The 54901-nt window shown below is 72.7% G+C and carries 53 protein-coding genes (2 of these 53 only partly in view); 37 read left to right on the top strand and 16 right to left on the bottom strand.

Features of this window, described 5'->3' with window-relative positions; translation table 11 throughout:
* Positions 1 to 1062, bottom strand: partial view of an ammonium transporter gene (locus C7456_RS05215; protein WP_425454618.1) — the 5' portion only. 246 nt of this gene lie to the left of the window's left edge; the window shows 1062 of its 1308 coding nt (coding positions 1-1062); its start codon is at positions 1060 to 1062; the stop codon falls past the left edge of the window.
* A gap of 31 nt (positions 1063 to 1093) precedes the next feature.
* Complete coding sequence (locus C7456_RS05210; protein WP_109722700.1) at positions 1094 to 1432, bottom strand: P-II family nitrogen regulator; 339 nt, start codon at positions 1430 to 1432, stop codon at positions 1094 to 1096.
* 236 nt (positions 1433 to 1668) lie between these two features.
* On the opposite strand from C7456_RS05210, the gene C7456_RS05205 reads away from it, so the two are divergent.
* The 16 genes from C7456_RS05205 (at position 1669) to C7456_RS05135 (ending at position 17183) form a co-directional block, all read left to right on the top strand.
* Positions 1669 to 2124, top strand: a complete 456-nt coding sequence (locus C7456_RS05205; RefSeq protein WP_109722699.1) for an SUF system Fe-S cluster assembly regulator — start codon at positions 1669 to 1671, stop codon at positions 2122 to 2124.
* Positions 2121 to 3593 (top strand): Fe-S cluster assembly protein SufB, encoded by a 1473-nt coding sequence (sufB, locus tag C7456_RS05200; RefSeq protein WP_109722698.1) that lies wholly within the window; start codon positions 2121 to 2123, stop codon positions 3591 to 3593. The genes C7456_RS05205 and sufB overlap by 4 nt, the downstream gene beginning before the upstream one ends.
* Positions 3594 to 3730: 137 nt before the next feature.
* Positions 3731 to 4498, top strand: a complete 768-nt coding sequence (gene sufC, locus C7456_RS05195) for a Fe-S cluster assembly ATPase SufC (RefSeq protein ID WP_109722697.1) — start codon at positions 3731 to 3733, stop codon at positions 4496 to 4498.
* The gene (sufD, locus tag C7456_RS05190) at positions 4495 to 5802 is read left to right on the top strand and encodes a Fe-S cluster assembly protein SufD (protein WP_109722696.1); all 1308 of its coding nucleotides are present in this window, start codon (positions 4495 to 4497) and stop codon (positions 5800 to 5802) included. The genes sufC and sufD overlap by 4 nt, the downstream gene beginning before the upstream one ends.
* A 34-nt stretch (positions 5803 to 5836) precedes the next feature.
* A complete protein-coding gene (locus tag C7456_RS05185; RefSeq protein WP_109722695.1) occupies positions 5837 to 7081 on the top strand; it encodes a cysteine desulfurase in 1245 nt (414 codons plus the stop codon).
* Between the two features lie 49 nt (positions 7082 to 7130).
* Positions 7131 to 7676 carry a GNAT family N-acetyltransferase gene (locus C7456_RS05180; protein WP_109722694.1) on the top strand — a complete coding sequence of 182 codons (546 nt, stop codon included), beginning with the start codon at positions 7131 to 7133 and terminating at the stop codon, positions 7674 to 7676.
* A gap of 2 nt (positions 7677 to 7678) precedes the next feature.
* Positions 7679 to 7993 carry a non-heme iron oxygenase ferredoxin subunit gene (locus C7456_RS05175; RefSeq protein WP_109722795.1) on the top strand — a complete coding sequence of 105 codons (315 nt, stop codon included), beginning with the start codon at positions 7679 to 7681 and terminating at the stop codon, positions 7991 to 7993.
* A gap of 446 nt (positions 7994 to 8439) precedes the next feature.
* Positions 8440 to 9090, top strand: a complete 651-nt coding sequence (locus tag C7456_RS05170) for a PepSY-associated TM helix domain-containing protein (RefSeq protein ID WP_109722693.1) — start codon at positions 8440 to 8442, stop codon at positions 9088 to 9090.
* A 14-nt stretch (positions 9091 to 9104) separates the two neighbouring features.
* Positions 9105 to 9620, top strand: coding sequence for a DUF2271 domain-containing protein (locus tag C7456_RS05165; protein ID WP_109722692.1), 516 nt, complete (start codon positions 9105 to 9107; stop codon positions 9618 to 9620).
* A 68-nt stretch (positions 9621 to 9688) separates the two neighbouring features.
* Positions 9689 to 10501, top strand: a complete 813-nt coding sequence (locus tag C7456_RS05160) for a DUF4198 domain-containing protein (protein WP_109722691.1) — start codon at positions 9689 to 9691, stop codon at positions 10499 to 10501.
* 59 nt (positions 10502 to 10560) lie between these two features.
* Complete coding sequence (locus C7456_RS05155) at positions 10561 to 11487, top strand: FAD:protein FMN transferase (protein WP_109722794.1); 927 nt, start codon at positions 10561 to 10563, stop codon at positions 11485 to 11487.
* A complete protein-coding gene (locus C7456_RS05150; protein WP_245889775.1) occupies positions 11484 to 13127 on the top strand; it encodes a sulfite reductase subunit alpha in 1644 nt (547 codons plus the stop codon). Before C7456_RS05155 ends, C7456_RS05150 begins: the two co-directional genes overlap by 4 nt.
* A 200-nt stretch (positions 13128 to 13327) precedes the next feature.
* The gene (locus tag C7456_RS05145) at positions 13328 to 13669 is read left to right on the top strand and encodes a YciI family protein (protein ID WP_109722690.1); all 342 of its coding nucleotides are present in this window, start codon (positions 13328 to 13330) and stop codon (positions 13667 to 13669) included.
* On the top strand, positions 13594 to 13869 hold the full coding sequence (locus C7456_RS16800; RefSeq protein WP_139942803.1) for a hypothetical protein: 276 nt from the start codon (positions 13594 to 13596) through the stop codon (positions 13867 to 13869). Before C7456_RS05145 ends, C7456_RS16800 begins: the two co-directional genes overlap by 76 nt.
* 171 nt (positions 13870 to 14040) lie before the next feature.
* Positions 14041 to 16266 (top strand): M1 family metallopeptidase, encoded by a 2226-nt coding sequence (locus C7456_RS05140; RefSeq protein ID WP_245889774.1) that lies wholly within the window; start codon positions 14041 to 14043, stop codon positions 16264 to 16266.
* Positions 16266 to 17183, top strand: a complete 918-nt coding sequence (locus C7456_RS05135; protein ID WP_109722688.1) for a hypothetical protein — start codon at positions 16266 to 16268, stop codon at positions 17181 to 17183. The genes C7456_RS05140 and C7456_RS05135 overlap by 1 nt, the downstream gene beginning before the upstream one ends.
* Positions 17184 to 17629: 446 nt before the next feature.
* Here C7456_RS05135 and C7456_RS05130 read toward each other — a convergent pair whose 3' ends face one another.
* The 4 genes from C7456_RS05130 to C7456_RS05115 form a co-directional block, all read right to left on the bottom strand.
* Positions 17630 to 18196: a HutD/Ves family protein gene (locus C7456_RS05130; RefSeq protein ID WP_109722687.1), complete on the bottom strand. Its 567-nt coding sequence runs from the start codon at positions 18194 to 18196 to the stop codon at positions 17630 to 17632.
* A complete protein-coding gene (locus C7456_RS05125) occupies positions 18193 to 18732 on the bottom strand; it encodes a GNAT family N-acetyltransferase (RefSeq protein WP_109722686.1) in 540 nt (179 codons plus the stop codon). Before C7456_RS05125 ends, C7456_RS05130 begins: the two co-directional genes overlap by 4 nt.
* Before the next feature lie 6 nt (positions 18733 to 18738).
* Positions 18739 to 19209, bottom strand: a complete 471-nt coding sequence (locus C7456_RS05120; protein ID WP_109722685.1) for an SET domain-containing protein-lysine N-methyltransferase — start codon at positions 19207 to 19209, stop codon at positions 18739 to 18741.
* 113 nt (positions 19210 to 19322) lie between these two features.
* Entirely contained in the window at positions 19323 to 19679 is a 357-nt protein-coding gene (locus C7456_RS05115; protein ID WP_109722684.1) for a ComEA family DNA-binding protein, read from the bottom strand.
* A 216-nt stretch (positions 19680 to 19895) separates the two neighbouring features.
* On the opposite strand from C7456_RS05115, the gene C7456_RS05110 reads away from it, so the two are divergent.
* The 7 genes from C7456_RS05110 to C7456_RS05080 all read left to right on the top strand — a co-directional run bounded on the left by C7456_RS05110 (position 19896) and on the right by C7456_RS05080 (position 26340).
* Positions 19896 to 21320: a M20 family metallopeptidase gene (locus C7456_RS05110; RefSeq protein WP_109722683.1), complete on the top strand. Its 1425-nt coding sequence runs from the start codon at positions 19896 to 19898 to the stop codon at positions 21318 to 21320.
* A 181-nt stretch (positions 21321 to 21501) separates the two neighbouring features.
* A complete protein-coding gene (locus C7456_RS05105; RefSeq protein WP_109722792.1) occupies positions 21502 to 22188 on the top strand; it encodes a YggS family pyridoxal phosphate-dependent enzyme in 687 nt (228 codons plus the stop codon).
* A 284-nt stretch (positions 22189 to 22472) separates the two neighbouring features.
* The gene (locus C7456_RS05100; RefSeq protein WP_109722682.1) at positions 22473 to 23096 is read left to right on the top strand and encodes a C40 family peptidase; all 624 of its coding nucleotides are present in this window, start codon (positions 22473 to 22475) and stop codon (positions 23094 to 23096) included.
* A gap of 138 nt (positions 23097 to 23234) precedes the next feature.
* Positions 23235 to 23765 (top strand): lactoylglutathione lyase, encoded by a 531-nt coding sequence (gene gloA, locus C7456_RS05095; RefSeq protein ID WP_109722681.1) that lies wholly within the window; start codon positions 23235 to 23237, stop codon positions 23763 to 23765.
* A 238-nt stretch (positions 23766 to 24003) separates the two neighbouring features.
* Positions 24004 to 24618 carry a rhomboid family intramembrane serine protease gene (locus C7456_RS05090; RefSeq protein WP_109722680.1) on the top strand — a complete coding sequence of 205 codons (615 nt, stop codon included), beginning with the start codon at positions 24004 to 24006 and terminating at the stop codon, positions 24616 to 24618.
* 28 nt (positions 24619 to 24646) lie between these two features.
* Complete coding sequence (locus C7456_RS05085; protein ID WP_109722679.1) at positions 24647 to 26005, top strand: amino acid permease; 1359 nt, start codon at positions 24647 to 24649, stop codon at positions 26003 to 26005.
* An 80-nt stretch (positions 26006 to 26085) separates the two neighbouring features.
* A complete protein-coding gene (locus C7456_RS05080; RefSeq protein WP_109722678.1) occupies positions 26086 to 26340 on the top strand; it encodes a DUF2249 domain-containing protein in 255 nt (84 codons plus the stop codon).
* A gap of 332 nt (positions 26341 to 26672) precedes the next feature.
* Here C7456_RS05080 and C7456_RS17635 read toward each other — a convergent pair whose 3' ends face one another.
* Positions 26673 to 27119 carry a glycine zipper 2TM domain-containing protein gene (locus C7456_RS17635; protein ID WP_109722677.1) on the bottom strand — a complete coding sequence of 149 codons (447 nt, stop codon included), beginning with the start codon at positions 27117 to 27119 and terminating at the stop codon, positions 26673 to 26675.
* 210 nt (positions 27120 to 27329) lie between these two features.
* Between C7456_RS17635 and C7456_RS05070 the strand changes: the two genes are divergently transcribed.
* The 3 genes from C7456_RS05070 to fghA all read left to right on the top strand — a co-directional run bounded on the left by C7456_RS05070 (position 27330) and on the right by fghA (position 29670).
* Positions 27330 to 27605 carry a metal-sensing transcriptional repressor gene (locus C7456_RS05070; RefSeq protein ID WP_109722676.1) on the top strand — a complete coding sequence of 92 codons (276 nt, stop codon included), beginning with the start codon at positions 27330 to 27332 and terminating at the stop codon, positions 27603 to 27605.
* 44 nt (positions 27606 to 27649) lie between these two features.
* Positions 27650 to 28759, top strand: coding sequence for an S-(hydroxymethyl)glutathione dehydrogenase/class III alcohol dehydrogenase (locus C7456_RS05065; protein ID WP_109722675.1), 1110 nt, complete (start codon positions 27650 to 27652; stop codon positions 28757 to 28759).
* Positions 28760 to 28839: 80 nt separating this feature from the next.
* Positions 28840 to 29670 (top strand): S-formylglutathione hydrolase, encoded by an 831-nt coding sequence (gene fghA / locus C7456_RS05060; protein ID WP_109722674.1) that lies wholly within the window; start codon positions 28840 to 28842, stop codon positions 29668 to 29670.
* A 405-nt stretch (positions 29671 to 30075) separates the two neighbouring features.
* On the opposite strand, the gene rapA is transcribed toward fghA, so the two are convergent.
* Positions 30076 to 32913 (bottom strand): RNA polymerase-associated protein RapA, encoded by a 2838-nt coding sequence (rapA, locus tag C7456_RS05055; RefSeq protein WP_109722673.1) that lies wholly within the window; start codon positions 32911 to 32913, stop codon positions 30076 to 30078.
* A 463-nt stretch (positions 32914 to 33376) separates the two neighbouring features.
* On the opposite strand from rapA, the gene C7456_RS05050 reads away from it, so the two are divergent.
* The gene (locus C7456_RS05050; RefSeq protein ID WP_109722672.1) at positions 33377 to 34099 is read left to right on the top strand and encodes a pirin family protein; all 723 of its coding nucleotides are present in this window, start codon (positions 33377 to 33379) and stop codon (positions 34097 to 34099) included.
* Between the two features lie 88 nt (positions 34100 to 34187).
* On the opposite strand, the gene C7456_RS05045 is transcribed toward C7456_RS05050, so the two are convergent.
* The 3 genes from C7456_RS05045 to C7456_RS05035 form a co-directional block, all read right to left on the bottom strand.
* A complete protein-coding gene (locus C7456_RS05045) occupies positions 34188 to 34865 on the bottom strand; it encodes a Fe2+-dependent dioxygenase (RefSeq protein WP_109722671.1) in 678 nt (225 codons plus the stop codon).
* A 25-nt stretch (positions 34866 to 34890) separates the two neighbouring features.
* Positions 34891 to 37185 carry a catecholate siderophore receptor Fiu gene (locus C7456_RS05040; protein WP_109722670.1) on the bottom strand — a complete coding sequence of 765 codons (2295 nt, stop codon included), beginning with the start codon at positions 37183 to 37185 and terminating at the stop codon, positions 34891 to 34893.
* A gap of 254 nt (positions 37186 to 37439) precedes the next feature.
* The gene (locus C7456_RS05035) at positions 37440 to 39560 is read right to left on the bottom strand and encodes a M13 family metallopeptidase (protein WP_109722669.1); all 2121 of its coding nucleotides are present in this window, start codon (positions 39558 to 39560) and stop codon (positions 37440 to 37442) included.
* A gap of 454 nt (positions 39561 to 40014) precedes the next feature.
* On the opposite strand from C7456_RS05035, the gene C7456_RS05030 reads away from it, so the two are divergent.
* The gene (locus C7456_RS05030) at positions 40015 to 41586 is read left to right on the top strand and encodes a phospholipase C (protein WP_245889773.1); all 1572 of its coding nucleotides are present in this window, start codon (positions 40015 to 40017) and stop codon (positions 41584 to 41586) included.
* A 166-nt stretch (positions 41587 to 41752) separates the two neighbouring features.
* Complete coding sequence (locus C7456_RS05025; RefSeq protein WP_245889772.1) at positions 41753 to 43375, top strand: multicopper oxidase family protein; 1623 nt, start codon at positions 41753 to 41755, stop codon at positions 43373 to 43375.
* Between the two features lie 61 nt (positions 43376 to 43436).
* Here C7456_RS05025 and C7456_RS05020 read toward each other — a convergent pair whose 3' ends face one another.
* Positions 43437 to 44321, bottom strand: a complete 885-nt coding sequence (locus C7456_RS05020) for a LysR family transcriptional regulator (RefSeq protein WP_109722667.1) — start codon at positions 44319 to 44321, stop codon at positions 43437 to 43439.
* Positions 44322 to 44401: 80 nt separating this feature from the next.
* On the opposite strand from C7456_RS05020, the gene C7456_RS05015 reads away from it, so the two are divergent.
* Complete coding sequence (locus C7456_RS05015; protein ID WP_211306249.1) at positions 44402 to 44812, top strand: CidA/LrgA family protein; 411 nt, start codon at positions 44402 to 44404, stop codon at positions 44810 to 44812.
* Positions 44802 to 45491: an LrgB family protein gene (locus C7456_RS05010; RefSeq protein WP_109722665.1), complete on the top strand. Its 690-nt coding sequence runs from the start codon at positions 44802 to 44804 to the stop codon at positions 45489 to 45491. Before C7456_RS05015 ends, C7456_RS05010 begins: the two co-directional genes overlap by 11 nt.
* Before the next feature lie 323 nt (positions 45492 to 45814).
* Here the strand turns inward: C7456_RS05010 and C7456_RS05005 are convergent, their stop codons facing one another.
* Together C7456_RS05005 and C7456_RS05000 are read right to left on the bottom strand one after the other, a co-directional pair.
* The gene (locus tag C7456_RS05005) at positions 45815 to 47605 is read right to left on the bottom strand and encodes a M14 family metallopeptidase (protein WP_245889771.1); all 1791 of its coding nucleotides are present in this window, start codon (positions 47603 to 47605) and stop codon (positions 45815 to 45817) included.
* Between the two features lie 13 nt (positions 47606 to 47618).
* Positions 47619 to 48272, bottom strand: a complete 654-nt coding sequence (locus C7456_RS05000; protein WP_109722664.1) for a DUF502 domain-containing protein — start codon at positions 48270 to 48272, stop codon at positions 47619 to 47621.
* Between the two features lie 122 nt (positions 48273 to 48394).
* On the opposite strand from C7456_RS05000, the gene C7456_RS04995 reads away from it, so the two are divergent.
* Together C7456_RS04995 and C7456_RS04990 are read left to right on the top strand one after the other, a co-directional pair.
* Positions 48395 to 48919: an RNA polymerase sigma factor gene (locus tag C7456_RS04995; RefSeq protein WP_109722663.1), complete on the top strand. Its 525-nt coding sequence runs from the start codon at positions 48395 to 48397 to the stop codon at positions 48917 to 48919.
* A gap of 3 nt (positions 48920 to 48922) precedes the next feature.
* Complete coding sequence (locus tag C7456_RS04990) at positions 48923 to 49585, top strand: hypothetical protein (protein WP_109722662.1); 663 nt, start codon at positions 48923 to 48925, stop codon at positions 49583 to 49585.
* Positions 49586 to 49874: 289 nt separating this feature from the next.
* Here the strand turns inward: C7456_RS04990 and C7456_RS04985 are convergent, their stop codons facing one another.
* Entirely contained in the window at positions 49875 to 50327 is a 453-nt protein-coding gene (locus C7456_RS04985; protein ID WP_109722661.1) for a DUF4442 domain-containing protein, read from the bottom strand.
* A gap of 167 nt (positions 50328 to 50494) precedes the next feature.
* Positions 50495 to 51352 (bottom strand): thioredoxin, encoded by an 858-nt coding sequence (gene trxA / locus C7456_RS04980; RefSeq protein ID WP_109722660.1) that lies wholly within the window; start codon positions 51350 to 51352, stop codon positions 50495 to 50497.
* A 160-nt stretch (positions 51353 to 51512) separates the two neighbouring features.
* On the opposite strand from trxA, the gene C7456_RS04975 reads away from it, so the two are divergent.
* The 4 genes in view from C7456_RS04975 to C7456_RS04960 are tightly spaced (at most 9 nt apart) and all read left to right on the top strand, a layout consistent with a single transcriptional unit that may run on beyond the window.
* The gene (locus C7456_RS04975; RefSeq protein ID WP_109722659.1) at positions 51513 to 52127 is read left to right on the top strand and encodes a paraquat-inducible protein A; all 615 of its coding nucleotides are present in this window, start codon (positions 51513 to 51515) and stop codon (positions 52125 to 52127) included.
* Positions 52124 to 52741, top strand: a complete 618-nt coding sequence (locus C7456_RS04970; RefSeq protein ID WP_109722658.1) for a paraquat-inducible protein A — start codon at positions 52124 to 52126, stop codon at positions 52739 to 52741. The genes C7456_RS04975 and C7456_RS04970 overlap by 4 nt, the downstream gene beginning before the upstream one ends.
* Before the next feature lie 9 nt (positions 52742 to 52750).
* On the top strand, positions 52751 to 54430 hold the full coding sequence (locus C7456_RS04965) for a PqiB family protein (protein ID WP_109722657.1): 1680 nt from the start codon (positions 52751 to 52753) through the stop codon (positions 54428 to 54430).
* Positions 54427 to 54901, top strand: the 5' portion of a protein-coding gene (locus C7456_RS04960) for a PqiC family protein (protein WP_109722656.1). Its footprint extends 125 nt past the window's final position; 475 of the gene's 600 nt are visible here — the first part of the coding sequence; it begins with the start codon at positions 54427 to 54429; the stop codon falls past the right edge of the window. Before C7456_RS04965 ends, C7456_RS04960 begins: the two co-directional genes overlap by 4 nt.

The following is a 54901-nucleotide window of genomic DNA, read 5'->3' as shown; positions in this document are numbered from 1 at the left end:
GAGGATGCCGGCCACCGCGTGCACGCCGAACACGTCCAGCGAATCGTCGTAGCCCAGCCGGCGCTTGAGCCGGGTCGCGGTGAAGAAGCACGCCACGCCCGCGGCGATGCCCAGCAGCAGCGCGCCGCCGGGGCCGGCGGTGCCGGCGGCCGGGGTCACCGCGACCAGGCCCGCCACCGCGCCGGAGACGATGCCCAGCACGCTGGGCCGGCCGTGCAGCGCCCACTCGACCGCCATCCAGCCCAGCGCGGCGCCCGCGGTGGCGATCTGCGTGACCAGCATCGCCATGCCGGCGCTGCCGTTGGCGGCCACCGCCGAGCCGGCGTTGAAGCCGAACCAGCCCAGCCACAGCAGGCTGCCGCCCACCACGGTGTAGCCCAGGTTGTGCGGCGGCATCGGCGTGGCGGGATAGCCCCTGCGCTTGCCGATCACCAGGCAGGCGACCAGGCCGGCGATGCCGGCGTTGATGTGCACCACGGTGCCGCCGGCGAAGTCCAGCACGCCCAGGTCGCCGAGCAGCGAGCCGGGGCCGCTCCACACCATGTGCGCCATCGGCAGGTACACCACGGTCAGCCACAGGCCGCTGAACCACAGCAGCGCGCTGAACTTCATGCGCTCGGCGAAGGCGCCCACGATCAGCGCCGGCGTGATGATCGCGAAGGTGAGCTGGAACATCACGAACACGCTCTCGGGCACCGTGTTGTAGAGCGAGTCCGGCTTCAGCCCGGCGAGCAGCGCGCGGTCGAGCGCGCCGACGATGGAATGCAGGTTCACCGCGCCGGCCTGCATGCCCGCGGTGCTGAAGGCCAGCGAATAGCCGTACAGCAGCCACAGCACGCTCACCAGCGCGGTGATGGCGAAGCACTGCATCAGCACCGACAGCAGGTTCTTCGCGCGCACCATGCCGCCGTAGAACAGCGCCAGGCCGGGGATGGTCATCAGCAGCACCAGCATGGTGGCGGTGAGCATCCAGGCGGTGTCGCCGCCGTTGAGCGTGGGCGCCCCCTGCGCCTGCACCGGCGCGGCGAGCGCCAGCAGGCCATGGAGCAAGGCGACGCGCACCGGCCCGCGGACTCTGCCCGTTCCCCGCTTCTCAGAGCGCATCGGCATCGACCTCCTGCGTGCGGATGCGGACCACCTGCTCCAGCGCCGCGACGAAGATCTTGCCGTCGCCCACCTTGCCGGTGCGCGCGGCGTTGCCGATCGCCTCCACCGCCTGCTCGACCTGCTCGTCGGTGACGGCGAGCTCGATCTTCAGCTTGGGCAGAAAATCCACCACGTACTCGGCGCCGCGGTACAGCTCGGTGTGCCCGTGCTGGCGGCCGAAGCCCTTGACCTCGGTGACCGTCATGCCCTGCACGCCGGCCTCGGCCAGCGCCTCGCGCACCTCGTCGAGCTTGAACGGCTTGATCACGGCGGTGATCCATTTCATGCACGGCCTCCCCTTGCGCTGTGGATGCTGCGGTACAGCATGAGGCGTGCCATGCGCGCGGAAAGCCTGCCGGAGCGGCGTTTGCGCGCCCGCCCGGACGCGGGGCGGTGCGGCGCGGCATTGCCGTGGTGCGGCGCTTGCCCGCACTTGGTGCAACGGGGCGGTCCGACCGGAGGCACATTTGACCGGCAGCGCCCTAATCAGTACCATTTTGGTCTGGATTTGGACCGCTCCCCATGCTCCGCGTCAGCCGCCTCGTCGATTACGCCACCGTGGTGATGACCTGCATCGCCGGCCATCCGGACGCGGTGCTGAGCACGGCGCAGATCGCCGAGGAGACCCGGCTGGAGCTGCCCACCGTCAGCAAGCTGCTGAAGTCGCTCAGCCACGCCGGGCTGGTGGAGTCGTTCCGCGGCGTCAACGGCGGCTACCGGCTGGCCCGGCCGGCCCGGCAGATCAGCGTGGCGGAGATCGTCGAGGCGATGGAAGGCCCGCTGGGCATGACCGAATGCAGCCTGGCCGTGGGCCAGTGCGACCGCGAGGCCGGCTGCTCCGTGCGCGGCGGCTGGCAGCGCATCAACCTCGCGCTCGACCGCGCGCTGCGCGCGATGAGCCTGGCCGACATGCTGCAGCCGCCGGCCACGGTCGCCACCGTCGCGCTCTCCGAACTCAAAGGCAGGACCGCACCATGATCCCCGACAACGGCGACAGCACCGCCACCGCGCTGCGCGGCAACGCCGAGGTCGCCGAGGCGCTCGGCCGCCGCTACGCGGCCGGCTTCGTCACCGACATCGAGACCGACAGCCTGCCGCCCGGGCTGAGCGAGGACGTCATCCGCCAGCTCTCCGCGCGCAAGGGCGAGCCGGCGTGGATGACCGAGTGGCGCCTGGCGGCCTACCGCCACTGGCTGACCATGCCGGCGCCGCACTGGGCCAAGCTCGACATCGGGCCGATCGACTTCCAGGCGATCAGCTACTACGCCTCGCCGAAGAACCGGCCGAAGTCGCTGGAGGAGGTCGACCCCAAGCTGCTGGAGACCTACGACAAGCTCGGCGTGCCGCTGCACGAGCGCGCCAGGCTCGCGGGCGTGGCGGTGGACGCGGTGTTCGACTCGGTCTCGGTGGGCACCACCTTCCGCAAGGAGCTGGCCGACGCCGGCGTGATCTTCTGCTCGATGAGCGAGGCGATCCGCGAGTATCCCGAGCTGGTGCGCCAGTACCTGGGCAGCGTGGTGCCGCCGGGCGACAACTACTTCGCCGCGCTCAACTCGGCGGTGTTCTCCGACGGCTCGTTCGTGTTCATCCCCAGGGGCGTGCGCTGCCCGATGGAGCTGTCCACCTACTTCCGCATCAACGCCGGCCACACCGGCCAGTTCGAGCGCACGCTGATCGTCGCGGAGGAGGGCGCCTACGTGTCCTACCTGGAAGGCTGCACCGCGCCGATGCGCGACGAGAACCAGCTGCACGCGGCGGTGGTGGAGCTGGTGGCGCTGGAGAAGGCGCAGATCAAGTATTCCACCGTGCAGAACTGGTACCCCGGCGACGAGGAAGGCCGCGGCGGCATCTACAACTTCGTGACCAAGCGCGGCGACTGCCGCGGCGACGACTCGAAGATCTCCTGGACGCAGGTGGAGACCGGCTCCGCGATCACCTGGAAGTACCCGAGCTGCGTGCTGCGCGGCGACCGTTCGGTGGGCGAGTTCTACTCGGTGGCGCTGACCCACCACCGCCAGCAGGCCGACACCGGCACCAAGATGATCCACCTGGGCAAGGGCACCAAGTCCAAGATCGTCTCCAAGGGCATCAGCGCCGGCCGCAGCAGCAACAGCTACCGCGGCCTGGTGAAGGTGGAGAAGGGCGCCGAGGGCGCGCGCAACTACACGCAGTGCGACAGCCTGCTGATCGGCAAGCAGTGCGGCGCGCACACCTTCCCGTACATGGAGGTGAAGAACCCCAGCGCCATCGTCGAGCACGAGGCCACCACCTCGAAGATCTCCGACGACCAGCTGTTCTACTGCCGCAGCCGCGGCATCGGCGAGGAGGACGCGGTGTCGATGATCGTCGACGGCTTCTGCAAGCAGGTGTTCCGCGAGCTGCCGATGGAGTTCGCGGTGGAGGCGAAGAAGCTGCTGGAAATCTCGCTGGAAGGTGCCGTCGGTTGAGCTTTCTCCTTCTCCCTCCGGGAGAAGGTGCCCGGAGGGCGGATGAGGGTACGAGCGGAGCGAGGCGTTCCGTTCCAGCCGAACCCCCGCCCCGACCCCTCTCCCGCGGGGAGCGGGGCTCAAGATCAGGAACGAACATGCTGAAGATCGAAAACCTGCACGCCCGCGTCGAGGGCAAGGACATCCTCAAGGGCCTCACGCTCGCCGTGAACGCGGGCGAGGTGCACGCCATCATGGGCCCCAACGGCGCCGGCAAGTCCACCCTGGGCAACGTGCTGGCCGGGCGCGAGGGCTACGAGGTGACGGCCGGCTCGGTCACCTTCGACGGCGTGGACCTGCTGGCGCTGGAGCCGGAGGAGCGCGCCGCCGCCGGCGTGTTCCTCGCCTTCCAGTACCCGGTCGAGATCCCCGGCGTGAACAACACCTACTTCCTGCGCGCCGCGCTGAACGCGCAGCGCAAGGCGCGCGGCGAGCCGGAGCTGGATTCCATGCAGTTCCTCAAGCTGGTGCGCGAGAAGCTCAAGGTCATGCGCATCTCCGACGAGCTGCTGCACCGCGCGGTGAACGAGGGCTTCTCCGGCGGCGAGAAGAAGCGCAACGAGATCTTCCAGATGGCGGTGCTGGAGCCGAAGCTCGCCATCCTCGACGAGACCGACTCGGGCCTGGACATCGACGCGCTCAAGCAGGTGGCCGAGGGCGTCAACGCGCTGCGCTCGCCGGAGCGCTCGTTCCTGGTGGTCACGCACTACCAGCGCCTGCTCGACTACATCGTGCCCGACTTCGTGCACGTGCTGGCCGACGGGCGCATCGTGGAGAGCGGCGACAAGAGCCTGGCGCTGAAGCTGGAGGCGCACGGCTACGCCTGGGTCGCCGAGCACGGCGAGCCGGCCGGAGCGGGCGCATGAGCCAGCCGTCGCCGTCGCCGTTCGTGGCCTCGCAGCTGGCCGCGGCGCTGCCGCAGAGCGGCGTCGCCTGGCTGGACGCCGCGCGGCGGGAGAACCTGGACGCCTTCGTCGCCGCCGGCCTGCCCGACGCGCGGACGGAGGCGTGGAAGTACACCGCGCTGCGCGCGCTGGCGCAGCGCAGCTACGCCGCGGGCGACGCGCAGGCGCGCGCGGTCGATCCCGCCGCGCTGGCGCTGCCGGGCGTGGCGGGGCCGCGGCTGGTGTTCGTCAACGGCGTCTACCGCGCCGACCTGTCGCGGGCCGACGCGCTGCCCGCGGGCGTGAGCCTGCAGCCGCTGGCGCGGGCGCTGCGCACGGAGGCCGAGCCGCTGCGCTTCGCGCTGGCGCGCCGCTACCGCGAGGACGGCGACGCCTTCGCCCGGCTCAACGCCGCGCTGGCCGCCGACGGCGCGGTGCTGCGCGTGGCGCCGGGCGCGGCCCCGGCGCAGCCGGTGCACCTGGTGTTCGTCGGCGCGCCGGCCGAGGGCGACGTGGCCTGGCACGTCCGCAACGTGGTCGAGCTGGGCGAGGGCGCCGCGCTGACGCTGGTGGAGCACCACCTGGCGAGCGGCGCGCAGGCGCACTTCGCCACGCTGGCCGCCGACTTCGTGCTGCGCGACGGCGCGCGGCTGCGCCAGCTGACCGTGCAGGACGCCGCCGAGGGCGCCACGCTGGTGCGCCATACCGGCCTGCAGCTCGGCGCGCGGGCGGCGGCGCGCCTGCACGTGCTGGAGCTGGGCGGTTCGCTGGTGCGCCACGACCTGCGCGCGCTGCTGGCCGGCGACGGCGCGCGGCTGGACACGCGCGGCGTGTTCGCCCTGCGCGGCCGCCAGCACGCCGATACGCAGATGGCGATCCGCCACCAGGCGCGCGGCACGGCGTCGGACTCGGTATGGCGCGGCGTGGCCGACCAGCGCGCGCGCGGCGTGTTCCGCGGCGCCATCGTGGTGGCGCCGGGCGCCGACGGCAGCGACGCCGCCCTGAGCAACAAGAACCTGCTGCTCTCCGCGCAGGCCGAGATCGACACCAAGCCGGAGCTGGAGATCTACGCCGACGAGGTGAAGGCCGCGCACGGCGCCACCGTCGGCCAGCTCGACGAGCGCGCGCTGTTCTACCTGCGCTCGCGCGGCATCCCGCAAGCGCAAGCGCGCGCCATGCTCACCGTCGCGTTCTGCGAGGCGGTGCTGGCGGACCTGGACCTGCCCGCGCTGCGCGAGCACCTGGCGGCGCTGCTGGCCGCGCGGCTGCCGGGCGGGGCGGCCTGAACCCGCCGCGATGGCTTCCACCGGAACCTCCACGATGAACGCACAGACCCGGCCGTCCACCGTCTTCGACGTGCAGCGCGTGCGCGCGGACTTCCCGCTGCTCGCGCGCAGCGTGCACGGCAAGCCGCTGATCTATTTCGACAACGCCAACACCAGCCAGAAGCCGCAGACGGTGATCGACGCGGTGGACGAGCACTACCGCCGGCACAACGCCAACGTGTCGCGCGCGGTGCACCTGCTCGGCGAGGAGGCCACCGCCGCCTACGAGAATGCGCGCGACCGGCTGGCCGGCCTGGTCAACGCGGCATCCCGCGGCGAGGTGGTGCTCACCTCCGGCACCACGCAGTCGATCAACCTGGTGGCCTACAGCTACGCGCTGCCGAGGCTGCGGCCGGGCGACGCGATCCTCACCACGGTGATGGAGCACCATGCCAACATCGTGCCGTGGCAGCTGGTCGCCGCGCGCGCGGGCGCCACGGTGAAGGCGGCGCCGATCGACGCGCGCGGCGAGCTGATCGTCGAGAAGTACGTCGAGATGCTCACGCCGGAGGTGAAGCTGGCCTGCGTCACGCACGTCTCCAACGTGCTGGGCACGGTCAACCCGGTGCGCGAGCTGGCGCGCGAGTGCCGCAGGCGCGGCATCCCGCTGCTGGTGGACGGCTCGCAGGCGGTGCCGCACCGGCCGGTGGACGTGCAGGCGCTGGGCTGCGACTTCTACGCCTTCACCGGGCACAAGATGCTCGCGCCCACCGGCACCGGCGCGCTGTGGGCGCGGCGCGAGCACCTGGAGGCGATGCCGCCGTTCTTCGGCGGCGGCGAGATGATCCGCGAGGTGAAGTTCTCCGGCACCACCTTCGCCGACCCGCCGCACCGCTTCGAGGCCGGCACGCCGAACATCGCCGGCTTCGCCGGCGTGGGCGCGGCGATCGACTACTACGCCTCGCTCGGCTTCGAGGCGGTGCACGCCTGGGAGCAGCAGCTGCTGGCCTACGCCACCGCGCGCCTGCGCGAGGTCCCGGGCCTGCGCCTGTTCGGCGAGGCGAAGGAGAAGGAGCCGGTGATCTCCTTCCTGGTCGAGGGCGCGCAGGCCACCGACCTGGCCACCCTGCTCGACCTGGAGGGCGTGGCGGTGCGCTCGGGCCACCACTGCGCGCATCCGCTGATGCAGTTCTACGGCGTGCCGGCCACGCTGCGCGCCTCGCTGGCGTTCTACAACACGCTGGAGGAGGTCGACGCCTTCGTCACCGCGCTGCTCAAGGTGCGCAGGCTGCTGATGTGAGCCGCGCGGCGGCGGGCACAGGCGCCGCGCGCCGCATTATCATGGCGCGATGACGACCACGAACCTCGCTTTCCGCACCGCCGGTCCCGCCGACGTCGCCGCCGTGGTGGCGCTGGTGGAATCGGCCTACCGCGGCGATTCCGGCCGGCGCGGCTGGACCACCGAATCGGACCTGCTCGACGGCCGACGCACCGACGCCGCCGGCGTGGCGCAGATCATCGCGCAGCCGCACGGCCGCATCCTGCTGGCCGAGCGCGACGGCCGCCTGCTCGCCAGCTGCCACGTCGAGCGGCAGGGCGAGGTGGGCTATTTCGGCATGTTCGCGGTGGACCCCGCGCAGCAGAACGGCGGCGTGGGCAAGCGGGTGCTGGCCGAGGCCGAGCGCATCGCGCGCGAGGAGTGGGGCTGCCGCGCGATGGAGATGACGGTGATCGTGCAGCGCGAGGAGCTGATCGCCTGGTACGGCCGCCGCGGCTACCGGCGCACCGGCGTGTTCAAGCCGTTCCCCTACGGCGACGAGCGCTTCGGCATCCCGCGCCGCGACGACCTGCGCTTCGAGGTGCTGGCGAAGGAGCTCGCCGGGGTGCCCGCGTGAGCCTGGACGGCTGGATCAAGGTCGGCACGCGCAGCGAGCTGCTGCCCGGCGAGTTCCGCGTGGTCTACGACGGCGGCACGCCGATCGCGGTGTACAACATCGACGGCGACCTCTACGCGGTGGAGGACGTGTGCACCCACGACGGCGGCGACCTCGCCGGCGGCGAGGTGCACGGCTTCGAGGTGGAGTGCCCGCGCCACGGCGCGCGCTTCGACCTGCGCACCGGCGCGGTGACCCGCCCGCCGGCCTACGAGCCGATCGCCAGCTTCCCGGTGCGCGAGGCCGACGGCTTCATCTGGACCCGCGACGACCGCTGAGAGCCTGTTCACGATCTCCCGACTCCGTGCCGGGAGCCGTCTGCGCGCGGGCCGGGAAAAAGGCATGGACGTCGGTCCACGGCGAAGCGGCATGGCCGGCGCGACGCGACAGTCCCGGCATCGCGGCCGGAGGCCGCTCCCACGGGGGCCTCGCAAGCTTGGTGGGAGCGGCCTCCGGCCGCGATCGACAAGACGCGAGGCCGCCACAGCCTCGCTGCCATGCCCGTCGAGGCCATGTCCCGATGCTGGGTGCAGGGACGGTTTGCGGGGCCGGGCGACGATTCGCCATGCGGCGATGAATTGCGATTGATTCTCATTTTTGGCACTATGGCGGCCGTTTGTGCATCCGCGCGATCCGGCCGCCGGTGGCGTGCCGGCCGCCGGCGGACGCGGGTGACAGGGGCCGCGTGGCGGCCGCCGGACGACGACCACGGGCACGGCGAGGCATGGGCGAGAAACAGGCGGCGCGCGGGCGCGTCCAGGACGGGCAGGCGGGCCGCGCGTTCTGGCTCAAGCAGCTGCACCGCTGGCACTGGATCAGCTCCGCGCTGTGCCTGGTCGGCATGCTGCTGTTCGCGCTGACCGGCATAACGCTCAACCACGCGGCGCAGATCGAGGCCAGGCCGCAGACGCTGCACCGCCAGGCGCAACTGCCCGCGCCGCTGCGGCGCCTGCTGGCCGGCGAGGACGAGCGCAAGGGCGCGCCGCTGCCCGCGCCGGTGGCCGGCTGGATCGGCGGCGCGCTGGGCGTCGGCGTGGACGGCCGCGGCGCCGACTGGTCGGCCGACGAGGTGTACCTGTCGCTGCCGCGCCCCGGCGGCGACGCCTGGCTGAGCATCGACCGCGGGAGCGGCGAGGTGGAGTACGAGCGCACCACGCGCGGCTGGATCTCCTACCTCAACGACCTGCACAAGGGCCGCAACGCGGGCCCGGTGTGGGGCTGGTTCATCGACATCTTCGCGCTGGCCTGCGTGGTCTTCTCCGTCACCGGCCTGCTGCTGCTGAAAATGCACGCCGCCCAGCGCGGCGCCACCTGGCCGCTGGTCGCGTTCGGGCTGGTGCTGCCGCTGCTGCTGGCCCTGATCTTCATCCATTGAGAGAGGAAGCGCCCATGCGTCGCCTGTTGTTCACCATGCCCGCCCTGCTGCTCGCCGCGCCGGTGGCGGCGGCCGACCTCGACGTGACCGTGCAGATCCCGCGGCTGGACGTGGCCGAGTACCACCGCCCGTACCTGGCCGCGTGGATCGAGCGCGAGGACCACAGCGTCGCCGCTCAGCTCGCCGTGTGGTACGCGCAGAAGGAGAGCAAGGAAGGCGCCGGCACCAAGTGGCTGCCGGAACTGCGCCAGTGGTGGCGGCGCGGCGGGCGCGAGCTGCAGATGCCGGTGGACGGCGTCTCCGGCGCCACCCGACCGGTGGGCGAGCAGAAGCTGGCCTTCGAGCAGGGCAAGGCGCCGCTCGGCCAGCTCGCGCCAGGCAAGTACACGCTGGTGGTGGAGGCCGCGCGCGAGGTGGGCGGCCGCGAGGTGGTGCGCGTGCCGTTCCAGTGGCCGGCCGCCGCGCCGCAGCACCTCGGCGCCAAGGGCGGCAGCGAGCTGGGCGAGGTGAAGCTCGACCTCGCGCCCTGAAGCGTTCCCATTTCCGTCCGTTGTTCCGGCGCGCGCGCAGGCGCCGCCCTCGCCTCCAGGAGATTGCCATGCCCAAGCTTTCGTCGAAGTGGACCGTCCTCGCCCTTGCGCTCGCCCTGCCGCTCGCCGCGCAGGCGCACAAGATGTGGATGGTGCCGTCGGCCACCAACGTGTCCGGCGCCGATCCGTGGGTGACGGTGGACGCGGCGGTGTCCAACGACCTGTTCTTCCCCGACCACGTGCCCGGCGACCTGTCGCGGCTGGTCATCACCGCGCCGGACGGCAGCACGGTGGCGCCGGAGAACGCCGCCACCGGCAAGTACCGCAGCGTGTTCGACGTGCACCTCCAGCAGCAGGGCACCTACAGGATCGCGCTGGTCAACCAGGGCGTGTTCGCCGGCTACGAGCTGGGCGGCGAGAAGAAGCGCTGGCGCGGCGAGGCGGCCGAGCTGGACAAGGCGATCCCGGCGGGCGCGCAGCACGTGCAGGTGAGCGAGGCGAGCAACCGCGTGGAGACCTTCGTCACCAACGGCAAGCCCAGCGACGGCGCGCTCAAGCCCGGCGGCAAGGGCCTGGAGCTGGTGCCGGTCACCCACGTCACCGACCTGGTGGCGGGCGAGGGCGCCACCTTCCAGCTGCTGCTGGACGGCAAGCCGGCGCCGGACCTGAAGGTCACTGCCATCGCCGGCGGAACGCGCTACCGCAACGCGCAGGAGGAGATCGAGGCCACCACCGGCAAGGACGGCCGCTTCACCCTCACCTGGCCGCACGCCGGCATGTACTGGGTCAACGCCAGCACGCAGGACGGCAAGACCAGCGTGAAGCAGGCCAGGCAGCGGCGGCTGTCCTACACCGCCGTGCTGGAAGTGCTGCCGCAGTGACGCCCGGCGCCGCCGATCCCGCGGCCGCGCCGGCGCTGCACGCCCTGGCGGGCGAGACGATGGGCACCACCTGGTCGGTGCGCCTGGTCGCGCCGGCCGGGACGGCGCCGGAGCCGCTGCGGCGCGGCGTGCAGGACCAGCTCGACGCGGTCGACGCGCAGATGAGCACCTACAAGCCGCACTCGGCGCTGTCGCGCTTCAACGCCGCGCCCGCCGGCAGCTGGCACGCATTGCCGGAGGCATGCTTCCGGGTGATGGCGCATGCGCTGCGCGTGGCGGAGGACACCGATGGCGCCTACGACCCCACGGTGGGGCCGCTGGTGAACCTGTGGGGCTTCGGCCCGGACGCGCGCGGCGCGCAGCCGCCCGCGCGCGAGGCCGTCGAGGCGGCGCGCCGCCGCGTCGGCTGGCAACGCATCCGCCTGGACCCGGCGCAGCGGCGCGCCTGGCAGCCGGGCGGCGCCTGCGTGGACCTGTCCTCGGTGGCCAAGGGCTACGCGGTGGACCGCGTGGGCCAGTGGCTGGACGCGGCCGGCATCCGCGCCTGGCTGGTGGAGGTGGGCGGCGAGTTCAAGGGACGCGGCCGCAAGCCCGACGGCACGCCGTGGCGCGTCGGCATCGAGCGCCCGCCCGCGGGCGGGCCGCACGAGGCGGAACGGTTCGGCCACGTGATCGCGCTGGACGGCCGCGCCGTCGCCACCTCCGGCGACTACCGCCGCCACTACACGGTCGGCGGCACGCGCGTCTCGCACCACATCGACCCGCGCACCGGCCTGCCGGTGCCGACCGCCGTGGCCTCGGTGAGCGTGCTGGCCGACGAGGCGATGCACGCCGATCCGCTCGGCACCGCGCTCACCGTGCTGGGCGCCGAGCGCGGCCTGGCCTACGCGCAGGCGCGCGGGCTGGCCGCGCTGTTCATCCTGCGCGGCGCGCACGGCTTCGAGGAGCGCATGACGCCCGCTTTCGCGGCGGCGCTGGCGGCGTGAGCCGTCCCGCGGGCAGCCTGCCGCGCGCGGCGCTGGGCCAGGCCCTGCTGCTGGCCCTGCTCGGCGCGCTGGCGCTGTGGCTGCTGGCGCTGCACGTGCGCGGCATGGCCTGGCACGACCCCGGCCGCGTCCGCTGGGCGTGGGCGGCGGCGGCGCTGCTGGCGTGGCTGGTCTTCGTCGGCGTCACCTGGCGGACGCGGCGGCGCGCGGCGCGCGCGGACCGCGCCGCGCTGGCCGGCGCGGACGCCGGCGCGCGCGATGCCGTCGTGGTGGCCTACGCCAGCCAGACCGGCTTCGCCGAGCAGCTCGCGCGCCGCACCGTGCAGAGCCTGCAGGCGGCCGGCGTGCCGGTGCGCGGCGCCGCGCTGGGCGAACTGGACGCGGCGGCGCTGGCGGCGTTGCCGCGCGTGCTGTTCGTGGCCAGCACCACCGGCGAGGGCGACGCGCCCGACGGCGCGGCCGGGTTCGCGCGCCGCTGCCTGTCCGCGCCGGCGGCGCTGGGCGGGCTGCGCTACGGCCTGCTCGCGCTGGGCGACCGCGACTACGCGGACTTCTGCGGCTTCGGCCGCCGCCTGCACGACTGGCTGCAGCGCAGCGGCGCGCAGGCGCTGTTCGATCCGGTGGAGGTCGACAACGGCGACGCGGGCGCGCTGCGCCACTGGCAGCACCACCTGGCCCTGCTCAGCGGTGCCAGCGAGCTGCCGGACTGGCGGCGGCCGGACTACCGCCGCTGGCGGCTGGTGGAGCGGCGCCAGCTCAACCCCGGCACGCTCGGCGGCGCCGCCTTCCATCTCGCGCTGCAGCCGCTCGACGGCGAGCTTGCGTGGCAGGCCGGCGACATCGCCGAAGTGGGGCCGCGCCACGACGGGGCCAGCGTCACCGCGTGGCTGGCGGCCGCCGGCGCGGACGGCGGGGCGGTGGTGGACGACGGCGAGTGCCGCGTGCCGCTGGCCGAGCTGCTGGCGCGCAGCCACCTGCCGCCGCCGGAGGAAGCGCGCGGCCTGGACGCCGCGGCCCTCGCCGCGCGGCTGCAGCCGCTGCCGCACCGCGAATACTCGATCGCCTCGGTGCCGGCCGACGGCGCGCTGCACCTGCTGGTGCGCCGCATGCGGCGCGCGGACGGCACGCCGGGGCTGGGCTCCGGCTGGCTCACCGCCGGCGCGCCGCCAGGCGCGGAGATCGCGCTGCGCATCCGCGCCAATCCCAATTTCCGCCCGCCGGCGAACGACGTGCCGCTGATCCTGATCGGCAACGGCACCGGCATGGCGGGCCTGCGCGCGCTGCTGCGCGCGCGCATCGCCGCTGGCGCCGCGCGGCACTGGCTGCTGTTCGGCGAGCGGCAGGCGGCGCACGACTTCTACTACCACGAGGAGATCGAGGCGTGGCGGCGCGCGGGCCGCATCGAGCGGCTCGACCTGGCGTGGTCGCGCGACGGCGGCGGGCGCGTCTACGTGCAGCACCTGCTGGCGCGCGCCGCGGACGAGCTGCGCCGCTGGATCGACGCGGGCGCCGCGATCCGCGTGTGCGGCAGCCTGGACGGCATGGCGCCGGGCGTGGACGCCGCGCTGCGCGAGGCGCTCGGCGCGGAAGCCGTGGAGCGGCTGCGCGCGCAAGGGCGCTACCGGCGCGACGTGTACTGACCCGTCGCCGACGCCAGGGTCCGATTTCCCAAGCCTTCCACGAAGGCGCCACACGAAAGGCCGGTTATCATCCCGGCCGGCCACGGCTGGCGAGAACGCCAGCCGGACATCCGCGACGCACGCCGCCGATCAAGGTGTAGGAGGGGCGCGGAAGCGGCCTGGACGCGATGAACAAAGCCGCTTCGCAAGGGAGGCCCAGGATGACGCGCTATCTGATCTCGTTCCCGAGCGCCGCGATGGACGTTCCCGCAGGAGCGATCCAGGACGTGGCCGACGCCGCCCATGCGGTCATTCGGGAGGCCAGGGCGGCCGGCGTGTACATCTTCTCTGGCGGGCTGGACGAAGACGCCGGGCCTGTCCTGGTGGCGGTCGACGGGAAGGCCGTCGAGGGAGCATACCCGGAGACGGCGCGGCTCAGCGGTGGCTTCACCATCGTCGACGTTCCCTCGCGGGAGGCGGCATTGGCATGGGCGGCGAGGATCGCGGCGGCCTGCCGCTGCCCGCAAGAGGTCCGCGCGTTCCGGTCCGACCCGCTTGCCTGACAGCGGCGCTGGGCCTGTACCGGGGCTGGAATCCCGCCAATGAGCCGCTGTCGCGCTGCTGGCCGCTCGACACGGTGGCGGCGCGGGCCGGCCCGCTGCTTTCGGCCGCGCTGCACCTGCTGCTGGCGCTCGACCTGCTGGCGCTGCCGGCGACGGCCGGGCGTGCCGCACCATCGGCAAGGGCGGGCGAGCGCCGATGACGGGGCACGGCGGCCGCGCGCCTGCACGCGCGCGACCGTCGCGCCGGTGGCCGCGGGCGGGACGACACGGGGACTGGCGCAATCGCATGCCGATCCGGCGATCGTGACTTCTGGCCTATGCCGCCCGCGCGCATGCCGCACGCTGGCCGCTTGCCACCTGGAGGGGGAACGATGGGGCTTTCGATGATCCGCGGCGGACGAGGTTCCGTCTGGCTGGCGCTGGCCTTCTGGCCGTGCGCGCTTCTGGCGCAGACCGCGCCGCCCGCGCCGGCGCCCGCCGCCAGCGCGGCGCCGGCGGCGGCCATGGCCGACATTCCCTTCGCGTCGCCCACCGCGGCGGCGGTGACCGTGCCAAGCGCGCCTGAAGCCTGGGGCGGCGAGCGCACCGGCCAGGAGGCCACGCTGTCCGACCGCGTGGTCGGCTACCGCATCGCGGCCGAGCTGGACGCGGCCAGGCACGCGGTCAGCGGCAAGGAGCAGCTCACCTGGCGCAACCGCAGCGACCGCCCGGTCGGCAGCGTCTACCTGCACCTGTACCTCAACGCCTTCCAGAACGAGGGCAGCACCTTCTTCACCGAGCGCAAGGTGCTCACCGCGCACGGCAGCTCGCGCGGCGCGGCCACGCTGAAGAAGGGCGAGTGGGGCTGGATCGACCTGAAGTCGGTGAAGCAGGGCGACGCCGCGCTGAAGTGGAGCTTCGTGCATCCCGACGGCGGCCCGGCCACCGACCAGACCGTGGCGCGCATCGACCTGGCCCGGCCGGTGCCGGCCGGCGGCACGCTGACGCTGGACATCGACTTCCTCAGCCAGCTGCCGCGCGTGGTCGAGCGCACCGGCTGGTGGGGCGACTTCAACCTGGTCGCGCAGTGGTTCCCGAAGATCGGCGTGCTGGAACTGGCCGGCGAGCGCGGCGCCACCGCGCCGCGCTGGAACGTGCACGAGTTCCACTTCAACAGCGAGTTCTACGCCGACTTCGGCAGCTTCGACGTCAGCCTCACCGTGCCCGGCGACTACACCGTGGGCGCGGTGGGCGAGCTGCAGGGCCAGCCGCAGCAGGCCGGCGGCAAGACCACCTACCGCTACGTGCAGGGCGACGTGCACGACTTCGCCTGGGTGGCCGCCAAGGGCTACCAGGCGCTGGACGGCGGCTGGCAGGGGCCGGGCAGCCCGAAGGTGGCGGTGCGCGTGCTCTATCCGCCGGAGTACGCCGGCAGCGCGCCGTCGCAGCTCAAGGCCAGCACCGACTCGCTGACCTACTTCTCCGGCACGCTGGGACCGTACCCGTACCGCACGCTCACCGTGGTGGTGCCGCCGTTCAACGCGGCCGAGGCCGGCGGCATGGAGTACCCGACCTTCTACACCACCGAGGGCTACGACAAGGTCGAGCCGGGCACGGTCACCCAGTACATGTCCGACTTCGTCACCATCCACGAGTTCGGCCACGGCTACTTCTACGGGCTGCTCGCCTCCAACGAGTTCGAGGAGCCGATGCTGGACGAGGGCCTCAACGAGTACTGGGACCAGCGCATGCTGCGCGAGCGCAAGCAGGACATCGCGTTCAGCACGTCGTTCCTGAAGGCGATCGGCTTCACCCCGTCGCTCGGCGGCTTCGCGGTGGAGCGCATGGGCGCGGACCTGAAGCAGCCGGCCGACCCGCTCGGCCAGAACGCCTGGGACCGCTTCTCCAGCAGCAGCTACGGCACGGTGTACACGCGCACCGCCACGGCGATGCACGACCTGGAGGAGCGCCTGGGCAAGGACGTGCTGGAGCGCGCCTTCAAGGAGTACTACCGGCGCTGGCACTTCCGCCATCCGTCGGTGGCCGACCTGCGCGCGACTCTGATCGACGTGTCCGGCGACGCCAGGGACGTCAACCAGGTGTTCGACCAGTACGTCTACGGCACCGCGCGCATCGACGACCGCGTCGCCAGCCTCGACGTCGCCGAGGTGCTGCCGGCCGCCGGCACCGAGCTGAAGGACGGCAAGCGCGGCGATGGCGACAGCGCCGCGCTCGCCAAGCAGATCGCCAAGCAGCGCGAGGACTGGAAGAAGGCCCATCCGAAGGCCAAGCCGGGCGAGGGGCCGTTCCCGTGGCGCAGCACGGTGACGGTGTTCCGCGACGGCGCGCCGGTGCCGCAGCTGCTGCGGGTGAGCTTCGCCGACGGCAGCCACGAGGACGTGCGCTGGAACGACGACCGCCGCTGGGCGCGCTTCGAGTTCACCAGGCCGAGCAAGGCGGTGTCGGCCGAGCTGGACCCGGAGCGGAAAATCTACCTCGACGCCAACAAGCTCAACGACAGCCGCACGCTGGAGGCCGACGGCAGCGCCGCACGGCGCTGGACCGACGACGTCGCCTCGCTGCTGCAGGCCTTCTACTCCTTCCTGGTGACCCTGTGATGGCATACAACAACGCTCGACGGGTGGATGCCGGCGCGCTGCTGCGCGCCCCGCTGATGGCCATGCAGTGGCGCCTGCTGCTGCTGTGGCTGCTGTTCCTGCTGCTGCCCACGGCGATCGTGGCGCTGCCGCTGTGGCAGGCGCTGGGCGGCCTGCTCGACCATTCCGTGCACGCGGCCGCGTGGGCGCGCCGGCTCGACGGCCTGGCCTTCGGCGACCTGATGCGCGGCATGGGCGAGGGCGGCGGCTGGCTGCACGGCGCGGGCCTCGCGGCGACGCTGCTGACCCTGCTGCTGGCGCCGTTCCTGGCCGGCATGGCGGTGGCCGCCGGCCGCGCCGGCCGCACGCTGGGCTTCAACCAGCTGGTCCAGTGCGGCGTGATCGAGTACGGCCGCATGTTCCGCCTCGCGCTGTGGTCGCTGCTGCCGTATGCGGTGGCGCTGGGCGTCGCCGGCGTGCTGTTCGGCGTCGCGCACAAGCACGCCGACCGGGCGGTGCTGGAAAGCCAGGCCGACGCCGCCCGGCGGGCGGCGCTGTGGGGCAGCGCGGTGCTGTTCGTGCTGGCGCACGCGGTGGTGGAGTCGGCGCGCGCCGCCTTCATCGCCGACGCCGGGCTGCGCTCGGCGACCCGCGCGCTGGGCCGCGGCTTCGCGCAGCTGCTGCGCCGGCCGCTGAGCACGCTGCTGAGCTACCTGCTGATCAGCGCGGTGGCCTACGCGGCGGCGATGGCCTTCGGCGTCGGTCGCGTGAACACGCCGCCGCTGGGCCTGGGCGGCTTCCTGCTGGCGCTGCTGCTGACCGAGCTGGCGGTGGCGGCGGTGGGCTGGGGACGCATCGCGCGCCTGTTCGCGCTGGCCGAGGTGAGCCGCTCGCTGGTCGCCTCGCGCCGGGGCGGCGGGTTGCCGCCGGCGCTGTAGGGCGTCCGGCGGCGCAAGGCCGGCGCGTTTTTGGAGCCTGTTCGCGCGCTCCCGTGCCTCGCGCCGGGGGCGTCTGCGCGCGGGCAGGGAAGCGCGAGGGAGTGGGTGCCGGTCCGCGCCGGCGCGGCGGGCGCGGCGAGGGTCCGGTCATCGCGGCCGGAGGCCGCTTCCGCAAGGCTGGCGAGGCTCCTGTGGGAGCGGCCCCCGGCTGCGATCAGCCCGACGCGAAGCCGCCAGCAGCCTCGATGCCAGGCCCGTGCCGGGTCGTCCGGTTGTCTTGGGCAGCAACGCCCGTTCAAAGTCCGTCGCGCGGAGATCATGGCGATGCGCCATGGCGACCGACCGGCAGGCTGCACCAGCGGGAATGGCGGACAGGAACGCCGTTGCGAACCGGGTTCGCCTCGCCATCGGCTTGCCGCCGGCCCCGATCGAGGGCAACGCGCGGTTCAGGCCTCCAGCTTCGCCAGCACCAGCTCGCCGCCGCCTTCCAGACGCACGCGCCCGCCGGGCGGCGCCTCGATCCACAGGCTGTCGCCCGGCGCCAGCGCCGCGCGCTCGGCGCCGGCCTCCACCGCGGCGCGTCCGGCCAGCAGGTGCGCGAACCAGCGCCGGCCGGGCTCGGCCGGCAGCAGCATCGCGCCGTTCAGCGGGCGGGCGATCAGCTCGCCCTGCGCCGTCCCGCGCAGCATCAGGTTGAAGGCGCGCGTCGGCCCCTCGGGCAGCCGCGCCTGCGGCGCATCGGCGCCGTCGAAGCGCGCCACGGCCAGGCGCAGCAGGACCTGCTCGCGGCCGTCGGGAAAGCGCAACGCCAGCGGGGCGTCCAGCGGGGCGAGCTGCCGGCGCACGCCGGGCAGGACCGAGAACGGCGCGTCGCGCTCGATCCGCGCGATGCTGAGCCGCCATCGCCAGTCCGCAGGCGCGGGGCCGCAGGCCAGCTCGACGGTGGAGCCCGCGCCGTTCGGCCACGGCTGCTCGCGCCGCGCCTGGTCCGGCAGCGGGTGCAGCACGCTCATGCCGTGGCGCGGCGTTGCTCGCGCTGGGGCGGGTAGTAGGCGAACACGTGGTTGTGGCTGCCGAGGAAGTCCATGTCCTCGATGTGCTCGCCGCCGAGCCGCTCGGCCACGCGGTCGGAGGCCTCGTTGCCGATCCGCACCAGGCTGATCACGCGCCTGGCGTGCAGGCGGCGCCAGGCGAAGTCGAGCACGGCCTGGCCGGCCTCGGTGGCGTAGCCGTGGTGGCGGTACCCGGGCCGCAGCATCCAGCCCAGTTCCAGGTCGGGCCAGCCCTCCGGGCGCATCAGGCCGGCGCGGCCGATGAAGGTGCCGCCGTTCTTCAGCTCCAGCGCCCACATGCCATAGCCGCGCAGCTGCCAGTGGCCCAGCAGCATGGCCAGCGAGCGCCAGGCGCCGGTGCGGTCCAGCGGCTCGCCGTCGCCGATCCAGCGCGTGCTCTCCGGGTCGGCGAGCATGGCGGCGTAGTCGTCGAAGTGGCGCTCGGCCAGGGGAACCAGGCGCAGGCGCGCCGTTTCGAGGGTGAAGGTGTCGGGCATTGCGTTTCAGGTGTTTCGCGGGCCGTCGTCCAGCAATCGGCCCAGTTCGCGCACGCTTGAGGCCAGGCTCTCCGCCCAGCCGAAGCCGACGATTTTCCCACCGCTGGCGGCGTCGATAAAGTCCTCGGCCTGGCCGGGCGGCAGCAGGTGGCGGTAGTCCACGGTCAGCTCGGTGCCGGCGGGCAGGTCGCGCCGCGCGAACACGAAGCCCAGGTGCCACAGCCCGGTCGGTTCGAAGCTGTGGTTGATGTAGCACTCGTCCGGCCAGTCCGGCGAGAGCGTGTAGCGGTCCTCGAACCAGCGCGCGCTGGCGTAGAGCAGGTCCGGGCGGGCGAGGAGCTCCTCCAGCCGGTAGGTGCGGTCGATCGCGTCGGGCGCGGTCACCACGGCGCCGGCGCGCACCGGCTCGTCGAGGAACAGGCCCTTGCCGGCGCCGCCGATGGTGGACGCGGCAATGCGGTAACGCGGCAGGATCATGGAAGGTCGGGCGGCTGCGGGACGCGCGAGTGTAGCGCGCGGCCGCTCCCCGCGCCCGCCCAGGGAGCGGCCGGCCGCCGGCCACGGCGCCGGCAGCCGGTCCGCGGGCGGGCTCAGGGCTTGGCGTCGGCGGCGGCCTGGCCCTTCTTCTTGCCGCTCTTGTGAGCGCCCTTGGCGGGAGCGTCCGCCGCCGGCCTGCCGCCGGCGTCGGCGAGCAGGATGGCGTCGCGGTTGCGCTCCAGCGTGGCCTGGCCGATGCCCTTGACCTGGCCGAGCTCGTCGACGCTCTTGAACGGTCCGTGCGCCTCGCGGTAGGCGACGATCGCCTGCGCCTTGGCCAGGCCGACGCCGTCCAGCGCGTCGGCGATGGCGGCCGCGTCGGCCTTGTTGACGTTCACCGGGGTGGCGGCGAAGGCGGGCAGGGCGAGCGCGCAGGCGAGCGCGGTCGCGGCGAGGATTCTGGCGAACATGGATTCCTCCTTGAATGTCGGTGGGAAGGTGGATGCGCGGCCGGAGCCGCCCGCGCACTCTGCCTGCGCGCCCGCGCGGTTGCCGTCGGCGTCCGGCCTGGCGTGACCCGCCGCGACGGCGCCGGCTGGCGTCGGTCGGCGCCGACGCCGCTGTCGGCGGCCGCCCGGTGGGCCGCTGCTACAATCGGCTTTTCGCCAGACCACGAGGAGCCGCCCATGGACACCGCCCGCCTGACCCGTTTCGTGAGCGGCCTGTGGGACGAGGAGATCGTGCCGAAGCTGGTGGAATACATCCGCATTCCCAACAAGTCGCCGATGTTCGACAAGGACTGGGTGGCGCACGGCTACATGGACGACGCGGTGGCGCTGCTGTCCGGCTGGGCGCAGTCCAAGCTCGCCGCGCTGCCCGGCGCCACGCTGGAGGTGGTGCGGCTGGAAGGGCGCACGCCGCTGATCTACATCGAGGTGCCGGGCGAGGGCGACGACGCCGTGGTGCTGTACGGCCACCTGGACAAGCAGCCGGAGATGACCGGCTGGGCCGACGGCCTGGGCCCGTGGACGCCGGTGCTCAAGGGCGACAAGCTGTACGGCCGCGGCGGCGCCGACGACGGCTACGCCATCTTCGGCTCGCTGGCCGCGCTGCTGGCGCTGCGCGAGCAGGGCGTGCCGCACGCGCGCTGCGTGATCCTGATCGAGGCCTGCGAGGAATCCGGCAGCTACGACCTGCCGCACTACGTCGACCACCTGGCGCCGCGCATCGGCAATCCCTCGCTGGTGGTGTGCCTGGACTCCGGCTGCGGCAACTACGACCAGCTGTGGCTGACCACCTCGCTGCGCGGCATGACCGGCGGCGAGCTGACCGTGCAGGTGCTGGAGGAGGGCGTGCACTCGGGCGACGCCTCCGGCGTGGTGCCGTCCAGCTTCCGCATCCTGCGCGAGCTGCTGGGCCGGCTGGAGGACGAGCGCACCGGCCGGATCAAGCCGCAGGAGCTGTACGTGGAGATCCCGCCGCAGCGCGTCGAGCAGGCGCGCCGCGCGGCCGATGTGCTGGGCAGCGCGATCTACGACAAGTTCCCCTTCGTCGAGGGCATGAAGCCGGTCAGCGACGACCTGGTGGAGCTGGTGCTCAACCGCACCTGGCGCCCGCAGCTGGCGGTGACCGGCGCCGACGGCCTGCCGCCGCTGGAGAGCGCCGGCAACGTGCTGCGCCCGAAGACCGCGGTGAAGCTGAGCCTGCGCGTGCCGCCCACGCTCAGCGGCGCCAAGGCCGGCCAGTTCCTCAAGCGGTTGCTGGAGCAGGACCCGCCCTACGGCGCCAGGGTGACGTTCAAGCTGGAGAAGGACGGCAGCGGCTGGAACGCGCCGCAGCTGCAGCCCTGGCTGGAGCAGGCGGTGGCGGAGGCCTCGCGCAACTACTTCGGCGCGCCGGCGGCCTACATGGGCGAGGGCGGCTCGATCCCGTTCATGGGCATGCTGGGCGAGAAGTTCCCGCAGGCGCAGTTCCTGATCACCGGCGTGCTCGGCCCGCACTCCAACGCGCACGGCCCCAACGAGTTCCTGCACATCCCCACCGGCAAGAAGGTGAGCATGGTGGTGGCCGAGGTGGTGGCGAGGCACTACGCGCAGGGCGCCAAGGGCTGAAGCGCGCTGCTCTTCTCCCTCTCCCCGGCGGGGAGAGGGCCGGGGTGAGAGGGGCCAACCTCGCGGGAACCTTGGCAAGGGCCATGGCGTGCCACCCGCCCGCTTCCGCAGGCCCTGCCCCCTCATCCCGGCCTTCTCCCCGCAGGGGGGAAGGAGCGAAGCCTCGAAGATGCGCATGTCCATGGACCCGTCCCACCTCTCCGCCAACCTGGCCGACATCCGCCGCCGCATCGCGCAGGCCTGCCGCGAGGCCGGGCGCGACCCGGCCGAGGTGGCGCTGCTGCCGGTCAGCAAGACCTTCGGGCCGGAGGCGATCCGCGCCGCGGTGGCGCTGGGCCTGCACCGCTTCGGCGAGAACAGGGTGCAGGAGATCCGCGACAAGGCCGGCCCGCTGGCCGACTGCGGCATCGCCTGGGTGGTGATCGGCCACCTGCAGACCAACAAGGCGAAGGACGTGGCGCGGCTGGCCAGCGAGGTGCAGTCGCTGGACCGCCCGGAGCTGGCCGAGGCGCTGCAGCATCGGCTGGAGATCGAGGGCCGCGAGCTGGACGTGCTGGTGCAGGTGAAGACCTCGCCCGAGGAGAGCAAGCACGGCCTGCCGCCCGCGGCGCTGGAGGGCTTCCTGGAGCGGCTGCGCGACTTCCCGCGCCTGCGCGTGCGGGGCCTGATGACGATGGCGGTGCAGAGCGACGACCCGGCCGCGGTGCGCGCCTGCTTCCGCCGCCTGCGCGAGCTGCGCGACGCCATGCGGGCACGCGGCCACGCGCTGCCGCGGCTGTCGATGGGGATGAGCGGCGACTTCCCGCTGGCGATCGCCGAGGGCGCCACCGAGGTGCGCATCGGCACCGCCCTGTTCGGCCGGCGCTGAGTCGTTCCCGGCGGCCATCGGGCCGATCCATACCGCGACGCAGGTCCCAGATCCGGACGTCAAGGCCGCATGGAGACGGGGCCAGGCGGACGTCCGTCCATCTCTTGTCTTTTGGATCAATGGGTTGCGATGATCCGGAGGGCCGTTCCGGATAACGGAACGGCGGGGTTCAGTTAACCGGGATCGAACAAACGGCCTATGTCGCTTTGCTAAGTTCACGGCTTCGTCACGTCATCCGCCCGGCGGATGGCCGATCCGTTGAACCGCCCAGGGGATTGTCCCGCATGCCGATCCAGCGACTGACCGCCGCCGCCGCGCTGCTCGTAGCCCTGCTGCTCGCCGCCCCGGCCCAGGCCAGCCCCGACACCGCGATCCCCGCGCCTTCCGTCGCCGCCCCCCAGCCGCTGCTCGGCCAGATGCCGGTGCTGAACCCGGCGCAGGCGCTCGCGCAGTCCACCCTGCCGACCGACATCGACCGCCTGCTCCACCTCGACCAGGTCGTGGGCGCGGGCAGCGAGCTGCGCCAGGCGCTGGTGTCGCTGGCGATGCAGCTGCGCGACATCCGCTACGTGCGCGGCGGCCGCGACCCGTCCACCGGCTTCGACTGCAGCGGCTTCGTGCGCTACGTGTTCGCCCACGCGATCGGGCTGGAGCTGCCGGCGAACTCCGCCGCGCAGTTCCTGGCCGGGCTGAAGATCCGCCGCGACGAGATGCAGCCGGGCGACCTGGTGTTCTTCCGCACCGGCCGCCGCGGCATCTCGCACGTGGGCATCTACCTGGACAACGGCCGCTTCATCCACTCGCCCTCGCGCGGCAAGAGCGTGGAGGTGTCCAGCCTCGACGAGGCGTACTGGGCCAAGCACTTCGCCGGCGCGCGCCGGCCCGAGGGCATCGCCCGCAACGGCTAAAGTCCCGTCGCCGCGCCGTCCTTCCGGGAGCCACCTTCGCGGTGGCTCCCGCCGTTTGGGGCCCCGGAAATGCCCGCGCCGCTTGCCTGGCGGGGCGGCGGTCCCCATCTGGAGCCCATCCGTCCCCGAGGAGCCCGCATGTCCCTGCAGCACCTGCTCGATCTGCCCGGCGTCGATGCCGCGCCGGAGGCAGCCACCCGCGGCTACGTGTTCAACCACACCATGATCCGGGTCAAGGACCTGGCCCGCTCGCTGGATTTCTACACGCGGGTGCTCGGCTTCGTGCCGGTGCACAAGCAGGATTTCCCGGAGGCCGCCTTCAGCATCGTCTACCTGGTGCTGCGCGCGGACCGCGCGGGCATTCCCGACGACGACGCGGAGCGCCTGCGCTGGGTGCTCGGCCAGCCAGGCGTGCTGGAGCTGACCCACAACCACGGCACCGAGGACCAGCCGGACTTCCGCTACCACGACGGCAACGCCGAGCCGCGCGGCTTCGGCCACCTGTGCGTGTCGGTGCCCGACGTGAAGGCCGCCTGCGAGCGCTTCGAGCGGCTGGGCGTGCCGTTCCAGAAGCGGCTGGCGGACGGCCGCATGAAGCACATCGCCTTCATCAAGGACCCGGACGGCTACTGGATCGAGATCCTGCAGCCCGCGCCGTTCGCCGGCTGATGCCGGCCGGCCGCGCCGCGGGCGGTTATCCTCGGCCGCGTCTTCCTTGCCCGCCATCCCGGCACAGGGGCCGCCCCGGACCCGATCCGGGCGGGAACCCAGCGAAGCGCCCGGAACGGGTTTTGCGCGCTTCGCGCGAAGGACCGGACCGGCTTCCGGCCCGCGCCGGCATGACGGCCGGCAGCCGCGCGAGCGGCGACGCGAACGTACCGCCCCGAACCCGCCAAGAGCACCGACCATGCCGACCCGCCTGCCGCCCGTCACCCGCAACCTGCTGATCGCCAACGTCGCCGTGTTCCTGCTGCAGTGGCTGCTGCCGGGCCTGCTCGACCGCTGCGCGCTGTGGCCGCTGGACAGCGGCTACTTCGGCGTCTGGCAGATCGTCACCAACGCCTTCATGCACGCCAACTGGGAGCACCTGCTGTTCAACATGTTCGCGCTGTACATGTTCGGCGGCGCGATCGAGACGGCGTTCGGCAGCCGGCACTTCACCGTCTACTACTTCGTGTGCCTGGCGGTGGCCTCGGTGCTGCAGCTGCTGGTGCTCAAGTATTTCCTGCACGACGCGCTGACCCCCACGGTGGGCGCCTCCGGCGCGATCTTCGGGCTGCTGCTGGCGTTCGGCATGCTGTTCCCGCACGAGAAGCTGATGCTGATCTTCCTGCCGATCCCGATGCCGGCCTGGCTGTTCGTGGCCGGCTACGCCGCGGTGGAGCTGTTCTCGGGCGTCACCGGGCTGATGCCGGGCGTGGCGCACTTCGCGCACCTGGGCGGCATGCTCGGCGGCTGGGTGCTGATCCAGTACTGGCGCGGCCGGCTGCCGGTCAAACCGCGCCGCCGCCTGCTACGCTGAGCGTTCTTTCCTTCGAGGGCGGGGACTCATGACGCAACACCTGCAGCGCCGGCTCACGCCGCGCCACATCACCTTCATGGCGCTGGGCATGGCGATCGGCGCGGGCCTGTTCCTGGGCTCGGCCAGCACGATCCGGCTGGCGGGGCCCTCGGTGCTGTTCGCCTACGCCTTCGGCGGCCTGATGATCTTCATCATCATGCGCGCGCTGGGCGAGCTGGCGGTGCACGACCCGGTGGCCGGCTCCTTCAGCACCTACGCGCACCGCTACCTGGGGCCGTTCGCCGGCTACCTCACCGGCTGGAACTACTGGGTGCTGATGATGGGCGTGGGCATCGCCGAGAGCACCGCGGTGGGCATCTACATGGGGCAGTGGTTCCCCGGCGTGCCGCAGTGGATCTGGGCCCTGGCCAGCGTGGCGATGATCGGCGGCCTCAACCTGATGGCGGTGAAGGTGTACGGCGAGCTGGAGTTCTGGTTCGCGCTGGTCAAGGTGCTGACCGTGGTGCTGATGATCGCCGGCGGCGCGGCGATCATCTGGCTGGGCTGGGGCAACGGCGGCAGGCCGATGGGCCTGTCCAACCTGTGGGCGCACGGCGGCTGGTTCCCCAACGGCCTCGCCGGCACGGTGCTGGCGCTGCCGGTGCTGGTGTTCTCCTTCGGCGGCATCGAGACCATCGGCATGGCGGCGGCGGAGGCGGCCGAGCCGGAGCGCACCATCCCGCGCGCGGTGAACTCGGTGATCTGGCGCATCCTGATCTTCTACATCGGCGCGCTGTTCGTGATCATGGCGATCTACCCGTGGAACGAGCTGGGCACGCAGGGCAGCCCGTTCGTCACCACCTTCGCGCGGCTGGGCATCCCGCGGGCGGCGGGGCTGATCAACTTCGTGGTGATCACCGCGGCGCTGTCCAGCTTCAACTCCACCACCTTCAGCGGCAGCCGCATGCTGTACAGCCTGGCGGTGAAGCAGCAGGCGCCGGCCGCGCTGCGCCGGCTGAGCGCGCACGGCGTGCCGGTGCGCGGCGTGCTGGTGACGCTGGTGTTCCTGCTGTTCGGCGTCGCGCTGAACTACCTGGTGCCGCAGCGCGTGTTCGGCATGATGATGTCGATCCTGGCCTTCAACACGGTGTGGACCTGGGGCATGGTGCTGGTGGCGCACTGGCGCTTCCGCCGGCGGCAGGCGCAGGTGCCGGCCTTCCACCTGCGCGGCTGGCCGCTGAGCAGCGTGGCGTGCCTGGCGTTCCTGGCCTTCGTGTGGGTGATGCTGGGCTACAGCCCGGACACCCGCGTGGCGATCTACGTGGGCGTGGGCTGGCTGGCGCTGCTGACCGTGGCCTACTTCCTGAGCGGCCGGCACCGGGCGCTGGCCGCGGCGCCGGTCCGCTGAGGCGGGGCTGATCCAGGTCAGGGCGGCGGGCGGCCGCGCGGCGCATGCTCGGCCGGTCCCGCCAACCCGAGGCCCGTTCCATGCACTTTCCCCCGGCGCCCAGCCAGAACTCCGTCCACGTGTTCGACGCGCGCGGCATCGCGCGGCGCTTCCGCCATTCGGCGATCTTCGGCGCCTTCGGCGTGCTGCAGCCGGGCGAGACGATGCGCTTCGTCAACGACCACGACCCGCTGCCGCTGGTCGAGCAGATGCGCCAGCGCTACGGCGAGGCGTTCACCGTCCACTACGTGCAGCGCGACGAGGACGGCGTGGTGATCGACTTCAAGGTGGTCTGAGGAGGCTGCCGGGCGGCGTCGCGGCGTCGCTGGCGCGCGTCCGCGGACGGCTGGCCGGATCGCGGGATGACGCCGGGCGCAGCGTGTGCCGCGTCGGCATCCGGCCTTTTTCGCCTGACGGTGGGCACGTTCTCGCACGGGCGCGCCGCGCCGTCGCCGTGTCCCTGCCGGCGGCCGTCCGGGCGCGGCAGCGTCGGCGTGCGCATGCCTGCGCCCGAGGCCGGACGAAGCCAGTGTTCGCCTGCCCGCCGGCATTCGGCCTTGCGGGCTTCCTTGGCAGCGCGCCGTTTGCCGTGGGCCTGGCGGAGGTTCCCGAAGACCTCCAGGCGGCGCTACTGGATGCGCGTGATGCTGCCGTTGGGGTCGACCTGCACCAGGTCGCCGTTGCGCAGGCTGCTGGCGTCGGGCACCGCCACGTTGGTGTAGCTGCCGTTGCCCAGCTTCACGCGCACGGTCCAGCTGTCCGAGCCGCCGCCGGTGCCGATGGCGTGGCCGGCCAGGCCGCCGCCGACCGCGCCGCCGACGGTCGCCAGCTTGCGGCCCTTGCCCTTGCCGACCTGGTTGCCGAGCACGCCGCCGGCCACCGCGCCGATGATCGCGCCGGCGGTGCCGTGCTCGCGGCCCTGGGTGACGTTGTGCTCGATGCTCTGCACGGTGCCGCACTGGTCGCAGCGCAGGTAGATGCCGTCCGGACGCATCAGCACGCCCGACGGGGTCTGCGCCTGGACGGCCGGCGCCGCGGCCAGCGCGACGGCGAGGGGGAGGATCAAGGCTTTCATGGCTGACTCCGTTCGCGGGTGGAACCGCACGATACGCGGCCCTTCCGGAACGCGGCGTCAACGCCCGGCCGACGGACCGTCGCGCATGATCGTGCCGGCGCGGATCGAAAGGCGCGCTCATGCCGGTCCTGCGCCTGTCCGGGCCGCGCGGCTGGCCAGGCACCGCATCGCGTCCTATACTCCCCCCTAGTATGTAGAGGGCCTCGTCGAATGCCTTATTCCCCCCAGGAAAAGCAACGCGCGCTGGTGCGCGTGCGCCGCATCGGCGGCCAGCTCGACGCGCTGGCCCAGGCGCTGGAGCGGGAGGCCGACTGCGCCGCCGTGCTGCAGCAGATCGCCGCGATCCGCGGCGCGGTGAACGGGCTGATGGGCGAGGTGCTGGAGAGCCACCTGCGCGCCAGCTTCGCGCCGCGGTCCGCCGCGCCGAAGGCGGCCGCCGCGGCGCTGGAGCAGACCGTCGCCCTGCTGCGCTCCTACCTCAGGTAGCCGCGCCGCCGTCCTTTCCCGTCCGTCCCCGCAGGAGAACCGCCATGAAGTCCCGTGCCGCCGTCGCCTTCGCTCCCGGCCAGCCGCTCGAGATCGTCGAGATCGACGTCGCCCCGCCGAGGAAGGGCGAGGTGCTGGTGAGGATCACCCATACCGGCGTCTGCCACACCGACGCCTTCACCCTGTCCGGCGACGACCCGGAGGGGCTGTTTCCCTGCGTGCTCGGCCACGAGGGCGCGGGCGTGGTGGTCGAGGTGGGCGAGGGCGTGACCTCGGTGGAGCCGGGCGACCACGTGATCCCGCTGTACACCGCCGAGTGCGGCGAGTGCCTGTTCTGCAAGTCCGGCAAGACCAACCTGTGCGTGGCGGTGCGCGCCACCCAGGGCAAGGGCGTGATGCCGGACGGCACCACGCGCTTCACCTACGACGGCGCGCCGGTCTACCACTACATGGGCTGCTCCACCTTCAGCGAGTACACCGTGGTCGCCGAGGTGTCGCTGGCGAAGATCGACCCGCGGGCGAACCACGAGCAGGTCTGCCTGCTCGGCTGCGGCGTCACCACCGGCCTCGGCGCGGTGAAGAACGCCGCCAGGGTGCAGGAGGGCGACAGCGTGGCGGTGTTCGGCTTGGGCGGCATCGGCCTGGCGGTGATCCAGGGCGCGCGCCGGGCCAAGGCCGGCCGCATCATCGCCATCGACACCAACCCGGACAAGTTCGAGAAGGCGAGGGCGATGGGCGCCACCGACTTCGTCAACCCTGAGGACCACGACAAGCCGATCCAGCAGGTGATCGTGGAGATGACCGGCTGGGGCGTGGACCATTCCTTCGAGTGCATCGGCAACGTCGAGGTGATGCGCGCGGCGCTGGAGTGCGCGCACCGCGGCTGGGGCCAGTCGGTGATCATCGGCGTGGCCGGCGCGGGGCAGGAGATCCGCACCCGGCCGTTCCAGCTCGTCACCGGCCGCAAGTGGATGGGCACCGCGTTCGGCGGCGTGAAGGGCCGCAGCCAGCTGCCGGGCATGGTCGAGGAGGCGATGCGGGGCGAGATCCAGCTCGCGCCCTTCGTCACCCACACCATGGGCCTGGACGAGATCAACCGCGCCTTCGAGCTGATGCACGAGGGCGAGTCGATCCGCTCGGTGATCCACTACTGAACCGGGGGCGGAAGGCTTGCCGATTCCCCGGATCGCTCCCGTTCCTCGCTTTTTGACTATTCCCCATTCCCTAAATCCCCATGAACCGCATCGAACACCGCGCCTGCTTCGGCGGCTGGCAGGACGTGTACCGGCACGAGTCGGAGGCGCTGGGCTGCGCGATGGACCTGGCCGTCTACCTGCCGCCGCAGGCGGAGCGGGAGCGGCTGCCGGTGCTGTACTGGCTGTCCGGGCTCACCTGCACCGAGCAGAACTTCATCGCCAAGGCCGGCGCGCAGCGCTACGCGGCCGAGCACGGCGTGATCGTGGTGGTGCCGGACACCAGCCCGCGCGGCGAGGGCGTGGCCGACGACCCGGCCTACGACCTGGGCCAGGGCGCGGGCTTCTACGTCAACGCCACGCGGGCGCCGTGGGCGGCGCACTACCGCATGTACGACTACGTGGCGGAGGAACTGCCGGCGCTGGTCGAGGCGAACTTCCCGGCCACCGCGGCGCGTGCGATCAGCGGGCATTCGATGGGCGGGCATGGCGCGCTGGTGGTCGCATTGAGGAATCCCGGCCGCTACCGCAGCGTGTCGGCGTTCGCGCCGATCGTGGCGCCCTCGCGGGTGCCGTGGGGCGAGAAGGCCTTCGCCGCCTACCTCGGCGAGGACCGCGCGGCGTGGGAGGCCTACGACGCGACGGCGCTGGTGGCCTCGGCGCGGGAACGGTTGCCGCTGCTGGTGGAGCAGGGCGAGTCGGACGAGTTCCTCGCCACGCAGCTCAGGCCCGAGCTGCTGCGCGAGGCGTGCGCGCGGGCGGGGCATCCATTGGAGCTGCGCCTGCGGCCGGGGTACGACCACAGCTACTACTTCGTCGCCAGCTTCATCGGCGAGCACGTCGCCTGGCATGCGCGGGCGTTGAGGGCTTGAGGCGCTGGGCGATCGCCGCCGCACCTGCCGTACCGCCCGGTTTGCCATGCATCCTCTCCCCTTCGGGGAGAGGATCGAGGTGAGGGGACGGGGCATGCGGTCGCGCTTCGTTCGCAGCCGCCTTGGTGGCGGGCATGTCGCAAGGGTGGCCCCTCGCCCCGTCCCTCTCCCCGGAGGGGAGAGGGAGCAAAGTGGCACTGTGCTTGTCGCGCCATCTGATTTGCGATGCATCCTCTCCCCTTCGGGGAGAGGATCGAGGTGAGGGGCGGGGCTTGCGGTCGCGCTTCGTTCGCAGCCGCCTTGGTGGCGGGCGTGTCGCAAGGGTGGCCCCTCGCCCCGTCCCTCTCCCCGGCCCTCGCCCCGGAGGTGAGGGGAGCAGGGCAGGCGGCTCAGCGCAACGTCACGTCAGCGCAGCGCCAGGAAGTCCGCGCTGACCACGAAGCGCACCGCGTCCAGCCGCAGCCGCGACTGCGGCAGCGCGGCGAGCAGCGCCTCGCGCTCGCCGGCGACCGCGGCGATCTCGGCCTCGCTGATCGACGGGTTCACCGCGCGCAGCGCACGCAGGCGCGCGAGTTCCGCATCCAGCGCCTCGGTGGCCTCGGCCAGCGCCGCGGCGATGGCCGACTGCGCGCGCAGCGCCGCGGCGGCCTCGGCCTTCTCCAGCATCGGCGGCACCAGCTTGGCCAGGAACTTGCGGTAGCGCGGCACTTCGAGCGTGCGGTCGGCGGCCTTGCGCAGCGCGACGTCGCTGGGCTGGAAGTCCGGCCGCTCGGTCAGCTTGGTGTCGATGGTCACCTGCACCGGCTGGGTGGGCAGGAAGCGCTCGGCGTCCAGCGTGCGGTCGACCACGCATTCGAGCAGGAACACCGCCTGCAGCAGCGCGCTGCGCGGCGGCAGAGCGTCGTCCACCATGAAGGCGGCGTTGCCCTGCTCGCCGGAGAGGGCGAGGTCCAGCGCGCCCAGCACGGTCGGGTGGTCCAGCCGCAGCAGCGGCAGTTCCTCGCGCGCCAGCGCCACCGCGCGGTCGAAGGTGACCGCCTGCGGGCCGTCGGCGAAGCCGGGCAGGGCGTCGGTGGACAGGTATTGCGGGTCGAGCAGCAGCACCCTGCCGCCCAGCTCCTCGGCGTGGATGCCGAAGGCTTCCAGCAGGCGCTGCACGAAGGCGTCGCGCGCGGGGTCGTCGTCCTCGCGGCGGAAGGCGTCGCCCAGCGCGTCGGCGTGCGGGTCGCGGCTGGCGGCCAGCTCCAGCAGGTGGTCGCGGCCCTCGCGGATCAGCGCGGCCATCTCCTCGTGCGCGGCGCGCGTCTCGGCCAGCAGCACGTCCAGCTCCTGGTCGCGGCCGTCGGGGCCGCGCGCGTGTTCCTCCGCCAGCTTCGCCAGGGTGGGGCCGAAGCGGCGCAGCAGCTCGCGGCCGTCGGCGGGGCTGGCGCGGAAGGCGTCCACGCCCTCGTCGTACCAGCGCGCCAGCACGTGCTGCGCGCTGTCCGGCACGGCGAGGATGTGGATGGCGATGTCGTGCGCCTGGCCGATGCGGTCGAGGCGGCCGATGCGCTGCTCCAGCAGGTCGGGATCGGGCGGCAGGTCCCACAGCACCAGCCGGTGCGCGAACTGGAAGTTGCGGCCCTCCGAGCCGATCTCCGAGCACAGCAGCAGGCGCGCGCCGTCGGGCTGGGCGAACCAGGCCGCGTTGCGGTCGCGCTGCACGATGCCCAGGCCCTCGTGGAAGCGCGCGATGCCGGCGCCGGTGCGCGTGCGCAGCGCCTCCTCCAGCGCCAGCACCTTGGCCTGGCTGCGGCAGATCAGCAGGAACTTGTCCTGCGGGTGGCGTTCGAGCAGGGCGACCAGCGCGGCCAGGCGCGGGTCGTCGGCGTAGTCCGGCTGCAGCGCCGGGGGCGGCTGCTGGACGTCGGCGTGGAACTCGGCCAGCAGCGCCTGCCGCGCGCCCTCGTCCGGCGCGGGGTCCACCGCCTCCCAGACCGGCACGCGGCGGGGAAAGCCGCCGGTGCCGGCGCGGCGGTTGCGGAACATCGCGCGGCCGGTGCCGTGGCGGTCGATCAGCGCGGCGAGCAGCTCGCGCGCGTTCTCCGGCTTGGCCGCGTCCGCCAGCCGCGCCAGCAGCGCGGCGTCGCCGGCGAAGGCCTGCTGCAGCAGCGTGCGCTGGGCGTCGTCCAGCGGCTCGCCGGCGAGCAGGCGGTCGGCGACCGGCGACAGCGCCTGGAATCGCTCGGCCTCGGCCAGGTAGGCATCGAGGTCGTGGTAGCGCTGCGGGTCGAGCAGGCGCAGGCGGGCGAAGTGGCCGGCGCGGCCGAGCTGCTCGGGCGTGGCGGTGAGCAGGATCACCCCGGGCGTGCCGGCGGCGAGCCGCTCGACCAGCGCGTAGCGCGGGCTGGCCGCCGCGGGCGTCCATTCCAGGTGGTGCGCCTCGTCCACCACCAGCAGGTCCCAGCGCGCGTCGAGCAGCTGCTGCGCGCGCTTCGGGCTGGCCTCGAGGAAGCCGAAGTCGGCGATCACCAGCTGCTCGTCCTCGAACGGGTTGCGCGCGTCGCCGGCCTGTTCCAGCGCCTCGCAGCGCTCCTCGTCGTAGATCGAGAAGCTCAGGTTGAAGCGGCGCAGCAGCTCGACGAACCACTGGTACACCAGCGTCTCGGGCAGCAGCACCAGCACGCGCCCGGCGCGGCCGGTGGCGAGCTGGCGGGCCAGGATCATGCCCGCCTCGATGGTCTTGCCCAGGCCCACCTCGTCGGCCAGCAGCACGCGCGGCGGTCGGCGCGCGGCGGCGATGCCGGCCACGCGCAGCTGGTGCGGCACCAGGCCGATGCGCGCGGCGGACAGGCCCCAGGTGGGCGAGCGGCGCGCCGCGGCGCGGCGGCGCAGCGCCTCCACGCGCAGCTCGAACTGCGCCACCGGGTCGGTGCGGCCGCCGATCAGGCGGTCGTCGGCCTGGCTCACGCTCTGCTCGTCGTCGAGCTGGCCCTCGTGCAGCTCGCGGCCTTCGCCGCGGTAGACCAGCAGGCCGTCCTGCGTCTCCACCCGCTCGACCAGGAAGGCGATGCCCTTGCCCGCCACGCGCTGGCCGGCGCGGAACTCGGCGCGCACCAGCGGCGCCGAATCGACGGCGTAGGGCCGCAGCACGCCGGCCTTGGCGAACAGCACCTGCACGGACCGCCCTTCGACGCGCAGCACGGTGCCGAGGCCGAGCTCGGGCTCGGCGGTGGAGATCCAGCGTTGACCGGGTACGAACATCGGGGCTTTTCGTGGCTGCACGGGACTGCGCGGGGCGCCGATTATCCGCCGGGCATGCGCGGAATGCCTAGCCTTGCGCGCGGTCGGGCGGCGCGCCGGGAAGGAGGGAGAGCCCGGCGCCGCCGCCGGGGCCGCGCGGCGAAAGTGTCGCGTGGACACCGGCATGGCCGGGGACGGCGGCAGCGCGGATGGGCGACGCGCATCGCCGGGGGGGAACGGCGTTCCGGCGCCATCGATGGAGCAGGAGCGCGGGCGCTTCGATGGAACGGCGCAAGCGGCCCCACGGATTCCATTGTCGTTTCCGCGGGGACAGTGTTGCGCCGGACAGGTGATTTTTCGCCGCCCGCACGGGGACTAGGATGCGCGCGACGGTGGCGCGGCGCCCCCGGCCCCGGCCGGCCGGAAGCGCGCCAGTCGCCGCCGGCATCATTCCTTACCTATGCATGATATGAGGAGCGCATCGATGTTCGACATGATCAGGGCCGGCGACCGCGGCGTCGCCAACCACGGCTGGCTTTCGTCCCGCCATACCTTCTCGTTCGGCCACTACTACGACCCGCGGCGGATCGGCTTCTCCGACCTGCGCGTGATCAACGACGACCGCGTCGCGCCGGGCCAGGGCTTCGGCCGGCACCCGCACAACGACATGGAGATCTTCTCCTACGTGCTGGAAGGCGCGCTGGAGCACCAGGACAGCATGGGCACCGGCTCGGTGATCCGGCCGGGCGACGTGCAGATCATGAGCGCGGGCACCGGCGTCACGCACAGCGAGTTCAACCACTCGCAGGACGAGCCGGTGCACTTCCTGCAGATCTGGATCGTGCCCGCGGTGGCCGGCGCCGAGCCGCGCTACCAGCAGCGCCACTTCGCGCCGGAGGAGAAGCGCGGCCGCCTGCGCCTGATCCTCTCGCCCGACGGCCGGGACGGCTCGCTGGAGATCCGGCAGGACGCGCGCGTCTACGCCGGCCTGTTCGACGGCGCCGAGCGCGCCGTCCTGGAGCTGCCGGCCGACCGCCACGCCTACGTGCACGTGGCGCGCGGCGCGGTGGAGCTCAACGGCGACAGGCTCGCCGAGGGCGACGGCGTGCGCGTCCGCGGCGGCGGCCGGCTGGAGTTCGCCAACGGCGCGGACGCGGAGGTGCTGGTGTTCGACCTGCGCCCGCACGAGCTGCCGCAGATGACGTGAGGCGGCCGGGTTCGCGGTTCGCGCCGCGCATGGAAAAAGCCGCCCGCGCGACGCGGGCGGCTTCGCTTCGGCCCCCGGCAACCCGCGCTCAGGTCTCCGCCCAGGCCCGCAGCAGGTTGTGGTACACGCCGGTGAGCCGCAGCACGGCGTCGGCGTCGGCGCCGGAGGTGGTCAGCCGCTGGATCGAGGTGTCCAGCTCGAACAGCAGGCGCCGCCGGCCGTCGTCGCGCACCAGGCTCTGCACCCAGAAGAACGAGGCCAGGCGCGCGCCGCGCGTCACCGGCGCCACGCGGTGCAGGCTGCTGGACGGGTAGACGATGGCGTCGCCGGCCGGCAGCTTCACCTCGTGCTCGCCGTAGGTGTCGCTGACGATCAGCTCGCCGCCGTCGTACTCGTCCGGCCCGTTGAGGAACAGCGTGCAGGAGACGTCGCTGCGCACCTGCGCGCCGTCGGGCAGGGCCATCACCGAGCCATCGACGTGAAAGCCGTAGTGGCCGCCGCCCTCGTAGCGGTTGAAGCGCGGCGGCAGCGTGCGCGCCGGCAGCACCGCCGCGTGGTAGAGCGGATGCTTCGCCAGCGCCGCCAGCACCACCTTGGCCAGCTGCTGGCGCAGCGGCGAGGCGTCCGGCAGCTGCAGGTTGCGCTTGACCCTGGCGCCCTGGGCGCCGACGGTCTCGCGGCCGTCGGTCCAGTCCGCCGCGTCCAGCGCCTGCCGCAGCTGCGCGAGCTGCTGCGCGTCCAGTATCCCGGGAATGTGCAGCAGCATGCGCGGTGCGGCCTCGGCGGTCGGGTCAGAAGCGGATGTTGGCGGTGAGCATCGCCGAGCGCGGCGCGCCCGGGGTGTAACGGTAGCCGCTCTTGTTGATCGCCGCGACGTAGTCCTTGTCGAACAGGTTGTACACGTTCAACTGCAGGTCGAAGTGCGGGTTGACCGGGTAGCTGGCCATCGCGTCGAACACCCAGTACGCATCGGTGTAGGCCGGCGTGCCGACCGCGCCGTCGGTGCCGCGCTTCATCTCGCCGGAGTAGCGCGCGCCGCCGCCGACGGTCAGGCCGAACGGCAGGTGGTAGGTGGTCCAGGCGGTGAAGGCGTTCTTCGGCGTGTAGGCCAGCACGCTGGAGCCGTCCTTGGTGACCGCGGCGCCGGTGACCACCTTGGTGTCCATGGTGGTGAAGCCCGCGCTGACCGCCCAGTCGTCGGTGAGCTTGCCGACCGCGGTGATCTCCACGCCCTGCACGCGCTTCTTGCCGATCTGGTAGTAGGTGTTCGGGTCGGTCGCGTCCTGCACCAGCTCGTTGCTGACGGTGGTGCGGTACAGCGCGCCGGTCAGCAGCAGCTTGCTGCCCAGCAGGTCCCACTTGGTGCCCAGCTCGAACGTGCGCGCCTTCTCCGGGTCGAGGTTGGGGTTGTCCAGGCTGTTGGCCGAGCTGCTCAGGGTCAGCGTGTTGCCGCCCGGCGGCTGCTGCGACTGCGCGAAGTTGGCGTAGAGGCTGCCGTTGGCGGTCGGCTTGTAGACCACGCCCAGCTTGTAGTTGGGCAGGTTGCCGGTCTTCCTCGCGTCCACGCCCGGCACCACGCTGCCGTTGGGCAGGCTGCCGCAGGCCGGCGCGCCGCGGCCGCCGCAGACCACCGTGCTCTTGAAGTCGGTGGTGTAGTGGTCCAGGCGCGCGCCGGCGTTGACCTGCCAGCGCTCGCCGAACTTCAGCGTGTCGAACAGGTAGGCCGCCGCGGTGTTGGTCTTGCCCGCGGTGCCGGCGCCGGTCGGGCCGTAGACCAGGCCGCCGACGTGCGGGTCCGGGTGGTACAGGCTGGCCGCCGGCCAGGTGCTTCCGTTGAGCGCGGCGATGCCCGCCGCGGTGGCCTTCTCCTGGGTCAGCTCGACGCCGGCGCTGAGGTTCTGCGTCACCGCGCCGGACTCGATCGTCGCGGTGACGTTGGTCTGGTTGGTGAGGATGCGGTTGGCCTGGTGCTTGAAGTTCGGGTTGCTGCGGGCCATGGTCCAGGTGGACGGGTCGGCCGGGTCCGGCGTCTTGAGGTTGGCCGCGCTGAACATGAACGAGGTCAGCAGGTAGTCCTGCGTGGTGCGGCCCCAGCGGGTGGTGTTGTGCAGCGCCACGTCCGGCGAGAAGTCGTGCTCGACGATCGCGGTGAACATGTCCGCGGTGACGTGGTCGTGGTCCTGCCCGGTGCCGTAGAAGTTGTCGCTGTCCACCTTCGGCGCATGGTCGAGGAAGGGGCGCGCCGGGTCCGGCGAGGTGTAGCCGGGCAGGCCGATGGTCGGCACGCCGCCGTCGGGCACGTTGGTCTGCTTGACGTGCAGGTAGTCCAGGTACACGCGGGTGGGCGTGCCCAGGCCGAAGGCCAGCGCGGGCGCCACGCCCCAGTGGTCGTTCTTCACCTCGTCGCGCCCGGCCACGCCGCTGTCCTGGCCCACCACGTTGAGGCGGAAGGCGGCGCTGCCGCCGAACTGCTGGTTCCAGTCGGCGGTGGCGCGCTTGCGCTCGCCGCTGCCGTAGCTCACCGAGGCGGACACGCCCCGGCCGAGCTGCGGCTGCTTGCTCACCATGTTGACCGCGCCGGTCGGCGCGGTGCGGCCGTACTCGGTGCCGTCCGGGCCCTTGGTGACCTCCACCTGCTCGATGTTGAACACGTCGCGCGAGATCGAGCCGAGGTCGCGCACGCCGTCGACGAAGATGCTGCCGGAGGTGTCGAAGCCGCGCATGTAGATGGCGTCGCCGGTGTTGGTCGAGCCGTTCTCGCCGACGTAGAAGGTGCCCACGCCGGGGCTGTTGCGCAGCGCCTCGGTGAGCGTGGTGGCGCCCTGTTCCTGGATCAGCTCCTTGCCGATCACGGTGATGGTCTGCGGGGTGTCCAGCAGCGGCTGGGTGAACTTGGGCGAGGACACCTTGTCGACGCGGTAGTCGCTGCCGGCCGTGGCTTCCACCTTCACGCCGGGCAGCGTCTTGGCGTCGGTGACCACCTGCGGGGAGGTGGCGTCCGCCGCGGCGGCCGGATGGGCCAGGGCCAGGCCGGTGAGCAGGGCGGTCGCGGGCGCGGCATGCTTGCGGCTCTTGATGAAAGCCATTGCGTGTTTCCTTGTGCGATGTCGATGGATGCGGCGTCCCGCCCGGGGCGGTGCGGCCGGCCCGGGCACGGGAAGAAGGGCTGCGTGGCTGGGCCGCCGGCCCGCTGCGCGAAGTCCCGCATGCTATTCTTAATGAGAACGATTTGCAATAAATCAGTGAGGGATGCGTTGCGGGCGAAAAAAAGCCCCGCACTCGCGTGCGGGGCTGGGCGCTTCCGGAAGGCCGCGCGGGCGCGGCCGTCAGGACGGCCGGGTCACCAGATCTTCACCTGCTTGTCGCCCGAGCGGACCATCGCGTCGCCCGGCTTGCACTGGAACGCGGCGGCGAAGGCGCCCATGTTGGACGGGGCACCGATCGCGCGCAGCGAAGCGGGAGCGTGCGGGTCGGTGTTGAGGTACAGCAGCGCCTGCTTCTCGCGGACGCTGCCGCGCCACACGCGAGCCCAGTTGAGGAAGAAGCGCTGGTCCTGGGTGTAGCCGTCGATCTTCCCGCCGGCCTCCTGCGGGTTCTTCTTCAGCGCCGCCTGCAGCGCGTCGTAGGCCACGTTGAGGCCGCCCAGGTCCGCGATGTTCTCGCCCAGGGTCAGCTTGCCGTTGACGTGCGCGTCGGGCTTGTCCTTGATCGGCGCGTAGTCGTTGAACTGCTGCACCAGCTTGTCGGTGCGCGCCTCGAACTTCTCGCGGTCCGCCTTGGTCCACCAGTTGACGTTGTTGCCGTCGCCGTCGAACTGGCTGCCCTCGTCGTCGAAGCCGTGGCTGGCCTCGTGGCCGATCACCGCGCCGATGCCGCCGTAGTTGATCGCGTCGTCGCCGTCGGCGTAGAAGAACGGCGGCTGCAGGATCGCGGCCGGGAAGTTGATGGTGTTGTCGGTGGGGTTGTAGTAGGCGTTCACCGTCTGCGGGGTCATGCCCCACTCCAGGCGGTCGGTCGGCTTGCCGATCTTGGACAGGTCGTACTGGTAGTTGAACTTGGCCGCCGCCTGCACGCTGCCGTAGTAGTCGCCCGGCTTGACCTCCAGGCCCGACCAGTCGCGCCACTTGTCGGGATAGCCGATCTTGGGCAGGAAGGTGTTCCACTTGGCGATGGCCTTGGCCTTGGTCTCGTCGCTCATCCAGTCCAGGTTCTCGATGCGCGCCTTGAGCGCGTTGCGCACGTTGTCCACCAGCTCCTGCGCGCGCTGCTTGGCCTCGGGCTTGAACACCTTGGCCACGTACAGCTGGCCCAGCGCCTCGCCCATCGAGCCGTTGACCGCGCCGAGCACGCGCTTCCAGCGCGGCTTCTGCTCCGGCTGGCCGGACAGGGTCTTGCCGTAGAAGTCGAACTTGTTGTCCTGGAAGGCCTTGCTGAGCAGCGGCGAGGCGTCGTCGGCGACGTGGAAGCGCAGGTAGGCCTGCCACTGGTCGACCGGCGCCTTGGCCAGCAGCTTGTCGAACTCGGCGAAGAACTTCGGCTGCGACAGCGAGAAGCCCTTGTCGATGGTCACGCCCTGCGCCTGGAAGAACTTCTCCCAGTCGAAGTGCGGGGTGACCTTGCCGGCTTCCTTCACGCTGACGAAGTGGTACTGGTTCTTCGGGTCGCGCTCCTCCACCGGCGACAGCGAGGCCTTGGCCAGCTCGGTCTCGAAGGCCAGCACCTGGTCGGCCTGCTTCTTCGCGTCGGCCTCGGGCACGCCGGTCAGCGCCAGCGTCTTGGCGACGTAGGCGAGGTAGGCGTCGCGGATGTCCTTGTACTTGTCGTCGAGGTAGTAGTCCCTGGTCGGCAGGCCCAGCCCGCTCTGGTTGGCGTAGCCGATCTGCATCTTGGCGTTCTTGAAGTCGGCGCCGGAGCCGAACTGGAACACCTGCATGTCGCCCTCGCCGAAGCTCTTGTCGAGGTAGTCGGCCACGTCCTTGCCGCTCTTCAGCGCGGCGATGGCGTCGAGCTTGGGCTTGATCGGCTCGAAGCCGGCCTTCTCGATGGCGGCCTCGTCCATGCCGGCGGCGTACAGGTAGCCGATCTTCTGCTCGATCGAGCCTGGCTTGGCGCCGGCGGCGTCCTTGGCGGCGGCCTCGACGATGGCGTGCTGGGTGTTCAGGCTGTCCTCGGCCAGCTTGTCGAAGGCGCCCCAGCGGGTGCGGTCGCTCGGGATCGGGTTGGCGGCGACCCACTTGGCGTTGACGAAGCCGTTGAAGTCCTGGCAGGCGTTGATGTTCGGGTCCAGCTCGCTGACGTCGAACACGCTCCTGGGCGCGGCGGCGACGGTGCCGGCCGCGGCGGGCGCGCTGGCGCTCTTGGCCGGCTCGGCCGGGGCGTTCTGCTCCTGCTTGCCGCAGGCGGTCAGCGACAGGGCCAGGCTCACCGCGAGGGCGAGAGGCTTCAGGTACGGCTTGGTCATGGATGTCCCTCAGTAGGCAGCGCCCTTGCGGGCGTGGTCGATGGATGAAGCGCTCCGGGCCCCCTCGGCGCCGGGCGCAATCATGACTTTCGACCTTAGGCCGCAAGTCATGGGGCAAACAGTGTCAAAGGTCAGGGGCGCCGCCCGCAACGGGGGCGCCCCGGGAGCCCCGGCCGGCGCCGGCGCCGGCGCGGCTGGGACCGTGCGCCGCGTCGCATCCGGCCGCATGCGGGCCGGCGCTGTTATCCGGCTGTCACCGGGCGCGCCTATCGTCCGCGGCGGCCGCGCTCGAGGGGGAGCGCATCACTCCGCAGCCGTAGGGGACCTTCCCATGCGATACAACCTCGCAGCTTGCCTTGCCACGTGCGTCCTGAGCTTTTCCGCCGTCGCCCTCGCGGAGATGCCCGCGGGCGGCGCGCCATTCCCGGCCGGGGGCCTCGGCGACGCGCCGTCGATGCCCGGCCGCTGGCCGGGCCACGAGCCGCGCACGGCCACGCCGATCAGGCACCTGGTGGTGATCTTCCAGGAGAACGTGTCGTTCGACCATTACTTCGGCACCTATCCGTATGCCGCGAACGCGCCGGGCGAGCCGGCGTTCCATCCGCGGCCGTTCACCCCGCGGGTCAACGGGCTGGGCCCGTACCTGCTCGCCCACAACCCCAACGCGGCCAACGCCGACAACGGCGCCGGCGCGATCAACCCGTTCCGCCTCGCGCGCGCGCAGGCGGCCACGGCCGACCAGGACCACTCCTACGGCAACGAGCAGCGCGCCTTCCACGGCGGCGCGATGGACCTGTTCCCGCGCTACACCGGCCACGGCGAGACGCTGCCGGGCGCGCCGGACGAGGAGGAGGGCGGCGGCCAGGTGATGGGCTACTACGACGGCAACACCGTCACCGCGCTGTGGCACTACGCACAGTGGTTCGCGCTCAACGACAACAGCTACGGCACCACCTTCGGCCCGTCCACGCCGGGCGCGATCAACCTGGTCGCCGGGCAGACCAACGGCGTGGTCGGCACGCCGGGCGGCGCGGCGATCGACGACGGCCAGGGCGGCCTGACCATGATCGGCGACGCCGACCCGGCCGGCGACAAGTGCTCCAACGGCGGCGTCAGCATGAGCGGCCGCAACGTCGGCGACCTGCTCGACGACGCCGGCGTGAGCTGGGGCTTCTTCGAGGGCGGCTTCGACCTCTCGGTGGTCAACCCCAACGGCACCACCGGCTGCCGGCGCAGCACGCTGTCGGCGGTGACGAACGTGGCCGAGGTGGACTACATCCCGCACCACCAGCCGTTCCAGTACTATCCCTCCACCGCCAACCCCAACCACGTGCGGCCGAGCTCGGTGGCGACGATCGGCAAGCCGGGCGACGCGGCGAACCACCAGTACGACATCCACGATTTCTTCGACGCGGTGAGCGCGGGCAACTTCCCGGCGGTGAGCTTCCTCAAGGCGCCGGGCTACCAGGACGGCCACGCCGGCTACTCCGATCCGCTGGACGAGCAGCAGTTCGTGGTGCACGTGATCAACTTCCTGCAGCGGCGCCCGGAATGGCGCGACACCGCGGTGGTGATCGCCTACGACGATTCCGACGGCTGGTACGACCACCAGGCGGCGCCGCGCGTCAACGCATCCGACAGCCCGGCGGACCAGCTGGACGGCGCCGGGCTGTGCAAGGCGCGCGGCAGCCTGCCCGGCGCCGACGGCGACGGCAAGCCGGTGCGCGGCCGCTGCGGCTACGGCCCGCGCCTGCCGCTGCTGGTGATCTCGCCGTGGGCGCGCAGCAACTATGTGGACCACACGCTCACCGACCAGTCCTCCATCCTGCGCTTCATCGAGGACAACTGGCTGCGCGGCCGGCGCATCGGCGGCGGCTCGTTCGACGCGGTGGCCGGCACGCTGGAGCACATGTTCGACTTCCACCAGCCGGTGCCGTTCGCGCGCGAGCTGATCCTCGACGAGGAGACCGGCACGCCGGCGAGGGAGCCCCCGCCGTTCTGGCCGTGGAGCGGGCCGCACGGCTGATCGCCTTGCCGCGGGCGGCACGGGCGGCCGCCGTCTCGTGCCGGAGGCCTTTCGCGGCCGGAGGCCGCTCCGACGGGGCTTGCCGCAATCCTGTGGGAGCGGCCTCCGGCCGCGATGGCAGGCCCGAAGCACCGCCGCATTCGCACCGACAGACGGAGCGCCCGAATTGCAATCCTCCCGCCGCCGCTTCCTGAAGCACCTCGCCTGGGGCGCGGCCGCCGGCCTCGCGCCGGCCGCCCTGCGCGCGCAGGCGCACCACCCGATGCACATGGCGTCGCAGCAGGGTGGCGCGCCGCTGTGCAGGCACCCCGCGCCCGACCAGCTCGCCGAGCCGCGCCTGCTCGACCCGGACGTTCTGGCGCCGTTCGTCGACCCGCTGCCGCTGCCGGAAGCGCTGCGCGCCGCGCCGGGCCGGCCGCTGCGCATCGCCATGCGCGAGACCGCGCGGCGCCTGCACCGCGACCTGCCGCCCACGCGCCTGTGGACCTACGGCGGCCACATGCCGGGACCGCCGGTCGAGGCGCGCAGCGGCGAGGCGGCGCGCATCGAGTGGGCGAACGAGCTGCCGGCGAAACACTTCCTGCCGATCGACCGCAACATCTGCGGCGCCGAGCCGGGCACGCCCGAGGTGCGCGGCGTGGTGCACGTGCACGGCGCGCGCGTGCCGCCCGGGGCGGACGGCTATCCCACCGACTGGTTCGTGCCGGGGCAGTCGCGCGCGCTCGACTACCCGAACCGGCAGGACGCGGCCACGCTCTGGTACCACGACCACACCATGGGCATCGAGCGGCTCAACATGTACGCGGGGCTGTTCGGCCTGTACCTGCTGCGCGACGAGCACGAGCTGTCGCTCGGCCTGCCGTCCGGCGAGCGCGAGGTGCCGCTGGTGCTGTGCGACCGCCTGCTCACCGCGGACGGCCAGCTCTACTACCCGACCTCCGGGGTCGGCGACGCGCCGTGGGTGCCGGAGGTGTTCGGCAACGCCATGCTGGTCAACGGCGCGCTGTTCCCGCGGCTGGACGTGCAGGCGTGCCGCTACCGCCTGCGCGTGCTCAACGCCTCGAACGCGCGCTTCTTCCGGCTCAGCCTGCGCGGGCGGCGGCCGTTCCTGCAGATCGGCAGCGACCAGGGCCTGCTGGCCGCGCCGGTGGCGCAGGCCGGGCTGGTCCTGGCGCCGGCCGAGCGCGCCGACCTGGTGGTCGACTTCGCCGGGCTCGCCGGCCAGGACGTCGAGCTGATGAACGACGCGGCGCCGCTGATGCGCTTCCGCGTCGCCGCCGGCCGGGTGCGCGACGGGAGCCGCGTGCCGGCCGTGCTGCGCGACGTGCCGCGCCTGGCCGAGTCGTCCGCGGCCCGGACGCGCCTGCTCACCATCGACGAGTACGACGACTGCCTGGCCGAGCCGATGCTGATGCTGCTGGACGGCAAACGCTGGCACGACCCGGTGAGCGAGACGCCGAAGCTCGGCAGCACCGAGATCTGGAGCCTGCTCAACCTCACCGAGGACACGCATCCGATCCACCTGCACCTGGTGCGCTTCCAGGTCCTCGACCGCCGGCCGTTCGACGTGGACCAGTACGTGGATTCAAGGACGCTGCGCTACCTCGGCCCGGCGCTGCCGCCGCCGCCGCACGAGCGCGGCTGGAAGGACACCGCGCAGGTGCCGCCCGGCATGCTCACCCGCTTCATCGTCCGCTTCGAGGGCTATGCCGGGCGCTACGTCTGGCACTGCCACCTGCTGGAGCATGCGTCCAACGAGATGATGCGGCCGTTCGAGGTGGTGGCCTGAGCCGGCGCGCCCGGCGTCCGCGCGGGCGGCCACGGCGCCGCGCGAGGCGGCGGGAGCGGCGTCAGCGAGCCGTGGCCGCGCCCGCGACCAGGGCCAGCCAGGCCCGCGCCGCCGGCGAGAGCGCGCTGCCGCGGCGCCAGGCCAGCACCATCCGCCAGCGCAGGTCGGCGGCGGCCAGCGGCAGCGCGGCCAGGCCGTCCAGCGAGCGGCCCTGCACGGTCAGCCGCGGCAGCAGGGCGATGCCGCCGCCGGCGGCGACCAGCGCCAGCACGAAGTCCACCTGCGCGCTGCGCACCGTCTCGTGCGGTGCCACGCCGTGGCGGGCGCAGGCCTCGCGGATCAGCCGGTTCAGCGCGAAGCCTTCCTCGAACAGGATCAGCGGCGTGTCGGCCAGCCATTCCAGGCGGAAGCGCTTCGCCCCGGCGCGCGGGTGCGACTGCGGCAGCAGGGCGATCATCGGCTCGTCGCGCACGGGCTGGTGGTCCAGCCCCTCGCCGACCGGCAGCAGGGTGGCCGCCACGTCCAGCTCGCCGGCCAGCACCGCCCGTTCCAGCCGGCGGCTGCCGTGCTCGAGCAGGCGGATCTCGATCTGCGGGTGCTGCCGGCGGTAGCGCGCCAGCAGCGGCGCGAACAGCACGCTGCTGCCCAGCGGTGGCAGGCCCAGGCGCAGCTCGCCGCGGCGCAGGCCGCGCAGCGCGTCCAGCTCCTCGCGCAGACGCGCCGCCTCGGCCAGCATCGCCAGCGCATGGCGGTGCACGACCTCGCCGGCGGCGGTGAGCCGCACGCCGCGGCGGTCGCGTTCGAGCAGGCGCTCGCCCAGCTCGCCCTCCAGCTGGGCGAGCGCCTTGCTCAGCGTGGGCTGACTCGCGTGCGCGTGCTCGGCCGCGCGGGCGAAGCCACCGTGGCGTACCACCTCGACCAGGTAGCGCAGGCCGCGCAGGTCCATGGAGCGATGCCTTTCGGGAATGGATGGGATGAAGACAATTCATTTCCATCATAGACCGGCGCGGCCTAGGCTGGACAGCCATGAGAACCCTGCATGCCCGCATGCGCCTGCTCGCCTGGCGCCGCCCCCGGGCGGCGCGGGCGCTGCAGGTGCTGCTGCTCGTCCTGTTCTGGCTGGCCTGCGACCGCCTCGCGGCCGCGCTGCGCCTGCCGCTGCCCGGCAGCGTGCTGGCGCTGGGCCTGCTGCTGGCGCTGCTGCTCGCCGGCGCGGTGCCGGCGGCCAGCCTGCGCCGCGGCGCCGACTGGCTGCTGGCGGAGATGCTGCTGTTCTTCATTCCCGCGGTGATGGCGGTATGGCGGCACCTGCCGCTGCTGCGGCAGGAGGGCGGGCGCATCCTGCTGGTGATCCTGCTCGGCACCGCGCTGGTGATGGCGAGCACCGCGCTGCTGGTGGACCGCGTGTTCCGCTGGAGGGCGCGCCGTGCGCGCTGAACTGCTCTCGCTGGCCTGGCTGCTGGCCACGGTGGGCGGCTACTACCTGCTCAAGCCGCTGTACCGGCGGCGCCCGCGCTGGTGGACCTCGCCGCTGCTCACCGTGCCGCTGCTGCTGCTCGCGCTGGGCCTGCTGCTCGGCGCCGACTACCCGGCCTACATCCGCGACACGCACTGGCTGGTGCTGATGCTGGGGCCGGCGACGGTGGCGTTCGCGCTGCCGATCCACCGCCACCGCCGGCTGATCCGCGCGCACTGGCCGGCGCTGCTGGCCGGCGTGCTCGGCGGCAGCGCGGTGGCGATGGCCAGCGCCTGGGGCCTGGCCACGCTGTGCGGCCTGGACGACGCGGTGCGGCGCAGCCTGCTGCCGCGCTCGGTGACCACGCCGCTGGCGATGCTGGCCTCGGCCGACCTGGGCGGCGTGCCCGAGCTCACCGCGCTGTTCGTGGTGATCACCGGCGTGGCGGGCGTTGCGCTGGGCGAGCTGCTGCTGCGCGCGCTGCCGCTGCGCTCGGCGCTGGCGCGCGGCGCGCTGTTCGGCGTCGGCGCGCACGGCGCGGGGACGGCCAGGGCCTACGACGTGGGCATGCAGGAGGGCAGCGTGGCCAGCCTGGCGATGGTGCTGTCGGGGCTGCTCAACGTGCTGCTGGCGCCGGCGCTGGCGCACTTGCTGCGCTGAGTCCGGCCGGTGGGCTGGGCGGAGGGAGGTGCGTGTGAGGTTTGCCCGCTTTCCGGCGGATGGTGGAAGCAGGCGCCTTGCGGAAGCGCGGCTTCTTCCAAGGATGGATTCCGGCGCGGGCCACGGCCCCTCGCCTCATTCCGCTCCCCGGAGGGGAGCGGATGCGCGATGGGCCGGCGTTCCCGTGGACCTGCGCCCTCTCCCCTCCGGGGAGAGGGCCGGGGTGGGGCCAGCCTCGCGGAAACCCTGCACTCGAAGCGTTGCATCCCAGGACGGCCTCGCCACGGATGCCAGCTCTCCACCGGCTGCGCGTCCCGCGCGCCTCACCGTTGCGCTTCGACGCGCTGCAGCTCCGCAGCGTCCAGCCGCAGCACCGGGTACGCACCCACATGCTGTGCGGCATACCAGGGCGAACGCTCGAAGAAGAACTCCAGGCGAGCGCGCGGGCTGGCCGCGAAGGCCGCGTCCTCGCGCAGCCGGCGCTCGAACTCGGCCTCGAGCGCCGGGTCCTTCGCCAGCATCTCGCGCGCCAGTTTCTCCAGCACGCGCGGTTCGCCGTATTCCTTCGGCTCGAAGATCGCGTCGAGGTAGCCCCAGCGCAGCAGCGAGTCCGGCGCCTGCGGCTCCAGCAGCTCGATCGCCACGTTGGCGGCGCGCTGGTCCAGCGGCACGATCACCGAGCCGGGCGGCAGCTCCACCTCGCGCGGCGCCTCGCGCAGCGCGAAGTCGCGCAGCATCAGGTGGCCCTCGAACGGCTTGCCCGCCCAGCGCGGCCCGTCGAGCTGGTAGCCGGTCGCGCGCAGCTTCACCGCGCGGTCGAGGCGGCGGTAGGCGATGCCGTGGGCGTCGAGCCGGTCGATCACCGCGGTCCACTGCGCCGGGACCGCGTAGGCGGCCGGCGGCGCCACCGACACGTCCGGCAGCAGGCCGTTCCAGTTGTCGATGCGCCAGGTCTGCGGGCGGCGCGGGTCGTACTGGATCCAGTCGGCGCCGGAGACGTCGCTGTGCGTGCGGGTGAAGGCGTAGCCCTTGAGCGTGTACGGCGCAGGCGCGGGATCGGGCTTGAAGGTGAGCGGCACGCGCGCCTGCGCGTCGCGCGCGCGGGCGATGGTGTCGGCGTCGGCTTTCGCGGTGGCGTCGAGCAACGCCTGCGGCTGCGCGCCGATCCGTTCCAGCACCAGCTCGACCAGGTCGTAGGTGGCCTTCACGCGCGCCGCGTAGGGTTTCAGCATGTGCGTCTCGATCAGCAGCGCCGGGCGGTTCTGCAGCGCCGCGTAGCCGGTGGAGAAGCGCGGGCCGGAGCCGAAGTTGACGATGCCCTTGGTCGGGTCGGCGCCGTCCTTGAATTCCAGGTAGATCGAGGCGAGGTGGCCGCGCTTCTCGTAGGCGGGGATCGCCGCGGCCATCAGCGCGCGCTGCCAGGCGTCCACCGCGGGATCGAGCTTGTGCGGGTCCTCGGTGTACCAGGTCAGGTCGTACTGGTAGTCGGCGCCGTCGGTGGTGTGCACGTCGACCAGGAAGTCCGGCAGCCAGCGCTGCCACAGCTTCAGCCACGCGCGCATCTCCGGCGCGTCGGCCTTGACGTAGTCGCGGTTGAGGTTGAGGTACTGCGACTGGCCGCGGAAGCCCTGCGACGCCGGGCCGTTCTGGTTGATGCGGTGGTAGGGCGAGCTGTTCTCGTGGCCGTCGACGCTGAACACCGGGATGTAGACCAGTACCGCATGGTCGAGCAGGTGCGGGAGTTTCCCGGCGACGGCGAAGTCGCGCAGCAGCATCAGCCCGGCGTCCTTGCCCTCGATCTCGCCGGGATGGATGCCGGCCTGCAGCAGCACCACCGGCTTGTGCGCGGCGCGCGCGGCCGCGGGGTCGAACGTGCCGTCGCCGCTGGCGATCACCACCGTCATCGGCCGGCCTTCCGGCGTGGTGCCGAAGGTGTCCAGCCTGAGCTTGCCGGGCGCGGCGCGCTGCAGGCGTCCGAGGTAGGCCAGGGTGTCGGCGTAGCCCGGCGTGGCGCGGAAGCGCGTGGCTTCCGCGGGCGTGGTCCAGTCGGCGGCGTGCGCGCTCATGGCGGCGGTGCCCAGCAGGGCGGACAGGACGAAGCGGCGCAGGCGCATGGGGCGGGGTTCCTCAGTTCTCGCCGCGCGGCGCGGCGGGCAGGGCCTCCGGCGCGACCGCGCCGCCGGAGATGATGAAGGCCATCGCCTGGTCCATCGTCCAGTCGGTGGGCGTCAGTTCCTCCACCGGCACCAGCTCCAGGTAGCCGCCGGTGGGGTTGGGCGTGGTGGGGATGTACACGGCGGCCAGCTCGCGGCCGCTGCCTTCCTCGACCAGCGTGCGGGTGACGAAGCCCACCGCCTTCAGGCCGCGGCGCGGGAAGTCCACCAGCACCACCCGCTGCATGCCGCCGGGCTTGTTCTGCAGCACCGCCATCAGCTTCTTGGTGCCGCCGTAGATGGTCTGCACCAGCGGGATGCGCGCGAGCAGGCCGTCGAAGGCGTCCAGCAGGCGGCGGCCGATCATCCGGCTGGCCAGCCAGCCGAGCAGGTACAGGCCGAGCAGGGTGACGGCCAGGGCGAGGATCGCCAGCGCCCAGCCGTGGTCCAGCGCGGCGGCGGCGTCCGGCGCGGCCAGGCCAAGCGCGCGGCGCAGCACGGTGGCCAGCGGCGCGCCCAGCCCGGCGAGCAGGCCGAACACGAACTTGAAGACCAGCCAGGTCACCCACAGCGGCACGAAGGTGAGCAGGCCGGTGATGAGGTAGCGGCGGACGCGCAGCGGTCGCATCGGGGCATTCCGGGGAGTCGGAGGGGAAGATTGTAGTCGCGGCCACGCCGCCCGCGGCCGGCCGTGATTTTTTTCCGCGCGGCGCGAATCATGGGTCGAATCCAGGGGAACGAACCGCGCCGATGACCGCCCACGCCGACCCGCAACGCTTCCAGACACTGCTGCGCGCGCACGAGCGCATCGTGTTCAAGGTGGCCGCGCTGTACGCCGCCCACGCCGAGGACCGCCGCGACCTGGCGCAGGAGATCGGCCTGCAAGCCTGGCGCTCGTTCGCGCGCTACGACGAGCGGCGGGCGAAGTTCTCCACCTGGCTGTACCGAGTGGCGCTGAACGTGGCGATCTCGCAGCTGCGCAAGTCGGACGGCGCGCAGGGCGGCAGGCTGGAGCCGCTGGAACAGCACCACCTCGACGGCATCGGCGGCGAGCCCGTGCCCGAGCCGGACGAGCGGCTGGCCGCGCTGTACGCCTTCATCGGGCGGCTCGACGCGCTCAATCGCGCGCTGATCCTGCTGTACCTGGAGGACAAGTCACATGCCGAGATCGCCGAAATCCTCGGCATCAGCACAACCAACGTGGCCACCAAGATCGGCCGCATCAAGCAGACGCTGCGCGGGCAGATGGCCGGCGCGGCGGCCACCGGAGACTGACCCATGGAACTTGACGAGATGAAGCAGGCCTGGCAGGCGCTCGACCGCCGGCTGGCGGAGCAGGCCGCGCTATACCGCGCGATCCACCGCGGACAGGGCATGGACCGGCTGCGCCGCGGGCTGCGGCCGCTGGCGTGGGGACAGTACGTGCAGATCGCCTTCGGCGTGGCCGCGATGCTGTGGGGCGTTTCGTTCTGGACCACGCACCTCGACGTGCTGCACCACGTGCTTTGCGGCGCGGCGGTGCAGGCCTTCGGCATCGTGATGGTCGCCTTCGCCGGGCGCCTGCTTTTCCTGCTGCGGGAGATCGACCATGCCGCGCCAGTACTGGAGAACCAGCGCCGCCTGGCCGCGTTGCGCGCATGGCGCGTGCGGGTGGAGGCGCCGGTGTTCGCGGTGCTGGGCGCCGTCGTGTGGGTGCCGGCGGCGCTGATGCTGGTCCAGTACGGCTTCGACCGGTGGGGCGACGATTATTGGAACCATGCCCCATGGCTGACGGGGCACTTCGTCTTCAGCGGCCTCGTTTCGTTGGCGCTGGTGCTGCTGGCCTACGCGCTGATCCGCCGCGCCGGGCGCCGCCGCTGGCTGGAGGACAACTTCGCCGGCGGCGCGGTGAGGAAGGCCGAGGCGATGCTGGAGGAGATCGCGCGCTTCGAGCGGGGGTGACTTGCCCACCCGTCATTGCGGCGCAGACCGGACCGGCGCGAAGCGCGTGGAGCGTCTGCGTGGCAGACGGCCGGCAAGGACGAGCGCGGCGCGTCATCCAGCAGCGACCAGGCTCGCTCAGGCCGCGCGGCCACCGGATTCCGGCCTGCGCCGGAATGACGAGCGAGAGCGGGGGTGTCGGCCTGTGCTGCTCGTTCGATGGCGGGTGTTCGGGATGATTCCGGACAGTGGCGGACCGGCGCCGGAATGACGGCGAGGTTGTGCCGCGAGCCCGGGCTTCCGGCCGCCTTCAGCGCGCCTTCGGCTTCAGCCGCACGTAGAGCTGCTTGCGCACGCGCGCGACCACTGCGCCGCCGGCGGTCTTCACCTCGGTCTCGAACCAGCGCAGCACCTTCTCGCCGCCGGCCGCGGCGGCGCGCAGCTCGTCGAGCACCGCCGGCTCCAGCCGGAACTCGGCGTAGACGTCCTCGCGGCCGGGCGCGACGAAGTCGATCGTGGCGGCCTTGTCCCACACGTAGTAGTCGCCGCCGAGGCGGTGCATCACCAGCAGCATCCAGAACGGGTCGGTCATCGAGAACAGGCTGCCGCCGAACTGGGTGCGCACGTAGTTGCGGTTCCAGGGCCGCAGGCGCAGCGCCACGCGCGCCTGCGACCAGTCGTCGGCGACGTGCAGCACGCGGATGCCGCTGAACAGGTACGGCGGCCAGAGGTTGAGCAGGCGGCGGAAGGTGGAGGCGCGCATGGGGTCCGGGGCGGCGGTCGGAGGGGGGCAGCTTAGCCGAGCGTACTTGCGCGTATGGTGATCTGGGGCGCGTCGCCAGGATGGCCCCTCACCCCGGCCCTCTCCCCGGAGGGGGGAGGGCGCAAGGCGCGTGGCGTCGAAGTCCAGCGATGGCCGAGCGGGCCGGGTCAGAACAGCAGCGAGGCCATCCGCCGGCGGTACCTGCCCACCAGCCCGGCGTCGTCCAGCGTGGCGAAGGCGGCGAGCAGGCGCTTCTTCGCGGCGCCGTCGTTCCAGTCGCGGGCCTTTTCGAGGATGGCGAGGAACTGTTCCAGGCCGGCGGCGGGGTCGCCTTCCAGCAGCAGGCGCACGCCGAGCAGGTCGCGCGCGGCCCAGTCGCCGCCGTCGGCGGCCACGCGCCGCTGCAGCTCCTCCAGCGCCGGCGCGCCTTCCAGCGCGCGGGCCAGGTCCAGCTGGTTGCGCAGGCGCACCGCGCGGGCGTCGGTGGCGAGGTTGGCGGGCAGGGCGTCGAGCTCGGCCTCGGCCGCGTCGGCGCGGCCGGCGCGCATCAGCGCCAGCGCGAGGTCGAGCTTGAGCTCGGGGCGGTCGGGCGTGGCGGCGATCTCCTGCTGCAGGCGGCTGATCGCCTCCTCGGGCGTCTCCGGCGCGGCTTCCTCCTGCGCCGGCGCGCCGTCCAGCGGCTGCACGTACTGGTCGAGGAACTGGCGCAGCTGGCCCTCGGGCAGCGCGCCGGCGAAGCCGTCGAGGATCTGGCCGTCCTTCACCAGCATCACCGTGGGCACGGAGCGGATGCCGAACATCGCGGCCAGCTGCTGGCTCTTGTCCACGTCCACCTTGGCCAGGCGGAAGGCGCCGTTGTACTCGGCGGCGAGCTTCTCCAGCATCGGACCCAGCGTCTTGCACGGGCCGCACCAGGTCGCCCAGAAGTCCACCAGGACCGGCGCGTCCAGCGAGGCCTGCAGCACCTCGGCCTCGAAGTTGCTCTGGTCGACGTCGATGACATGGGACGGCAGGGTCGTGCTCACGGGCAGGTTTCTCCGCTGGGGGATCGTCGGCAGATCGGGTCGGCCCGCAGCATATCAAGGGCGCGTGACGGCGCCGTGCGCGGTCGCGCCCGGTTCAGCGCGCGCAGGGGAGATTTGCGAGAATGCCGGCCGGCGCGCGCCGGCTCCGGGACCGCTCGGGATGACAGCCATCGACACATCGCTGCAGATCTGCGAGGACTGCGACACGGTCTACCGCCGCCGCGCGCTGGCCCGCGGCGAGGTGGCGCGCTGCGTGCGCTGCGGCGCCGAGCTGGAGCGGCACCACCGCCTGGGCGTGGACGCGCTGCTGGCGCTGGTGCTGACCGCGATGATCGTGTTCGTGCAGGCCAACATCTGGCCGATCGTGACGCTGGGGCTCAACGGCCAGCAGGTCTCCTCGCGGCTGTGGGGCGTGATCGCCACCATGTGGCGCGACCGCGCGCCGGTGGTGGCGGTGCTGGCGGCGGCCACGCTGTTCTTCTTCCCGGTGCTGCGCATGCTGCTGCTCGGCCTGGTGCTGGTGCATGCGCGGCGCGGGCGGCGCGGGCCGGGCTTCCGCGAGGCGATGGTGGCGCTGCACTACCTGCGCCCGTGGACGATGAGCGAGGTGTTCGTGATGGGCGCGCTGGTGGCGATCGTCAAGGCGCACATGTACTTCGAGGTGACCGCCAACGCCGGCATCTACGCCTACGGCGCGCTGATGCTGCTGGTCACCGTGTTCTCCGGCGTGGACCTGCGGCGCCTGTGGGACCTCACCGCGGAGCCGGCGCGATGAGCGCGCTGCCGCGCGCGGCCGAGCTGGGCCTGATCGGCTGCCACGTGTGCGGCCTGGTCTGCCGCGACACCGGCCGCGAGGACGCGGCCTGCCCGCGCTGCGGCGCGGCGCTGCACCGGCGCAAGCGCGCCAGCGTCACGCGCACCTGGGCGCTGCTGGTCGCCGCCTTCATCCTCTACATCCCGGCCAACGTGCTGCCGATCATGCGCACGGTGAGCCTGGGCGACGTGGACGACAACACCATCCTGAGCGGCGTGGTCGAGCTGTGGGTGAAGGGCTCGCCGGACCTGGCGGTGATCGTGTTCACCGCCAGCATCGTGGTGCCGATGATGAAGTTCCTGGTGATCGGCATGCTGCTGGTGTGCGCGCAGCGCGGCAGCCGCTGGGCGCAGGCGCAGCGCGCCAAGCTGTACCGCATGGTCGAGTTCATCGGCTACTGGTCGATGCTGGACGTGTTCGTGGTGGCGCTGCTCACCGCGCTGGTGCAGTTCGGCTTCTTCAGCCAGGTGGAGCCGCTGCCGGGCGTGGTCTACTTCGGCCTCACCGTGGTGCTCACCATGCTCGCCTCGATGAGCTTCGACCCGCGCATGATCTGGGATGCCGGAACCGACTAGGGACAACGCATGACCGACGAGAACAGGCCAGGACCCACGGGCGGGCTGCCGGAGCCGGCGGTGCGCCGCCGCCGCTTCGGCGCGTCGCTGATCTGGCTGGTGCCGGCGCTGGCGGCGCTGGTCGGGCTGTCGCTGGCGGTCAACGCCTGGCTGCAGTCCGGCCCCACCATCACCATCAGCTTCCTCGGCGCCGAGGGCATCGAGGCCGGCAAGACGCCGGTGAAGTACAAGAACGTGGTGATCGGCAAGGTCGAGCGCATCGACCTCAGCCCCGACCGCAGCCACGTGCTGGTGCGGGTGGCGCTGGCCAAGAGCGCCGAGGGCTTCGCCACCGCCGACACGCGCTACTGGGTGGTGCGCCCGCGCATCGGCCTGGGCGGCGTGTCGGGCGTGGACACGCTGCTGTCCGGCTCCTTCATCGGCGCCGACGTGGGCGACTCGCAGGAGTACCGCGACCTGTTCACCGGCCTGGAGACGCCGCCGGCGGTGCTGCACGGCGCGCCGGGCAAGAGCTTCATCCTGCACAGCGACGACCTGGGCTCGCTGGACATCGGCTCGCCGGTCTACTACCGGCGCATCCAGGTGGGCCGGGTGGCGTCCTACCAGCTGGACAAGGACGGCAAGGGCGTCTCGCTGCAGATCTTCGTCGACGGCCCGAACGACCGCTTCGTCACCCAGGCCTCGCGCTTCTGGAACGCCAGCGGCGTGGACGTGTCGCTGGGCGCCGACGGGCTGAAGGTCAACAGCCAGTCGCTGGCCACCGTGCTGGCCGGCGGCGTGGCCTTCCAGGACCCGCCCGGCCCGCACGACAGCACGCCCGCGCCGGAGAACGCCAGCTTCCGGCTGTTCGCCGACCAGGCCACCGCGATGGCGCCGCCGGACGGCCCGGCGCGCTACGTGCGCATGCGTTTCGACCAGTCGCTGCGCGGGCTGGCGGTGGGCGCGCCGGTGGAGTTCCTCGGCATCAACATCGGCAAGGTGGTGTCGATCAACCTGGACTACGACGACGCCAGGAAGCGCTTCCCGGTGCTGGTGGGCGCGGTGGTCTACCCGCAGCGGCTGGGGCGCGCCTACGAGAAGCTCTCCGCCGCCGCGCAGGCCAAGGGCGACGACGCCGACATGGCCAACCTGGTCGGCAAGCTGGTCGACCACGGCCTGCGCGCGCAGGCGCGCACCGGCAACCTGCTCACCGGCCAGCTGTACATCGCGCTCGACTTCGTGCCGAACGCGCCGAAGGCGACGTTCGATCCCGCCGGCAAGCCGCTGGAGCTGCCCACCGCGCCGGGCAGCTTCGACAAGCTGCAGGAGCAGCTGGCCGAGATCGTGGACAAGATCCAGAAGATCCCGTTCGACAGCATCGGCCGCAACCTCGACCAGACCCTGGCCGAGCTGCACGGCACGCTCAGGCAGGTCAACGGCCAGGTGCTGCCGCAGTTCAGGAGCACGCTGGAGGGCGCGCAGCGCACCCTGGGCAGCGCCGACAGCGCGCTGTCGGCCGACTCGCCGCTGCAGCGCAGCCTCGGCGACACGCTGGAGCAGCTGCAGCGCATGGCGCGCTCGCTGCGCGCGCTCACCGACTACCTGGGCGGCCACCCGGAGGCGCTGATCCGCGGGCGCAAGGCCGACCCGGTGCCCGGCAGGCCGGCCCCCGCGCCGGCCGAGACGACCAAGCAAGGGAGCCAGCCATGATCCGCGCCCGATTCCTGATGCCGGCGATGCTCGCGCTGGGGCTGGCCGCCTGCGCCTCGGCGCCGATGCACTACTACACGCTGGTGCCGCCGGCCGACGCCACCGCGGCGCCGGCCACTGCGCCGTTCCAGTTCGAGCTGCTGCCGGTGGGCGTGCCGGCCCAGGTGGACCAGCCGCAGCTGGTGGTGCGCCAGGGCGGGCAGGGCGTGGCGGTGCTCGACGGCGAGCGCTGGATCGCGCCGCTGCCCGACGAGGTGCGCGCCGCGCTGTCGGCGGACCTCGCGCGCGCGCTCGGCGCGCAGGACGCCAGCGGCCTGCCGGCCAGCGGCCAGCCGCGTCTGCGCATCCGCGTGGACCTGCGCCGCTTCGATTCGGTGCCCGGCGCCTACGCGCTGGTCGAGGCGGTCTGGAGCGTGCGCTCGCTGCAGGGCGGCGGCACGGCGAGCTGCACGAGCCGGCTGCGCGAGCCGG

It is taken from the genome of Fulvimonas soli, assembly GCF_003148905.1.
Classification (GTDB): Bacteria; Pseudomonadota; Gammaproteobacteria; order Xanthomonadales; family Rhodanobacteraceae; genus Fulvimonas; species Fulvimonas soli.
This window is presented reverse-complemented; position numbering and strand designations above follow the sequence as displayed.

Excerpts from the sequence above, each read along its gene's own strand:
- C7456_RS04990 (WP_109722662.1), top strand. The coding sequence starts at position 48,923 with ATGGAACTTGACGAGATGAAGCAGGCCTGGCAGGCGCTCGACCGCCGG.
- C7456_RS05180 (WP_109722694.1), top strand. The coding sequence starts at position 7,131 with ATGACGACCACGAACCTCGCTTTCCGCACCGCCGGTCCCGCCGACGTC.
- rapA (WP_109722673.1), bottom strand. The coding sequence starts at position 32,913 with ATGTTCGTACCCGGTCAACGCTGGATCTCCACCGCCGAGCCCGAGCTC.
- C7456_RS05125 (WP_109722686.1), bottom strand. The coding sequence starts at position 18,732 with ATGCCCGACACCTTCACCCTCGAAACGGCGCGCCTGCGCCTGGTTCCC.
- C7456_RS05005 (WP_245889771.1), bottom strand. The coding sequence starts at position 47,605 with ATGCGCCTGCGCCGCTTCGTCCTGTCCGCCCTGCTGGGCACCGCCGCC.
- C7456_RS04995 (WP_109722663.1), top strand. The coding sequence starts at position 48,395 with ATGACCGCCCACGCCGACCCGCAACGCTTCCAGACACTGCTGCGCGCG.
- C7456_RS05210 (WP_109722700.1), bottom strand. The coding sequence starts at position 1,432 with ATGAAATGGATCACCGCCGTGATCAAGCCGTTCAAGCTCGACGAGGTG.
- fghA (WP_109722674.1), top strand. The coding sequence starts at position 28,840 with ATGAACCGCATCGAACACCGCGCCTGCTTCGGCGGCTGGCAGGACGTG.
- C7456_RS04975 (WP_109722659.1), top strand. The coding sequence starts at position 51,513 with ATGACAGCCATCGACACATCGCTGCAGATCTGCGAGGACTGCGACACG.
- C7456_RS05165 (WP_109722692.1), top strand. The coding sequence starts at position 9,105 with ATGCGTCGCCTGTTGTTCACCATGCCCGCCCTGCTGCTCGCCGCGCCG.
- C7456_RS05030 (WP_245889773.1), top strand. The coding sequence starts at position 40,015 with ATGCCCGGCCGCTGGCCGGGCCACGAGCCGCGCACGGCCACGCCGATC.
- C7456_RS05185 (WP_109722695.1), top strand. The coding sequence starts at position 5,837 with ATGAACGCACAGACCCGGCCGTCCACCGTCTTCGACGTGCAGCGCGTG.
- C7456_RS05140 (WP_245889774.1), top strand. The coding sequence starts at position 14,041 with ATGGGGCTTTCGATGATCCGCGGCGGACGAGGTTCCGTCTGGCTGGCG.
- C7456_RS04985 (WP_109722661.1), bottom strand. The coding sequence starts at position 50,327 with ATGCGCGCCTCCACCTTCCGCCGCCTGCTCAACCTCTGGCCGCCGTAC.
- C7456_RS05135 (WP_109722688.1), top strand. The coding sequence starts at position 16,266 with ATGGCATACAACAACGCTCGACGGGTGGATGCCGGCGCGCTGCTGCGC.
- C7456_RS04970 (WP_109722658.1), top strand. The coding sequence starts at position 52,124 with ATGAGCGCGCTGCCGCGCGCGGCCGAGCTGGGCCTGATCGGCTGCCAC.
- C7456_RS05120 (WP_109722685.1), bottom strand. The coding sequence starts at position 19,209 with ATGATCCTGCCGCGTTACCGCATTGCCGCGTCCACCATCGGCGGCGCC.
- C7456_RS05105 (WP_109722792.1), top strand. The coding sequence starts at position 21,502 with ATGGACCCGTCCCACCTCTCCGCCAACCTGGCCGACATCCGCCGCCGC.
- C7456_RS05090 (WP_109722680.1), top strand. The coding sequence starts at position 24,004 with ATGCCGACCCGCCTGCCGCCCGTCACCCGCAACCTGCTGATCGCCAAC.
- C7456_RS05115 (WP_109722684.1), bottom strand. The coding sequence starts at position 19,679 with ATGTTCGCCAGAATCCTCGCCGCGACCGCGCTCGCCTGCGCGCTCGCC.
- C7456_RS05000 (WP_109722664.1), bottom strand. The coding sequence starts at position 48,272 with ATGCGACCGCTGCGCGTCCGCCGCTACCTCATCACCGGCCTGCTCACC.
- C7456_RS05080 (WP_109722678.1), top strand. The coding sequence starts at position 26,086 with ATGCACTTTCCCCCGGCGCCCAGCCAGAACTCCGTCCACGTGTTCGAC.
- C7456_RS05155 (WP_109722794.1), top strand. The coding sequence starts at position 10,561 with ATGGGCACCACCTGGTCGGTGCGCCTGGTCGCGCCGGCCGGGACGGCG.
- C7456_RS05035 (WP_109722669.1), bottom strand. The coding sequence starts at position 39,560 with ATGACCAAGCCGTACCTGAAGCCTCTCGCCCTCGCGGTGAGCCTGGCC.
- C7456_RS05145 (WP_109722690.1), top strand. The coding sequence starts at position 13,328 with ATGACGCGCTATCTGATCTCGTTCCCGAGCGCCGCGATGGACGTTCCC.
- C7456_RS05085 (WP_109722679.1), top strand. The coding sequence starts at position 24,647 with ATGACGCAACACCTGCAGCGCCGGCTCACGCCGCGCCACATCACCTTC.
- C7456_RS04965 (WP_109722657.1), top strand. The coding sequence starts at position 52,751 with ATGACCGACGAGAACAGGCCAGGACCCACGGGCGGGCTGCCGGAGCCG.
- C7456_RS17635 (WP_109722677.1), bottom strand. The coding sequence starts at position 27,119 with ATGAAAGCCTTGATCCTCCCCCTCGCCGTCGCGCTGGCCGCGGCGCCG.
- sufB (WP_109722698.1), top strand. The coding sequence starts at position 2,121 with ATGATCCCCGACAACGGCGACAGCACCGCCACCGCGCTGCGCGGCAAC.
- C7456_RS05050 (WP_109722672.1), top strand. The coding sequence starts at position 33,377 with ATGTTCGACATGATCAGGGCCGGCGACCGCGGCGTCGCCAACCACGGC.
- C7456_RS05015 (WP_211306249.1), top strand. The coding sequence starts at position 44,402 with ATGAGAACCCTGCATGCCCGCATGCGCCTGCTCGCCTGGCGCCGCCCC.
- sufD (WP_109722696.1), top strand. The coding sequence starts at position 4,495 with ATGAGCCAGCCGTCGCCGTCGCCGTTCGTGGCCTCGCAGCTGGCCGCG.
- sufC (WP_109722697.1), top strand. The coding sequence starts at position 3,731 with ATGCTGAAGATCGAAAACCTGCACGCCCGCGTCGAGGGCAAGGACATC.
- C7456_RS05045 (WP_109722671.1), bottom strand. The coding sequence starts at position 34,865 with ATGCTGCTGCACATTCCCGGGATACTGGACGCGCAGCAGCTCGCGCAG.
- C7456_RS05170 (WP_109722693.1), top strand. The coding sequence starts at position 8,440 with ATGGGCGAGAAACAGGCGGCGCGCGGGCGCGTCCAGGACGGGCAGGCG.
- C7456_RS16800 (WP_139942803.1), top strand. The coding sequence starts at position 13,594 with ATGGGCGGCGAGGATCGCGGCGGCCTGCCGCTGCCCGCAAGAGGTCCG.
- C7456_RS05020 (WP_109722667.1), bottom strand. The coding sequence starts at position 44,321 with ATGGACCTGCGCGGCCTGCGCTACCTGGTCGAGGTGGTACGCCACGGT.
- C7456_RS05040 (WP_109722670.1), bottom strand. The coding sequence starts at position 37,185 with ATGGCTTTCATCAAGAGCCGCAAGCATGCCGCGCCCGCGACCGCCCTG.
- gloA (WP_109722681.1), top strand. The coding sequence starts at position 23,235 with ATGTCCCTGCAGCACCTGCTCGATCTGCCCGGCGTCGATGCCGCGCCG.
- C7456_RS05160 (WP_109722691.1), top strand. The coding sequence starts at position 9,689 with ATGCCCAAGCTTTCGTCGAAGTGGACCGTCCTCGCCCTTGCGCTCGCC.
- C7456_RS05130 (WP_109722687.1), bottom strand. The coding sequence starts at position 18,196 with ATGAGCGTGCTGCACCCGCTGCCGGACCAGGCGCGGCGCGAGCAGCCG.
- C7456_RS05110 (WP_109722683.1), top strand. The coding sequence starts at position 19,896 with ATGGACACCGCCCGCCTGACCCGTTTCGTGAGCGGCCTGTGGGACGAG.
- C7456_RS05070 (WP_109722676.1), top strand. The coding sequence starts at position 27,330 with ATGCCTTATTCCCCCCAGGAAAAGCAACGCGCGCTGGTGCGCGTGCGC.
- C7456_RS05205 (WP_109722699.1), top strand. The coding sequence starts at position 1,669 with ATGCTCCGCGTCAGCCGCCTCGTCGATTACGCCACCGTGGTGATGACC.
- C7456_RS05100 (WP_109722682.1), top strand. The coding sequence starts at position 22,473 with ATGCCGATCCAGCGACTGACCGCCGCCGCCGCGCTGCTCGTAGCCCTG.
- C7456_RS05065 (WP_109722675.1), top strand. The coding sequence starts at position 27,650 with ATGAAGTCCCGTGCCGCCGTCGCCTTCGCTCCCGGCCAGCCGCTCGAG.